Origin of the sequence: Pseudomonas lopnurensis, assembly GCF_015070855.1 — a bacterium.
In the GTDB taxonomy this organism is placed as follows: Bacteria; Pseudomonadota; Gammaproteobacteria; order Pseudomonadales; family Pseudomonadaceae; genus Stutzerimonas; species Stutzerimonas lopnurensis.
This window is the reverse complement of the sequence record NZ_JADDIX010000066.1, coordinates 1-57274: the sequence shown is the minus strand read 5'-3', so window position 1 is coordinate 57274 and position 57274 is coordinate 1. Positions and strand designations below refer to the sequence as shown.

Here is a 57274-nt window from a genome sequence, read left to right as displayed (position 1 = left end):
GCCAGCTGCGCCGCGAGGAGCACGACATCCGCGAGCGCATCGAGGAGATCAACCGCTCGCTGCGGGAAATCGACTACAACCCCGGTCGCCTGATCCAGCTGGAAGCGCAGTCCAGCGGCGACGGCGAGATCGCCGAGTTCCGCGCCAGCCTGCGCGCCTGCACCGAAGGCAGCCTCTCCGGCAGCGGCGACGAGCAGTACGCCGAGGGCAAGTTCCTCGAAGTGCGGCGGATCATCGAGCGCTTCCGCGGCCGCGAAGGCCTGAGCGACCAGGACCGCCGCTGGACCCGCAAGGTCTGCGACGTGCGCAACTGGTTCGGCTTCTCCGCCTCCGAACGCTGGCGCGAGGATGGCAGCGAACACGAACACTACAGCGATTCGGGCGGCAAGTCCGGCGGGCAGAAGGAGAAGCTGGCCTACACCGTGCTGGCGGCCAGCCTGGCCTACCGCTTCGGCCTGGAATGGGGCGTGACCCGCTCGCGTTCGTTCCGCTTCGTGGTGATCGACGAAGCCTTCGGCCGTGGTTCCGACGAATCGGCACGCTACGGGCTCGAACTGTTCAAGAAGCTCAACCTGCAGTTGCTGATCGTCACCCCGCTGCAGAAGATCCACATCATCGAGCCCTACGTCGCCAGCGTCGGCTTCGTGCACAACGAGCAGGGCCGCGAATCGAAGCTGCGCTGCCTGAGCATCGAGGAATACCGCGAGCGCAAGGAGCAGCTGGGCGCAACGCAGTGATCCACGCTATGGTCAGCAGACCTACGATGAAGAGGTATTGAAATGAACCGCGATACGGCCCTCGAGGTACTCACCCGCAGCAAGCCGATACTGGCCAGCCGCTTCGGCGTCGCCCGCCTGGCCCTGTTCGGTTCGACAGCCAGGAACCTCGCTCGCGACGACAGCGACGTGGATATCCTCGTGGCTTTCGACGGGCCAGCCACCTCGGAGCGTTATTTCGGCGTTCAGTTCTACCTGGAAGATCGGCTGCAACGTCCCGTCGATCTGGTGACGGAGAAAGCGTTGCGTCCGGAATTGCGGCCCTATATCGAACAGGAAGCGGTCAATGTCTGAACAAACCGGCCGCGAATGGCGCTTCTACATCGATGACATGATCGCCTTCATCGAGAAGGTGGCGAATTATACGGAGGGGCTCGATCAGCACGCCTTCGTTTCCAGCGCGCTGACCTACGATGCGACATTGCGTAACCTCGAACTGATAGGAGAAGCCGCCACTCGTATTCCGAACGAAGTGCGCAATGCCAACACGCAGATTGCCTGGCGACAAATCATCGCCACGCGAAATCGATTGATCCATGGTTACCTCGGCATTGACGACGACACAGTCTGGAGTATCGTTCGGGACGACCTCCCTGCACTCCTGACGCAATTGCGGGCCTTGTCGAACCGTCAGCCCTGACCCATGCGACAAAGAGAAGCATGACCGTCTGGACCACCCCCACCGATCTCAAAACCCAGCTTCAACGCCTCTGGGACCAGGGCACGCTGCTGCGCGCCTCGCTGGCCGATGAGGCGCTTTTCCCCCTGCAGCTGCGCCTGAAGAAGCCCGACAACCAGGCGCTGGCCGAACGTTTCGACGAAGTGCGCCAGTGGATTCGGCTGTTGCAGGCGGGCGAAGGGGCCTATCGGCTGCAATGGAAAGAGATCAATCACCGCCAGCTGGGCCGCAATCAGGTGCCCGATGGCGCCTGGGTCGACAGCCTGGACGCCGCCCTGGCGCTGCTCGGCAGGCGCCGCGAGGCCGAGCGTTTTCGCCAGTTGGCCGAGGCCACCCTGGCGGCGTTTCCCGCGCTGCACGGCTGGCTATGCCGCTATCCCCTGCGTGTACTGGAACAGGGCGAACACTGGCACAAGGTGCTGGCGGTGCTGCACTGGTTCCGCGCCCGTCCCCACAGCGGCCTGTACCTGCGCCAGCTGGACATCCCCGGGGTCGACAGCAAGTTCATCGAGCAGCGGCGCGGCCTGCTCGGCGAGCTGCTGGACCTGGCATTGCCCAGCACCGCCATCGATGCCCAGGCGCGTGGCGCCCGCGCCTTCAGCCGCCGCTACGGGCTGCGCGACAAGCCGCTGCGCATACGCCTGCGAATTCTCGATCCGCGCCTGGCGATCAGCGGCCTCAGCGACCTGGAAATGCCGGTGGAGCAACTGGCCGCACTGCACCTGGAGCACCGGCAGGTATTCGTCACCGAGAACGAGACCAATGCCCTGGCGTTTCCCGCGCAGGCCGGGAGCATCCTGCTGTTCGGCCAGGGCTATGCGCTGGACCGCCTGGGCGACATCCCTTGGCTGCACCGATGCCCGCTGCACTACTGGGGCGACATCGACACCCACGGCTTCGCGATTCTCGATCGCCTGCGTGCGCATTTCCCCCTGGCCCGCTCACTGCTGATGGACCGCGAAACCTTGCTGGAACATCGCCCGCTCTGGGGCGAAGAGCCGCCGGACAAGCGCTGCACGGCCACACTGCGGCGCCTGGACGATGCCGAACTGGCGCTCTTCGAGGACCTGCGCGACGACCGCCTGGGCCAGCGCATCCGGCTGGAGCAGGAGCACATCCGTTTCGGCTGGCTGGAACGGGCGCTGCGCGGGCTGCACAGCTTCTAGGGTCTGTTCCCGTTTCTTCGCGGCTCGCGATAAACGGGAACAGACCCTAAAAGGCTCAGGCGAGACTGTCGTCGATCACCAGCGCCACCTTGCCGGACACCGTGTTGCTCGCCAGCGCGGCGAAAGCGGCCTCGACATCGCCGATGGCGAAGGTCCGCTCCAGCCGTGGCGACAGCTTGCCGCTGGTGAACAGCGGCCAGACCTTCTCCTCCATTTCCGCCAGCAGGTCGGCCTTGTAGTCGGCGTCGCGGCTACGCAGCGTGGAGCCGATCAGCTGGATGCGCTTGGCCAGCAGCCCCGCCAGGTCCAGCTCGGCCTTGCGTCCGCCCATCAGGCCGATCATCACCCAGCGCCCGTCCATGCCCAGCAGCTGCAGGTTGAGCGCCGCGTACTTGGCGCCGACCGGGTCGAGGATCATGTCGAAGGGTGCGAAATCGCGCAGCGCCTCCAGCGATTCGCCGCGCAACACGCCGCCCTGCGCGCCGAGCGACTCGCAATAGGCCAGGCGCTCGGCCGAACCCACGCTGACCCAGCACGGATTGCCGAAGGCCTTGCACAGTTGGATCGCAGCCGAACCCACGCCACTGGCACCGGCGTGCAGCAGCACCTTGTCGCCCGCGAGCAAGGCGCCGAGGCGATAGAGGTTCAGCCAGGCCGTGGCATAGACTTCCGGGATCACCGCGGCCTCGTGCAGCGACAGGCCATCGGGCACCGGCAAGGCATGGCGGGCGTCGACGACCACCTCCTCGGCCATGCCGCCACCGGCCAGCAGCGTGCAGACGCGGTCGCCGACCTTCCAGCGGCTGCGGCCGTTCACCTCACTGACCACGCCGGCGCACTCCAGCCCGAGAATGTCGGTGACCCCGACCGGCGGCGGGTAGTGCCCCGCACGCTGAAGCAGGTCCGCCCGGTTGAGCCCGGCGGCGGCGACCCGTATGCGCACCTCGCCTTCAGCGCACGCCGGAGCCGCTCTGTGCGCCCACTCCAGTTGCCCCTCGATACCTTGCAATGCCTTCATGCTGCCTCCATAGTGAGTTCAATCCGTGCCCGTTCAACCGATCGCTCGCTTTCTCGACCAGCTGTTACCATCGGGCTCATGCTTCCACCGCCGGACGGAAACGGAACCGGCGCCTACCTTAGATGGCCTAATATGCGTTATTCCCTTGCCTCACGTCGCCCCCATGCCATGAAACGCACGCTGACCTGTACCTTTCTCGCCGTGTTCCTCGGCCTCCAGGCCTCCCTCGCGCTGGCCAAAGCCGTCAGCACGCCGGAAAACTGGGATTACCTGCAGCCCGATCGCGAACAGGTGATCGCCAGCCTGAACGTGGTCGAACTGCTCAAGCGTCACCACTACAACAAGCCGCCATTGAACGATGCACGCTCGTCGAAGATCTTCGACAGCTACATCCAGATGCTCGATCCGTCGCGCAGCTATTTCCTGGCGACGGACCTCGAGGAGTTCGGCAAGTGGCGCAACCAGTTCGATGATTTCCTCAAAGGCGGCAACCTCGAGCCTGGCTTCATCATCTACAAACGGCATCTGGAACGCCTGCAGAACCGCCTCAACTACGCGCTGGGCCTGCTGGAAAAGGGCGTCGACAGCTTCGACTTCAGCGTCGACGAAGAGCTGCTGGTCGATCGCGAGAAAGCCGCCTGGGCCAAGAACGCCGCCGAGCTCGACGACCTCTGGCGCAAGCGCGTGAAGGACGAGGTGCTGCGCCTGAAGATCGCCGGCAAGGAACCGAAGGCGATCGAGGAACTGCTGACCAAGCGCTACAAGAACCAGCTGGCACGGCTGAACCAGACCCGCGGCGAGGACGTGTTCCAGACCTACATCAACGCCTTCGCGCAATCCTACGACCCGCACACCCAGTACCTGTCGCCGGACAATGCGGAAAACTTCGACATCAACATGAGCCTGTCGCTGGAAGGCATCGGCGCGGTGCTGCAGAGCGACAACGAGCACGTCAAGATCGTGCGCCTGGTGCCGGCAGGCCCGGCCGAGAAGAGCAAGCAGCTGTCGCCGGCGGACAGGATCATCGGCGTGGCCCAGGCCAACGACGAAATGGTCGACGTCATCGGCTGGCGCCTGGACGAAGTGGTCAAGCTGATCCGCGGGCCGAAAGGCTCGGTGGTGCGCCTGGAGGTGATCCCGGCGAGCAATGCACCCAACGACCAGAACAGCAAGGTGGTCGCCATCACCCGCGAGGCGGTGAAGCTCGAAGAACAGGCGGCGAAGAAGTCGGTGCTGAACCTCGAACACCAGGGGCAGAACTTCAAGCTCGGCGTCATCGAGATCCCGGCCTTCTACCTCGACTTCAAGGCGCTGCGTGCCGGCGACCAGAACTACAAGAGCACCACCCGCGACGTGAAGAAGCTGCTGTCCGAACTGGAAGCGGAAAAGGTCGATGGCGTGGTGATCGACCTGCGCAACAACGGCGGCGGCTCCCTACAGGAGGCCACCGAGCTGACCGGCCTGTTCATCGACCAGGGCCCCACGGTGCTGGTGCGCAACAGCGATGGCCGTGTCGACGTGCTGGCCGACGAGCAGGTCGGCGCCTTCTACAAGGGTCCGCTGGCCGTCCTGGTGAACCGCCTTTCGGCATCCGCCTCGGAGATCTTCGCCGGCGCCATGCAGGACTACCACCGCGGCCTGATCCTCGGCGGCCAGACCTTCGGCAAGGGCACCGTGCAGACCATCCAGCCGCTCAACCACGGTGAACTGAAACTGACCCTGGCCAAGTTCTACCGCGTCTCGGGCCAGAGCACCCAGCATCAGGGCGTGATTCCCGACATTTCCTACCCCGCCGACGTCGACACCAAGGAGATCGGCGAAAGCGCCCTGCCCGAGGCCCTGCCGTGGGACAGCATCCGCGCCGCGATCAACCCGGACATGAACCCGTTCAAACCGTTCCTGGCCGAGCTGAAGGCACGTCACGAAGCCCGTACCGGCGAGAACCCCGACTTCGTCTTCACCCGTGATCGCCTGGCCCTGGCGCAGGAGCTGATGCACGAAACCACGGTGAGCCTCAACGAAGAGAAGCGCCGCGCCCAGCAGGCCGATATCGAGAAACGCCAGCTGGCGCTGCAGAACGCCCTGCGCCAGGCCAAGGGCGAGGAACCGCTGGCCAAGCTGGAGAAGGAAGAGGAAACCACGCCGCACCAGGAAATGGACAAGCCCAAGCCGGAAGACGACGCCTACCTCTCCGAGAGCGGCCGTATCCTGCTCGACTACCTGGGGCTGAGCTCGGCCATGGCCAAGCACTAGGCGGAGCAACAAAAATACTGTGCGACGCGGGCGTAGGGTGCGCTCCGCGCACCACGGGCACGGCGTCCTGAGCGCAGCAGGAATACCGGATTGGCCTTTCGCACCACCCTGTAGGAGCCTGGGGGACGCCGAGTCCTTGCCGGCGATCCGCGGCGACGCGCAGCGCCGATCGCCGGCAAGCCGGCTCCTACAATGAAAGCGGTTCGCTGGGGGATTTGCCCTCGCCGGGGCGTCGAAGCGCGCCACGGTGGCACCCTGCCTGGGATAGCCACCGACAGCGAGGGCAGGTGTCAACTATGACCGGCGCAAATACCGGCAAAACGCCATCCCTGTCATCAAGCTGACATCTGCGAACCGTGAAATGGAAGGGCCACAGCGGTGGCCCTTTTTCATTCACGGCCCGAGAATTCCATGACCGTCACCGAGCAGTTGAGCATGCTGGGGCACATCCTTGCTCAAGGCGACATCACCACCCTGTTCCAACCCATCGTCTCGCTCTCCGAGCGCCGCATCCTCGGTTACGAAGCGCTGAGTCGCGGCCCGTCCAACAGCCCGCTGCATTCGCCGATCAACCTGCTGGCCACCGCGCGGCAGGCCGGACGGCTGAACGAGCTGGAAATGGCGTGCCGGCGCAGCGCCTGCCGCCGCTACAGCCAAGGCGCATTGCGCGGCAAGCTGTTCCTCAACGCCTCCCCCGAGACCTTGCTCGAAGCGGCGCACAAGCCCGGCCGCACCCTGGAGCTGCTGAATGCCTACGGCATCCCGGCCGAGCAGGTGGTCATCGAGCTGACCGAACAGACGCCGACCGATGATTTCGAACTGCTGGACAAGGCCCTGCATCACTACCGCGCGATGGGCTTCGGCATCGCTCTCGACGATCTCGGCGCCGGCTATTCGAGCCTTCGGATGTGGTCGGAACTGCGTCCGGATTACGTGAAGATCGATCGCTACTTCATCGACGGCATCCATCAGGATGCGGTGAAACGCGAGTTCGTCGAGTCGATCCTCAAGATCGCGCGGGCCTCACGCGCGCAGGTCATCGCCGAAGGCATCGAGCTGGCGGAAGAGCTGACGGTACTGTCGGAGATGGGTGTCGACCTGGTCCAGGGCTATCTGCTCGGCCGCCCGCAGGAGCTCCCCGCGCTGGATATCGACGAAGTGCTGCCCTCGGCGGAGGCGCAGCAGAACGGACTCAACGAGGAAACCGGCGATCTTTCCGCCCTGCTCGTATGCCAGCCGGCGATGTCGGCCGAGCGGCCGGTCGCCGAGATGCTGGAAGCCTTTCGCCTGCAGGCCAGCCTGAACTCGATCGCCGTGCTGGATGCCGACGAAAGACCCGTGGGCATCGTGCATCGCAACCTGATCTCCGGCGCCCTGCTCAAGCCCTTCGCCACCGAGCTGCTGGCCCGCAAACCCATCAGCCGCCTGATGAGCAGCGACTTTCTCGCCGTCGAACTCGGCCAGTCGTTGCAGCAGGTCAGCCGGTTGCTCACCAGCCGTGCCCGGCAGCGCATCGAGGAGGATTTCGTCATCACCCTGGCGGGCCGCTATCACGGGCTCGGGCGGGTAATCGACGTGCTCAGGCTGATCACCGAAATGAAGATCCAGCAAGCCCGCCACGCCAATCCGCTGACCCTGCTGCCGGGCAACGTGCCGATCCAGCAATGCCTGACGCGCCTGCTGCAACAAAAGCGCGAAGCGCTGATCTGCTACGTGGACATCGACAACTTCAAACCCTTCAACGACCTCTATGGTTACGCCAAGGGCGATGAGGTCCTGCTGTGCCTGGCGCACTGCCTGAACGAAAGTGTCGATCCGAGCTGCGATTTCGTCGGCCATATCGGCGGCGACGACTTCCTGCTGGTTCTGACCAGCACCGACTGGGAACGGCGCATCGAGCAATTGTTGCAGGAATTCCACAGACGCTGCCGGCTCTTCTACCGCAGCGAGCACCTGGCCGCGGGCTGCTTCATCGCCTCGAGCCGCGAAGGCCATGAGCAACGCTATCCGCTATTGGCCCTGTCGATCGGCGCAGTCAGGCTGCGCGCGCAGAACATCGAACAGTTGGATGCCGGCGGGCTCGCCGCACTGGCCTCCGACGCCAAGCGACAGGCCAAGCAGGAAAGCGGCTCGAGCCTTTATCTCATCGACTCGGCCGATCTGCCGGCAGCGGGCCACAAACCAAGCCTCACGGCCCGTGCCTTGTAGAAGGCTCTGCCCTCGTGACGTGTTGCCGGGTGTTGGACGTGTTTGCCGCGGATGTTGCGTGCAACAGCCCGATGTTCGGGCGATCGCGCCCGGTAGGTTGGCGCTGAGCGCAGCGAGGCCCAACAGGCACGAACGTGTTGGGTTTCGTCGCTACGCGCCCCGCCTCAACCTACGGCTTATCGCCTAGCGCCCTGTCTGGTTAGTTTGTTAACTCACCGGGCATTATGTTGTAGGAGCCAGCTTGCTGGCGATCATCGGCAGTGGTGGTCGGGATCGCCAACAAGGACTAGGCGTCCCCCAGGGGTCTACGCTCGAAAGCTCTTGCACTTCTCCCGAGTCGCGGCAACGCATGGATAAACGAACGTCCAAGACAGACCCTAGGCAACACGCTATGGGGACATAGCCTTGTAGAAATCGGCCTGTTTCGCGTCGGCCGCGAGGCCATGGCCGCCCGCACGATAAAGCTGCTCGAGACGGACCGCAGCCAGGGGATGTCCGGCATCGGCGGCGCGGGCCCACCAGCGTACCGCCTCTCTGCCGTCCGGGCCGTGCGACGCCTCTTCGCTCAGGCTGATCACACCCATCTGGTAGGCCGCCTTCGCATCCCCCGCCTCGGCCGCCAGGCGCAGCAGGCGGGCGCCCTCCTGCCTGGCGCCGAAGCCCTGGCCGCGGAAATACAGGATGTGCCCGTAGAAGCTCTGGGCTTTCACATCGCCCAGTGCCGCCATCCGTGCGAACTGGCCCTCCATCCAGCGCCAGAGCTTCGGCTGTCGAACGGCCTGGCGCGAGGCCATCAGCTTGCGGGCAATGAAATACCCAGCCCTGGCCCGCAACTCCCACAGCATCAGGGCACCTCCGGATAATCGAACTCGAATACACGCGCCACTTCCCCGGCATGCCAGGAGGCGGCGGCAAAGCCGTCGGCAGGGCCGCTGAAACGCCCCAGACGAGCGGCACACTCGAAGAAACCGGTGCGGGGCAAGCGGCTGGCACCCTGGCTGATGACCAGGGCGCTACGCAACGGACGCTCCGAACGGGCATCCAGCGCGGCCAGGTGTTCGAGGGCGGCAGTGAGCGTCTGCATGGCGGGTGTCGGCAACTGCAGGCGCTCGAGCAGCGCCCGATAGGTCACCAGATGGCGCTGGCGGCGCGCCTCGGCCAGCTCGTCGAGCAGTGCCTGCCAATGCTGGCGGCTGATGCTCACGGCCGCAGATTGCTGGTTCAAGCGTCGTCCTCCCAGCCGGAAATATCCAGCGCGCGTGCCAGCGCACGGCGGATCGCGGCATCCGGCTCGCGCTCTCCGGCTTCGATCAGGCCAAGGTAGGCGGGGCTGATGCCCACCGAGCGCGCCAGTGCCTCCTGGCTCAGGCCCTGCGCCTCGCGCAGGATGGATAGTTGCTTCAGCGCCGGTTTCGGCACTTGCGAGGAAGAAGACTCCATGACCGTCGTAGGCTGGGCGCCAACCGCGTTCAGCAGCGCCTGGTACTCATCCCATGGCAGAACGGCATATTCCGGCGAACCGTCACGCATGATGACCTGTACATTCATCCGTTTTCCCCTGGCTTTCCCAACGATCAGAGGGCTGATCTTAACAGCCTGCGCGGCTCATTGAAGCGGCAAGCCAGGCACTCCGGAGAGTGAATCGGGACCCGGCTCCGCAAAAAAGCGGGCACATTCGACGACTCCGTTGCTTTCCTGGTCCGCAATCAGGCCGAATCTCCGCCGGCCTTGGGCTCGGTCAGTTCCGGTAGCCGTTGGAGTTCAGTCTGTCGCTCCCTTGGTTGCGCATCCTTCCAGGCCCTGAACGCTTCCAGTTCTGCCGACCACTTGCGCATCACCCAGCCGAGCACCGCAAGATCGTCGACGAAGCCGAGCCCAGGCAGCCAGTCTGGAATGGCGTCGATGGGCGAAAGGAAATAAAGCAAGCCGGCGACCACGGCAACCAGTGCCTGGGGGCTTATCGCACGATATTCGCCACGCCACCAAGCGACGCAGAGGGCCTGGAACAAGCCCAGGTCTTCACGCAAGCCTTTCACCAAGCCCCGCTTCGAGGATGACTTGCGCGCCACGGCGAGCAATAGCGCGGGGATTTTCCCCATGCGGATCAGACGCTGCGCGAGGGGAAGGTAACGCATGAAATTCCATGGTGCTTTCATCTCTGCTCCTGCAGCCGGCGTCGATGCTGGCATTGAAAGGGTTATCCACCGAAGCTGTGGATAACCCTGTAGACAGATTATGGATGACTGCCGCAAACGCCCTGCCCACGGGCATCCGACACAGATCGGCGCTTTTTTACCCAGCGCACCAAGCCATTGAAAATCAAAGAGTTACGCAACAGGAAAGAAATTTACCGGAACAGATCGAGAGTAAGGGAGGATCATATTCCGAATGTGCATAACCCAGCGAAGTCAATGCTTTATACAAGCGTTTTGACTGGCAAATGCACAGGGTGTTCGGCCATGTATCGACCTTGTACCGTTGTCGCGGGCAAAGCGCAGGCGGCGATGGATACGGGCCGAAGCCGAGGGGCTGATCGTTACGACCAGCCCTTCCGAACGCAGCGTTACTGGAGAGCGAGCTTGCCGCGGTTCTGCTCCAGCGTGGAAGCACCGATGCCTTTGACTTCCAGCAGCTCGTCCAGCGAAGTGAACGGGCCGTGCTCCTCGCGATAGGCAACGATGGCCTGGGCTTTGGTCGCGCCGATGCCTTTCAGCTCGCGGTTGAGCGTTTCCGCATCGGCCGTATTGAGATTCACCGTTGCCGCTTGGGCGACTGCCGCGGCAGACACATCGGCGGGGCTGGATTGGGGAGCGGCATGGCTGGAGAGGGAGGCACTGGCAAGCAATGCGAAAGCCACAGCGGCAAGAAAAACCTTGGTCATGTTCATGTCCTTATGAAATGGAGTATGTCGATTCCGCCGCGCCGTTTCCGGAGCGGCGGAATCGACATTAGCTATACAAGAACAAGAGTCAACAGCCTCCTTCCAGGTATGCGACATACCTCACACATGCATCAGCAATCCCTTTCGTTCAGTGCCGCCAATGTGTCCATATTATTGGACTTGGTATATCCATCAATCGTCCGAATTATTCAGCGCATTCAACGTCGCAAGAATGCTTTCGCTCGTAGCCTGCAATTGCGCGACCAATGTGTCCATATTGTTGTACTTGGTATATAGCGAGGCTGTGACGGACTCGATTCGGCGGTCGAGCGTCTCTTGTTGCGTCGTGAGGTCATTGAGCGTGTTCTGGATATTCTCCTCGCGCGTCTCGAGCAATCCACCAGAAGCGGTATAGACGCCCGTAACGCTACCCAGGCGAGAGAGCAACCCGTTACTGCCAGCGAAGAATTCCTTGACGTCGGCATAATTGCTCTCCAGGGAGCTGGTCAGCTTGTCGTCATCGATTGCAAGCGTGCCATCCTTGTTGGTGGTGACGCCGAGCTGGGCCAGAACGCTCAGATTTCCACTGGCACCAGACGTATCGCTCAAGGCGCTGCGTATCGACGTCAGCAGGGACCGGACCGAGGCATCGCCAACCATCGCCCCCGCCTCCGTCGAGCTTCCATCGTCGGTCGCCGACACCTTGGTCAGCGCGTTGGTGATCGTCATGAGCGTGTTATAGGCGGTGACGAAACTCTCGACCGAGGTCTTCAATCCATCGGTATTGGCCCCAACGGTAAGCGTCGAACTGCCCTCGCCCGTCAGCTTGATGGTAAGCCCGCTCAAGGCGGTGACGGTATTGGTCGAACTGCTGAGCTCGAGCCCGTCGAGCGTGTAGGACGCATTAGACGACAGGGTTATGTAGCCGGCGTCCGTTCCGCTCTGCTTGCTCAATACCCGATTGCCGTCCTCGTCGAAGGTATTGTTGATATCGAGCGCAGCGAGATCGTCCGTACCGGACACGTGCAGATCGGTCCCTTCACCCGTGGTTTCGGAGGACAGAACCAGACGCGAGCCATTGGAGTCGGTGACGATGTTGGCGCTGATTCCCGCCGAGGACGACAGTTGCGAGTTGATCGCATCGCGAATTTCGGTCAGCGTGGCTCCAGCCTTCACGCTCACGGTGTAGGAGGTATTGTCGCCGATGCCGATGGTGAGATCGCCGCCCGAAGCGAAGGCTGTCGAAGCACCGGTGCTGAAGCTTGCGGTCGCGACCTTCGAGCCTGTGGCCAGACTATTCACTTCCAGGGCGTAGGAACCCGTGACAGCACCACTCCCCGCTGTAACAGACGCCACCGAACTCCCGGATGACGTCGCGCTAAATGCATCGAAGCTGGACGAAACGCTGGTCAGGGCCGCCATTGACGCTTCGAAAGTTTCCAGCGCGCTTTTGAGCGTACCCACCGCGGATAGCGTCGTTTCGTTCTTGGCAGTCAGCCGATCGATCTGTGCCTGCTTGGGCGCCTTCTGCGCATCGGCAATGGCCGTGACCAGAGAGTCGATATCGAGCCCCGAACCGAGCCCTGTGATGGTGCTGACAGCCATCTTTCACCTCTTGCGTCTGTAAATTGACAATTGCATGGGACCCAAGCAATTAGCCGGCCATCACGCCCGATCCCTCAACAGCAGGCTGCGAAAATCTTCCAGATGTTCCGCCAGTTTCAGCACCTCCTCAGAGGGAATCTGACGGATAAGTGTGCCGGACTCGCTATCGATCACCTGCACGACTACCCGGCCACTGGCCTCGTCGACGCTGAAGTCGAGATCGCGGCTGACGGACTGGGCAAAGCTCTGCATGCTGGCTACGGCCGTGTCGAGCAGCTGGCGCTGGTCCACGCCGCCCTGCACCGCTGCGGGCTGGCTCTCTGCGCCATTACCGCTGGCACGAACCAAGTGATCCGCAGCGGAACCGCCTGCGGTCGACTGGGGCACCTGCACCGGCTGAGCATGGGTAACGAGCTGAATGGTCATGGAATGTCACCTCTCAACGGGAAAAGGGGAAGGCCTGAGCGCTTCCCCTTGTTCTATCCCAACCCGCTTACTGAAGCAGGCTCAGCACCGACGAAGGCAACTGGTTGGCCTGAGCCAGGATGGCGGTGGAAGCCTGTTGCAGGGTCTGCTGCTTGGTCAGCTCGGCGGTTTCCGCGGCGAAGTCGGCATCCTGGATCCGGCTGCGGGCGGAAGTGGAGTTCTCCACAATGCTCTGCAGGTTGGAAACGGTGCTGTCGAAGCGGTTCTGCACGGCACCGAGGTCGGCGCGCTGGGTGTCGATATTGGAGATCGCCTTGTCGATCACCGCAATGGCGCTTTGCGCCCCTTCTGCGGTCGTGATGCTGCTGTCGGCAACGCTGGTCAGCTTCGAGGAGGCAGTGGTGGTGCCAGTCTCCGCGAACAGCCCATCCACGCCATCACCCGCCAGCGAGTACGACTTGGAGGAGTTCAATTCCACTGCACCGGTAGCGATGAAGTCCTCATCAATAGCAGTACCCGACGCCGCATACTTGCCCGAACCATCCTGCACGTTCACCGTGACACCACCATATTCGGTGGTAACGCCAGTTGTGCTCACAGCGCCGAAGACGATGTTCTCGCCAGTATCCGAGGTGATGGAAAGCTCGTCGGTGTCTTCGTTGAAGTTGACGCTGATACCCAGAGCAGAGGCGTTGGAGCTGAGTTGCTCGGCCAGGCTGGCGTTATCGGTCACGCCGATCATATCGATGGCCTTGGAATCGCCCACCGTGATACTGAAGTTGGCCGGCGTACCCGAGGCGGCAGCAGGCACCTCCAGTTGGGCTACGGTGCGAGCCGAGGCGCTCAAGCCGGTCACGGCACCGTCCAGTTGCTTGGCGATGTCCTTGGCCGAGGCTCCAGCATCCACGGTGATCGACTTGGTCTCGCCACTACCAGTCACGGTTATGGCGCCACCGGTAACACCGGAGGCGGACGGGGTGATAGCCTGGCTCTGAACCTGCTGGGAACCGATCTTGGTGGCCGAGATGTTGCCCAGGGTCACGTTGATGGTCTCGTTGGCGTTGGCGCCGACCTGGAAGCTGGTGGTACCGAAGGAGCCATCCAACAGGTTGCGCCCACCAAAGGTAGTGGTTTCGGCGATACGGGTCAGCTCGGTGGTAAGCGCAGCGTATTCGGACTGCAGGGAAGCACGGTCTTCGGCGCTGTTGGAACCGTTGGCCGATTGGAGAGCCAGTTCGCGCATGCGCTGCAGGATGTTGGTGGATTCCTGCATGGCGCCTTCGGCGGTCTGGGCGATGGAAATGCCATCGTTGGCGTTCTTGGTCGCCACGTTCAGACCATTGATCTGGCTGGTCAGGCGGTTGGAGATCTGCAGGCCGGCGGCATCGTCCTTGGCGCTGTTGATCTTCAGGCCGCTGGACAGGCGCTGCATGGTGGTGGACAGGGCCTCGGAGGCCCGGTTCAGGTTTTTCTGGGTATTAAGCGATGCAACGTTGGTGTTGACGGTAAGAGCCATGACGAGAACCTCGTGGTGTGGGCTTGTACGACTCCCGGCCTTGGCAACCGCCCGGGATGGCCTAGAGAGCTTTCACTGGGTTTATCGTCGTGGCCCGACAATCCTTTAGCATTTTTTTCGATTTTTTCGTGCCAACTCCCTCGCTGCATGTCAAGCAGCGGAAAACGCTTTCCGGAACAGGCCGTTCGGCGGGTTGCAACAAATCTGCCTGGAGCACCTGTCGCCTCAGGTCACGCCTCCAGAAAGCCGCATGTGCACACCGAACCCGTAGGAGCCGGCTTGCCGGCGATCATCGGCGATGGTGGTCCGGATAGCCAGCAGAACCAGGCGTCCCCGGGCTCCTACGCTCGAGAGGCCCTTGCGCTTCTCCCGAGTCGCGGCAATGCATGGATAAAAAGAACGTCCGGGACCGTCGCGCTCCCTCTTCAATCCGGCAGCCAGGCCCTACCCCACGCCAATGCTGCGTCCGCCGTCAGCAGCCATTCCTCGCGCACCCGTGCCTGGAGCTCGACACCCTGCCGACGGCTGGCATCCGGTTCGGCCAGATGGGCACGGATGGCTTCCAGCCAATCCTCGGCACGATTGCGCACTCGGGTGACCGGAAGCACACCGCGATACGGATCGATGTCGCTGCATACCACTGGAAAACCACAGGCGCCATACTCGAGCAGACGCAGGTTGCTCTTGCAGACATTGAAACGGTTATCCTCCAGCGGCGCCAGCGCCAAGTCCAGATCGAGCCCCGCCAAACGCCGGGGATATTCATCGAAATGGACGCCGGGATGGTACTCGGCGACATGGGGCAGCAGCTCCTCCGGACACATGCCCATGAATACCCAGTCCACTTCCGCCGCCAGCGCCTTGACCACCTCGGCGAGCAGCGCCAGGTCACCGCCATGCCCTATGCCACCCGCCCAGCCTACCCTCGGCTTCCCGGATAGCCGGCGCCCACCCTGCAGCGACCACCATGCCGGATGCAGGCGATTGGGCAACACTCGAATATCCGAATGCATATGTTGCAGCGCGTGCGCAAGGGGCTCGGTAGACACCACCAAGCGGTCACACAAGGACACCGCCCTGGCCAACACCGAGGCAATGTCACCGCTGAAATTCGCTCTGTGCACACTGGCGCTCGGCAATTCGAGGAGGTAGTCGTCCAGTTCGAAAACACGGAAGGCCGGCGACAGGCGTTTCAGCTTTTCGATATGTTCGATCCCGCGCGGACCGTACTGTCGCTGCAACACCACAGCATCGGGACGCATGCGCTCGAAGTGGGCGGGTGAGAGCAAGTAGCTGCTAATCATGCCTTGAGCATGGCCCTCGCGCTCCAGCGCTGCGAACGGCTGGACGACCCGGTACTGGCCGCTACCAAACGCATCCGCCGCATAGCACAGGAACGATGGTACGGCCCGCTCGGCAAAGGGCTGCCAGGGTAACCGTTCCGACTCCGCGGCCAGGACGAAGCCGCTGTTCAGGCTCAGGGCGGGACTATAGGCTGGATCCTGGGCAATCCTGGGCAACCAGCGCTCGTACAGCCTATCCTCATCGCCGCCGGCAACCACCGGGTCGGCCTGGTCGGCAGTGCTACCCTGGAGCAATTCGGCATACGGCGTCCAGATCGTCAGATAGCCGGCCTGATGCGCCTTGAGGCAGAAATCCGTCGCCGTCTGCAGGTCGCCGGACAGAGCCTCGTCCAGGCCGCCGATTTCCCGCCACAGCTCTGCTCGGACCATCATGCAATCCCGTGAGACCGCACTGTAGTTCTGATCCACCAGCAACCGATGCAGGTATCCGCTCGCACCGGCGGGTTCGCCCTGGAAGGCTAGCCCCACCGCTCCCTGAAGCCCCAGGATCAGGCCGGCATGACGGACGCTGCCATCGATGGCCGTCAGGCGGGGGCCGACGATGCCTACCTCCGGACGCCGGGCATGGTTGAGCAGGGCGTCCAACCAACCTGGGTCGACCACCGCGGTATCACAGCCCAGCAGCAGATAATAGTCGCCGCGCGCCTGGCCGGCCGCCAGATTGTCGAGCGCCGGCCTGCCACCGCCATGCGGGCAACGAACGATACGCACCTGCTCGCTATTCAGCGCCTCCATGCCCTCGAACCAGGCTCGGGCCTCCGGAGTCTCGCTGGCATCGTCGACGATCAGCAGCTCGTAATTAGGATAGCGGGTCTTCTCGACCAGACTTTCAACGCAGCGGCGCAACAGGGGCAAACGATCACGAGCGACCACGATGATCGACACTAGCGGCTGGCCAGTATGTGAGTAAGTTACCCTGTTGATCATCGGCAAGGCTCCGATGCCAACCGCATGGCCAACGCCCAGGCGGGACAGGTGCGCGGAGACCAGCCGGGCGTTCGCTTCCTGCACGGGTGCACCCGCGAGCCACTGCCCCAGCGATTGCCGGCAGTGCACCAGCACTTCGGCAATGTGGCCGATGGCCGAAAAGCCACGAGTTTCCAACAGGCGCCATAGCAAGTCGTGGGGACTCAGTTCGCCCATCGCCCCCCTGAAGCCGCCCGCCGCCAACAGGCCGCCACGGGCGAAGGCCAGTACGCGACCACAGTATGGATAGCTGCGCATGAGGTCCAGGTTGAAGTCCGGCTTGAAGAACGGGTCGAACCGCTCGGCGCCTTCGAGTCGGTCTTCGTCGACATAGCAGCAGGCCAGCTCCGGAGTGGTAACAATCCGCTCGGCCAGCAGCAGCAACGCCCGCTCGTCCAGTTCGTCGCCAGCCCGCAGCAGGAGCAGCCAGTCGACATCCTCCACCTGTGTCAGATGCGCATCCAACTGCGCCCAGTCCAAGGTCTCGGGCAACTGGCGCAACGGCAGGGAAGACTCCAGCGCCGGAGGCTCGCCGCCACGCAGCCATACACCAGCTGCGGCATAGTCCTGTCGCTCGACGCTCACCAGGGTCTGCCGCAGTGCCTCGGCCGTGGCATCCTGGCAGTCCACCACCAGCAGCAGGCGGGGGGCATGGGACCAGGCCGCGAGCCGTTCGGGCAGATGGACGCGCTCTGCGTGAGACAACTGCCGACTGGCGAGCCAACTCCGGTAGTCTTCGAGGAAAGGGTTATAGGGGCGGACGGGAATCTCGGTCGCCGCCTTCAGCTTGTCCAGGGCGTTGCGAGTCGCCTCCAGGTAGGCCCTGCCGTGGCGGACATCCGGCTCCAGGTGACAGCCCTCGCCCCACTCGTTCCAGGCGTTGATGAAAACCAGCCGCTCGTCGCCCGCGAACTCCTCGCAGGTTTTCGCCAGGGTGTGTTCGAGCCACTGGCCATAGCGCTCGGGCGTGGCGTTGACGAACAGCCCCGCACGCCCCTTGCGCCGGCGGGCGCTGTTGTCCCAGCTCGGCACCAGGCAGCGAAAACGCTTGTAGTGGGGTCGCGGCCGCTCGCTCCAGTAGTCGGCGAGTTTGCCGTAGTCGCCCAGAAACTGAAACGGCAACGTCGGGTTGCGCACCGGCTCGTCAGGCGCCACCCGCACGGCATCCACCTGATGTGGGAGGAATTCGCAGTTGGCATCGAAACCAACCTCTTCCGGCAGAAAGACCTTGAAGCTTTCGACGCCGACCAGGTAGACCTCGCCGATGCCCGCATCCCGCCAGGCCTGCCGCCACGCCGCCAGTGTATTGGCGAGATCGGGAATGATATCGCCCCGGTAGACGAGCAGAAGCGGCTTGCCATCTACCCGGATGTAGCGCGGATCGGAGAAATAGGGCACCAGATCGCGGGCGAAACGCTCGTGCAGGGAGGGGTCGTAGCTTTGCGCGATGAGCACTTCCTGGTCGCCGCCATCCCAGCGCCGGGTCCAGTTCTCGTTGGCCCAGCACAGACAGAACGGCAAGTCGATCTCCGGATGGCGGAGCAGTTGGTCGACGGGCTTCTCCAACAGGCGCTTGCCGTCGAACCAGTAGTGGTAGAAGCAGAAGCCTTCCAGCCCGTACTCCCTGGCCAGCGCGGCTTGGCGGGCCAACACCGAGACGTCGCCAAGCTCGTAGTAGCCCACTTCCTCGGCCGGTACATGCGGCTGGTAGTGGCCATCGAATGTCGGCTTGCCCTGTCGCACATTGGTCCATTCGGTAAAGCCCTTGCCCCACCAGCGGTTATTTTCCGGGATGGGATGGTATTGGGGCAGGTGGAAGGCGATGGCTCTGACGGCAGCAACAACCGAACCTGATGGCTCAGTTGAAACCATGACCCGCTCACTGTCTACCGCGCTAGGGAGGGACTTTGGATTCCTCTTCTTCGTCGATACTCGCTCGTGGTAGCGTAAATGCCGCGAGAGCAGACGCTGCAAAGCCTCGGGAATACCGCCGTACTCACTCGATTCAACGAACCGCAAGAGTTCATGAGTAGTGGATGAGAATCTGAATCTTCTACGCGCGGCTTCCTGCAAATATGCAAGATTGGAGCGAGCGGCCTCATAGCCATTCAATATATCGGCGCACAATTCTTCCGCAACCATTTCCCGCTTACAGCATCGTCCGGAGAAGTTGTATGCAGCCGCCAAATCGAAGTTCGATACGTCGATATATCCGGGCCCGCCAAATCGATCGTAACAATAGATGGGAACTTTCAGCGCGAAGCATTGCTGCACCGTCCTGCCGATTGTCACGACAAGGTCATACTCCTGCAGCAGCTCCGGAGTCATCTGGACGCTTTTATGGGAAAAACCGTAGATGTCGACATGTGCATGAGCCGCCAGAAGGCGCATCGCCTTCGTCACTTCCCGTGGTACGTGATTCGATACGACCGCCACTCGCTCCAAACCCGCATACTGGCGTGCCCGCTTCATTTCGAAGTAGTGGTCAAGTACACAATTTTCAAACAGAAAGACCTTATCGCTGCTCACCCCGAGCTGAAGAAGACATTCCCGTGTCTCCAGCGAGTTGGCGCTGATGCCACTCAGCCACTGGAAGTACAAGGGAGGGGCTTCCAGCGGTTCGAAGGAAGACAGGGACGAATAGACGACCCGTCGGGGCCGCAGGCCATAATCGACGAGCAATCGATCGAAGGTCGTGAAGTGGTGCCCCCAAAGCAGCCCCACCTCGCTATCCAGATCGATGGCACTCTTGTTCAGGTCGATCCAGCCGACCTCGAAGGCATCGAACAGCTCACGCAGCGGCTGGCCCAGTTCGAAACATCCCACATGAACCTTCCAGCCCATGCTGGTCAACACTCTCGCCATGTCGAGGGTGACCAGCTCCGAGCCTGCGAAGTAGCGCAGGGAATGGTTCGTGATAATTGCCGTCTTGTATTTGTTCATCGCTCACCCGAAATCAGAACCGCTGGCGCGGAATGTATGGCAGACCGCGGCGAATCATGATGGAGCAGTCCATTGTGACTGTTCGGGCAATTCCACACCGGCAAGATCAATCCCGCAGAAATCGGCTATTTTGAGCAATGTCTCTCGTGGGGAAGAGAAAATATCCTCTGCCAGAATCGTTACATACTCGACTTCTTTCCTGCGCAGGTAATCCAGCGTTCGACGTCTCACCTTTTCCAGCTCATCAGTTGCCCATCGAATATCCACTTCCGTAGCTGGAAAATTTGCACAGGTCACGTCACGCCCTTTCTGATTGAGCCACGTCTGAGTCTTCAGTGCGTCCCAATACGATTTGGCCTGGGCCGCCAGATCCAACCGGTCTATGAACACATGACGCGCATCCCCGAATTGTCGAGCGACTGCCGTCGAACAACCAAGGCTCTCGAAATTCGAATTCCACTTATAGCTGAACACTCCATTCGGAGAGGTTCTGCATCTCATCAACTCGGTGAAGTCGTACTCGGACAATCCCGGCAAGCGCTCAGCCATGTAACCGAGATTGGCAGGGGAGAAATATTCCAGCGGAAAACCGATTCTACCAACCTGCCGGATCAGGTCTGCCAAGAGGTTGGATCCGCTACGGGGAATGAAATGGAAACAGACTATCTTGCCGGGAGTATCGGTATACGCGTCGAAGTCCAAACATTCGTCATAGAGAAATTTCCTATTTTCCATCCACTTCACCCAGCACTCTCGAAAGCCTCAAATCTATCAGCTCGTCATCGCAACGTCCGAGCAGACTCGAATACAGATCCATCCTAATTGAACATGAGCAACATCCGCTCGACGCAGTCGGTAACGGACATCACACCAGTGTTCAGCTCCAAATCAGGTTTCTGTGGTATCTGATACGGCGCACTGACGCCGGTAAAAGATTCTATTTCTCCGGCGCGCGCCTTGCGATAGAGCCCCTTCGGGTCCCTGGCCTCACAAACGGACAGCGTCGCACTCAGGTAGACTTCGCGGAAACGCTGCTCACCGATGATATCTCGTGCCCGGCGGCGATCTTCCGAGTACGGAGAGATGAGCGAAACGATCACAATCAGTCCCGCCTCGTTCATCAACCTGGCCACCTCGGCAGTACGGCGGATATTTTCTGCCCGGTCCCGCGGGGTAAAAGAGAGGTCCCGGTTCAAACCACAGCGGATATTGTCTCCATCCAGCACGAATGCTGCCTTGCCTGTATTCAGCAGTGCGCGTTCTAGACTGAAGCCCAAGGTAGACTTTCCCGCACCGCTAAGGCCGGTCAGCCACAAGGTCACAGGTATCTGGTTCAGCACTCCTCTCTTCCGCTCGTCGGAAGTTGCCAGATTGGCCACCCGTGTGACATCGACCCTATTTCTTATGAAATGGTCTTCCATCCCCTCTCCCTAGCTAAGCATCTATAGTATAGGCTTGCAGGTTTACCGTCTTTTAAAAAGCCACTACCCCGGCTGCTGGGGACCGCCCCTCGGCAAGGAGTACCGCCCCAACTGCATGGCACTCACGCCAGCGAAATGACACCTATACAGGACTTAGCAAGAAGCCGGCCACTTGCATAACACTGAGGCGTATCGCCAATGTCTGCACCGCTATACCCGGAGCTCCTGCGCACGGGAATGCAGGAGCTCCAGCGGCAGAAAGAATGGCCAATCCACCTGGCCCATCGCGGATTAGGGGCACTTGGAAGCGGCAGTTACGGCAACGGGGACCTGAATTACGATCGCTACCAACAACGGGTTCATCCTCGGAGAGGAAATTGGACACGAGCTAGTAGCCCAGGCAATTAGTTGGTTAACTCAAGTCGAGATGATCAGAGCTTCGAGACTAGTGGACTGTCTTGGAAGTTCATTTATTCATACGTTGCCTCGACTCGGGAAAAGCGCAAGAGCCTTTCAAGCGTAAGAGCGTGGGGGCACCTAGTCCTTGCTGGCGATCCCGACCACCATCGCCGATGATCGCCAGCAAGCTGGCTCCTACAACATAATGATCAGTGAGCTAACAAACTAACCAAACAGGCCACTAGGGACTGCAACGTCATAGCCGGGCTATGGTAAGGAGCAGTCAGCCGTATCGGGGGCATGAGCGCCGAATTAACTAACTGAACGAACCAAACAAATACATGGCTACTTCAGACCGTCCCTCCTCAACCAGCGCTTACAACTGGTTGAACAATGTCAACTGACTGATGCGGGCGAACGCAAGCTGTGCCGCCTCGAGCATGGTCTGCTGCAATATCAGCTTGGAAGTGGCCTCGGCCATGTCGGTGTCGCGAATGCTCGACTGCGTCGATGCATTGGTGATGCTCAGGCTTTCGTTTTCCGTCGTCAGGATATCGATCGTGTTGAGTCGGGCGCCGATCGAGGAGCGGGTGGCATCCACGGAGGCGATTCCTTTGTCGAGATTGGTCAGGGCCAGCGCGATCGAGTCGCGCAATGCCAGCTGGGCCTCGGTATCGCTCGCTATCGGTTCCTGCAACGTAGCCCGGAGGCTGGAAATGGTATCCAGGATGCTGCTGGTTTCCGCGGAATTCGCCTTGACGTTGAAGCTGTCGCCGGCCGCCGGAGTGGAACTCAAGTCGTAGGAAACCCCGGCGAAACTGAGCGCGGAACCCGTCAACGAGCCGGAGCCGATTGCCGTGCTGGTCGCGGTGAGCGGTTGCAGGAAGACTTCGTAGTCCGTTGCGCTGGTGAACTTGAAGGTCACCCCCGAATCGGGGAAAGCCGCGTTATAGGCGGCGGTATCGGTGATCGTGCCACCGCTCAACTGCGCCGTCGAGGTGTTCGACGAGGTACGACTGATGGCAAAGGTGTCCGTCGTGCTGCCGAACTCGAAGCTATAGCCCGTCAGGAGGGCATCGTAGTCACCGCTGCTGTCGGAGGAAAGTGCCTGTACATCCAGCTCCAGCGTTATGCCACGAAAGGTGATGGTCGTACCATCAAGGGCCTCAGGATCGAAAGCCCCTCCTCCACTCACCTCGGCGGTGACGTCGGTGCCGTCCTTGTCGCGGATGACGAACTCCGAGCCACTGACCAGTTCCAGCGTATAAGGCGATCCGGCGCGAAATTGCTGATCGTAGGTCTTGTCGTTGGTGACCAGCCCGGAGGAAAGAAAAACGCGCTGCTCGCCATCGGCATCAGGGTTCGTGGTCAGTGCCGATGTCGTCCTGCCCGCATTCACCACGTTCTCGAATACGCTCCAACCGCTGTCGTTGGCGCTGAGCAGCATGGAACTGGATACCTGAAGGCTCAGCGAGTTCTGATTTCCCTGGTAGCTAAAGGTGCCGTCGGGGTTCTTCACATACGGTTGGGTACCGCTGGACGACCCGGCGAACAGATACTGCCCGTTGGCGTCCTTGCTGTTCATCAGGCTGTAGAGCTGGTTTTCGATCTGCTCGAGTTCGCTGGCGATCGAGGTACGGTCTTCATCGGACAACGCGCCGCTACCGGCCTCGACGGCCAACTCCCTGGCGCGCTGCAACACGTTGTTGATCGAATTGAGGATGCCCTCTTCCTGAGTGAGGGTATTGGTCACCGTCGTCAGGTTGCCCTGGTACTGCGTCAGCAATGCCTGTTGCTGTTCGAGCTGCAGCAGACGCGCTGCACCAACCGGGTCGTCTGCCGGTGTCTGGATACGCTCGCCACTCGAGATTTGCTGCTGCGTTTTGACGATGTTCGCATAGCCCTTCTGATAGCTGGAAATGCTCGAACTGTAGATCAGCGAAGTGGATAGACGCATGAGCCGTCGCCTCAGAGAGTGTTGATTATGGTATCGAACATTTGTTGCGCAGCTTTAATCACTTGGGCCGCTGCCGTGTAGTACTGCTGGAACTTGATGAGGTTGGCCGCCTCTTCATCGAGGTTAACCCCTGAAACCGATTCCCGATTGGCCGTCGCCTGGCTCAGAATCGTGGACGTGGCGGAGGCATCCAGCGCAGCCTGACTGGCCTTGGCACCCACGGTTTCTATAAGCTGGCTGTAAGTACTGGTGATGCTGTGTTTGCCTATTGTCGACGCCGTCTGCAGATCGAGCAGCGCCAGCGCGTTACGGTTGTCCGAGTCACTGTCGGCATTGAACGCCACGGTGAAGCTGTCGCCCTCGGCTGGCGCGCCGCTTATCTCCAACTCGAACTCGAACGCGCTTGGGACACTGGGCGGGTTGGCCGCGATGCCGACCGTGACGGTATTGCTCTGGCCGGGAACGATGCTGCCCGTACCGAGGGCATTACCCTGTACGTCATAAAGAGTATAACCCTGGGCCGAACCACTGGCGGCATCGAACACCAGCTTGACCGGCATGGCGTTCTGGATGCTGGCCTGGGTATCGGCATTTGCCGCGGCATCATAGATGTCGAGCGCACTGCCCGAGGTCAGCGCGACACTGGAGATGGTCCCGGTACCGTAATTGCCGGAACTGCTGGTCGCCACCAGCGGCGCCGCGAAAGCCAGCTTGTTCGCATCGGTCATCACCACACCAATGCTGCCCGCCGCGGTGCGGGTAGGGATAATGGTGAACTTGTCGCCGGCGGCAACGGCCCCAGCCTCCAGCGCCAGGCTGAAGCCGTCTATCACCGGCGCAGGGTCGTCGCTCAGGTCGTAGGACCCCAGGTCCGCACCGTCGGAAAGACGCCGAACGCTGTAACCGGTAGCGCTGCTGAAGGTCACCTCGTAGTCGCTGGTAGTCAGCGCGCTGGAGTCCTCGATGTATACCGAGAGATTGCCGCTCCCCGCACTGTTGCCCACCTGGGCCAGGCTTCTCTGCGATGCGGCAAGCGCGCTGTTGATATCGCTGAACAGCGAAGTCCCGAAATCACCGTTGAGATCGATACCCTGGCCAAGCTGGCTGTTCACCTGGTCGGCGATCACCAGAGCCAGACGTCCCAGTTCATTCAGCGTCGGGTCGAGCACTTCCTCGCGATAACGAACGAGCCCACTGATCGAGCCCCCGGACACCACCGAGGTGACATCGATGGAGCTGTATCCACTGGTGAGCATCAAGTTCAAACGCGTCGGATCGGTAGTGCTCGGCTCTGCGGTAAGCGTGGAGGCCGTATTGCCCATGACCAGCGGCTGGCCAGACCCGATGAAGACGTTGGCGTTGTTGCCTTCCATGACCACCGTCACGCCAACCAGTTCGGACAGATCGACAAGCGCCTGGTCCCGAGCATCCAGCAGGTCGTTGGGCGTGGCACCACTGGCCGAGGCCTGGACGATGGCCTGGTTGTAGTTCGCGATAGAGGATGCGAGCTGGTTGACCTGCTCGGCCATCGAACTGAGCTGGGAATTGATGTAGGTGTTCTGATCAGCCAGTTGCGAGTACACCGAGCCGAACCGTTCGGCCAGACCGCCCGCATTGGTCAGCAGCAGTGCTCGCGCGGATGCATCCGTGGGATTTTCGGCAGCGGTCTGCAGTGCCGCGAAGAACGAGCTGAGCACGCTGCTGATGCCGGTGGTGCTGTCAGCGAGCAGGGCATCGGTCTGGTTGATCTGCGTCAGGTAGGCCTGGGCCTCGGCATCCAGCCCGGTACTGGTACGCAGCTGGGTATTGAGGTATTCGCTATAGATGCGTCGGACGTCGGCGACAGTCGTACCATTGCCGACATAACCGACACCGATGAACTCGGCCGATGCGCTCTTCTGCACGACGGATTGCCGCGAGTACCCAGCGGTATCGACGTTGGCGATATTGTTACCGGTAGTCGCAAGTGCCGTTTGGCTCGCAGAGAGCCCCGACAGTCCGATGGAAATCAAGCTCGCCACGATTTAACCCCTTGTCCTGATAGCCGACGAAGATCCTGTACTGGCCACTGTTTGATAAGCCTCCATGCGCCGTGCGATCTGGCTGACTTTGCGCGCATATTGAGGGTCTGTCGCGTAGCCAGCCTTCTGCAACTCCTGCACGAAGCGTTCGGAGTCACCACCGGCATTGAGCGCCGACTGATAACGATCGCTGTTCTGAAGAAGACTGACGAAGTCATCGAAGCTCTGTTCGAAGGAGGCATAGGCACGAAACCCCTCGACCTGCTTGACCGCCCGGCCGTTCACATATTCGGTGGTTCGGGCCATGGCCGATTCCCCGCTCCAGTTGGTCGCCTTGATGCCAAAGAGGTTGTGGCTATTACTGCCGTCCTTCTGCTTGATCATCGACTTACCCCAGCCCGTCTCAAGCGCGGCCTGAGCGACGAGGTAGCGGGGCTCCACACCGAGACGCTCCGCCGCCTTCTCGGCCATGGGCATCATGGTGGCGATGAATTCTTCCGGGGAAGCGAAGCGGGTCTTGCTCGGTGCCCTGGCTGTATTGACCTCGACGCCGTTGACGGTCAGCGGCTTGTCCTGCGGCGCGGCGAAGGCGGTGGCGGGCTGCCAGTCGAGGTTCACCAGCGGCTGGGGCGTACCGGTGCCGCGTGCCGGCGCGGTCGCCGAGACGTTCGCCAGCTGCCGCTCGCTCGCCCTGCCCGGCAAGGCCAGGCGGCGCTGGTTGAGCAGGCGCGAATCGTCGCGGGTCGACTCGGTGGCGACAGCCGGCTTGCTCGGCCAGGCCGCGCCTTCGGTCTGGGCGACCTGCGCGAACGGGTTGCTGCGCGAGACCGACTCGGTCTGCTTGTTCAGCTGGCGCACCAGCACGTCGGCCAGGCCGATGCCGCCACCCTCTTTCGAGAGGCTGACCGACAGTTGCTGATCATACATGTCCTGGTACTGCTTGCTCGCCTGGCTGTTGAGCGGATTGTCCTTGGCCAGGACCTCGGTGGCCGAGCGCATCGACTTGAGCATCTCGTTGAGAAACAGCGATTCGAATTCCTGCGCGACCTTGCGCACGTTCTCTTCGCCGTCCCGGTCCTTGCCCACCTTCAGCTGGCTGAGGCGGTTGAGATCGGTGTAGCTGCCGCTGTCGAGGCCGCGTGTGGCGCTACCGAGACGATTTTCCATATCTCTACCCCTAGATCACGATCAGGTCGGCTTGCAGCGCACCGGCCTGCTTGAGCGCTTCGAGAATGGCCATCAGGTCGCTGGGCGCGGCGCCCACCTGGTTCACCGCCCGGACGATTTCGTCCAGCGTGGTGCCGGGGCCGAACTTGAACATCGGCTTGGCTTCCTGCTCGGCCGTCACCCGCGAATTGGGCACGACCACCGTCTGCCCCTCCGAGAAGGGCGCCGGCTGGCTGACCTGAGGGTCTTCACTGATGGTCACAGTCAGGCTGCCGTGGGTGACGGCGGCCGGCTGCACCCGTACGTTCTGGCCGATGACGATGGTGCCGGTACGCGAGTTGATGATGACCTTGGCCACCGCCTGGCCAACTTCGACCTCGAGGTTCTCCAGGATCGACAGGTAGTCCACGCGCTGATTCGGGTCCAGCGGCGCGCTCACGCTGATCGAGCCGCCGTCCAGGGCTTGCGCCACGCCCGGGCCGAGCAGTTCGTTGATCTGGTCGACGATGTTCTTCGCCGTGGTGAAGTCCGGGCGATTGAGGTTCAGCGTCAGGGTGTTGCCCTGGTTGAAGCCGCTCGGCACCGGCCGTTCGACGGTCGCGCCACCGGGGATGCGTCCGGCCGACGGCGAGTTGACGGTGACCCGCGAACCGTCCGCGCCGCTGGCATCGAAACCGCCGACCACCAGGTTGCCCTGGGCAATGGCGTAGACGTTGCCGTCGATCCCTTTGAGCGGCGCCATCAGCAGGCTGCCGCCGCGCAGGCTTTTGGCGTTGCCGATCGAGGATACGGTGATGTCGATGGTCTGCCCCGGCTTGGCGAATGGCGGCAGATCGGCATGGATGGACACCGCGGCGACGTTCTTCAGCTGGACGTTGCCACCGCTCGGCACCTTGATACCGAACTGCGCCAGCATGTTGTTGAAGGTCTGTACGGTGAACGGCGTCTGGGTGGTCTGGTCGCCACTGCCATTGAGGCCCACCACCAGTCCGTAACCGATCAACTGGTTGGTGCGCACGCCGTGGATGGTCGCCACGTCCTTGAGTCGCTCGGCCTGGGTGGTTGCGCAGACGAACAGCAAGCCGGTGAGCAGGAGCATTTTCTTCAGCATGCCATCGGCTCCGGTCAGAACGGCCACAGGGGGCTCATGAAGAAGCGGTCCAGCCAGCCGGGCTGGCTGGCGTCGGCGAAGGCGCCGGTACCCGAATAGGTGATGCGCGCATCGGCGATGCGGGTCGACGACACCGTGTTGTCGGTGGCGATATCGTCCTGGCGTACCAGGCCGGCGATGCGCACCAGCTCGTCGCCGGTGTTGAGCGTCATCCATTTCTCGCCGCGCACGGCGAGGATGCCGTTGGGCAGCACGTCGGAAACGGTCACGGTGATCGAACCGGACAGGCTGTTGCTCTGCCCCGCCTGCCCCGAACCGGACGTGTCGCGCGAGGCGTCGTATTCGGCGCCCAGGCTCATCGAATTGCCGGTCAGCGGGTTGGCCATGGACACCGCGCCGCCGAACAGCGAGCCGAGGCCGATATTGGCGCTGCTGTCCTTGGAAATGCTGGAGCTGGCGTTCTTGCTGGCCTGGGTACTTTCGTTGAGGGTGATGGTGATGATATCGCCGACCCGGTAGGCCTTGCGGTCGTCGTAGAGATAGGTTTCGAAACCCGCCTGGTAGATCGCGCCGTTGTTCTGCGCTGCCGGCAGCGGCGTACGCGGCAGCACCGGCGCGTAGTAGGGATCGTCCGGCTTGGGCGCGGGGGCGACGCACCCGGCCAGCGCGAAGGCGGACGACAGCGAGACAACGATCAACAAGCGGCTCATAGACACCTCAAGCCCTGACAGGCCATCGAAACAACTGCGGGCACTGCCCGAATACAACGGCGAAAGCCCGATCAGAGCTGCTGCGTGACGAACGACAGCATCTGGTCGGCGGTGGAAATGACCTTGGAATTCATTTCGTAGGCGCGCTGGGTGGTGATCATGTTCACCAGTTCCTCGACGACGCTGACGTTGGAGTTTTCCAGGGTGTTCTGCAATACGGTGCCCAGGCCGTTAAGGCCCGGGGTGCTGACCTGCGGCGCGCCACTGGCGGCGGTTTCCAGGAACAGGTTACTGCCCATGGCCTGCAGGCCGGCGGGGTTGATGAAGTCGGCGGTCTGGATATTGCCGATGATCTGCGGCTGGGCATTGCCCAGCGTGGTGACCGACACGGTGCCGTCTTCGCCGACGGTGAAGGTCTGGGTCTCGGCCGGCACGACGATGGCCGGCTCCAGCGCATAGCCGTTGGAGGTGACGACCTGGCCGTCGGAATCCAGGTGGAAACTGCCGTCACGGGTATAGGACACCGTGCCATCGGGCAGCAGCACCTGGAAGAAGCCACGGCCGTTGATGGCCATGTCCAGCGGCTGCTCGGTGGTCTGCAGGCTCCCCGTGGTGAAAATCTTTTGCGTGCCCGTGATCCTCACGCCGGTACCCAGCTGCAGGCCGGAAGGCAGTTCGCTGTCCTGGCTGGACTGGCCACCAGGCTGGCGACGTATCTGGTACAGCAGGTCCTGGAACTCGGCTCGGTCACGCTTGAAACCGGTGGTGGAGACGTTGGCCAGGTTGTTGGAAATGGTCGTCAGGTTCATGTCCTGGGCGGACAAACCGGTCTTGCTGACCCAAAGTGCTGGAAGCATGTGCGTTCTCCTCGTGCGCCGGCCGGGCGCTACGCGCGGGTGTTAGCTGATTTGCAGTACGCGAGCCATGGCAGCCGCGTCGTCTTCGGCGGTGCGCATCATCTTCACGTGCAGTTCGAACTGGCGGGACAACGCCAGCATGGACGTCATCTCGGCAACGGCATTGACGTTGCTCGCCTCGAGAAACCCGGAGGTGACCCGTACGTTGGCATCCGCCTCGAGGGGCTGCCCATCCTTCATGCGGATCAGGCCGTCGGTGCCCTTCTCCAATTGCTGCGGATCGGGGTTGACCAGCTTGAGACGGTCCACGGTGACCACGACGTTCGGGTCTTCGCCCAGGGCACGAATGCTGATGGTGCCGTCGTGGCCGATATCCACCTTTTCCTCCGGCGGAATGGCGATCGGCCCGCCGTTGCCGAGCACCGGCATGCCGTCGGCGGTGCGCAGCATGCCCAGCATGTCGATGTTCAGACTGCCGGTACGCACGTAGGCCTCGTTGCCATCCGGCGCCTGCACGGCGATCCAGCCCTCGCCTTCGATGGCGACGTCCAGGTCACGGCCGGTTTCCTGCAGCGCGCCGGCGGTGAAATCGGTACCCGGGCGCTCCGACATGGCGTAGACGCGGGCTGGATAGCTGTCGCCGAACACCTGCATCGAACGCGCCTGTTCGAAGTCCCGGCGAAAGCCCGTGGTGGAAATGTTCGCCAGATTGTTGGCGTGCGCCTGCTGGGCCCGCGCGTTCTGGCTGGCACCGGTCATGGCCACGTAGAGCATCTTGTCCATCGAAATCTCCGAGACGCGAGATTGACGCTTGCGATTGTGTTAACGATGAAAATGCAAGGCGCGTGCCACAGCCCCAGTAGGAATCCAAGCCATTGAAATGAAAACTTTTCCCGGAAAAGAAGAAGGCCCTAAAGGGCCTTCTTTCACGAGAGCGGCGGAATACTGCCGTTAGCGGCAATGCGCTTGCCTCCCAGGCTCAGCGCAGGTTGATGATGGTCTGGGAGATGGCGCTTTCGGTTTCCACTGTTTTGGCGTTGGCCTGATAGTTTCGCTGGGCGACGATCAGGTTGACCAGTTGCGCCGTAAGATCGACGTTCGAATCTTCCAGCGCACCAGACTGCAAGGAGCCCAGCGTTCCGGACCCCGGCGTTCCGATAGCCGGCTCCCCGGAGGCCAGCGTTTGCGCCCAAGCCGTGCCACCTACCGAAGCAAGCCCTTGCGAGTTCGTGAAATTCGCCAGCACCACTTGCCCGATGACCTTCGACTGACCATTGGTGTAGGTGGCGAACATCACGCCAGTGTCATCGATGGAGAGCCCCGACAGCTGGCCCGTGGTGTAGCCGTCCTGGACCGGACTGCTCAATACCGCGAAGCTGGTATTCGTCTGGCTGATGTTGCGCAGATCGATGGAAATACCACTCGCGCTGGCGGCTGCGCCATTGCTCCCCCAGGTGACTGGCGAAGTAGTCGAATCGGTTACCGTCGCCGGCACCCAGGTATTCAAGGTCAGGGTTCCATCGGCGTTCACATCGAAATCGGTGGATGCCAAGGAGGTCAGATCCAGCGCTCCAGCCGCCGTGAAACCGATGCTCACCTCATACGCATCCGTAGAAGTCGGGTCAGCCGGATTTCGCCCATCGATGAGGGTGTACATGGTCCACTGGTTACTGTCGTCTTTCACGAAGTACTGGGTCATCGTGTGGGAGTTGCCTTGCGTGTCATACAAGGGCACCGAGGTCGACCAGTTGTAAGTACTCGAATCGCTGGCATCGAAGGGAGTGTTGGTAGGAACGCTGCTGTTGGAATTCAGTGCCAGTGTCTCCACTACCGAACTCGTAGCATTCGGCGCCTGGTTACTGCTATCAACCTTGAGATTGGTGGTAATGCCACTGACGATATCACCACTGGAATTGACTCCATAACCTTGCAGGTTATACCCCTCGCTATTTATGACATAGCCTTCGGCATCTGTCTTGAAGGCGCCAGCACGGGTATAAAGCATGGAGCCATTGTTACTGACCATGAAATAACCATTGCCACTGATCGCCAGGTCAAGGCTATTTCCAGTACTTGTGATATTCCCCTGAGTGAATTGCTGGGCAATATCCGCGGTCGTCACCCCACTGCCGACCGCATTTCCTCCAGAGCCGAGCATGGACGTTGCGTAAAGATCCGCAAACTCCGCGCGCGAAGCCTTGAAGCCGGTTGTACCGACGTTCGCGATATTATTACCCGTTACATTCAGATCCGTGCTGGCCGCATTCAGGCCGCTCAGCGCAACATTAAACGTCATGGCATTCTCCCAATGCGATTAATTACTTACCGATGGTTCGAACTTGCGAAAGGCTCACGCTTCCAATACCTGCCAGGTTAAGAGTCATCTCTGCTCCGTCCTGCCCCAGGGTGACACTATTTACTTTTGCCGGGAGATACGTACTGAGCGCAGTAGTGGCCCCATCGAGCGACGCTTCCGCCACGAAGGTGAAGGTCCCCGGATCAACAGTCTCGCCACTGGAGTTGGTGCCATCCCAGATGAAATCGATGTTTCCGCTACTCTGGTCCCCGAGGGAAATCGTTTTTACCAGCGATCCCGTACTGTCATAGATCTTCACATTGACGTTGCTGCCGGACGAAGGCATTACGACAGTACCGCTGAGGCTTTCACTGGTATCAACGAGCGCTGAACCCGTCTCTACGATTACCGAACTTCCAACGAGGGAAGTTGCCTGCAGCGCCTGAGAAGACTGATAACTGCTCAACAATGACGTCATTGACGTATTGAGATTTTCCATCGACTCAAGACTGCTGAACTGCGCAAGCTGAGCGACGAATTCGCTGTTGTCTTGCGGGTCCAGAGGATTTTGATTATTAAGCTGCGTCACCAGCAACATCAGAAAATCCGTTTTACCCAGACTACTGGTTTCCGAGGACGAAGAGTCGGTTCCGGAATATTGCGAAAGAACGGTACTACTCACGCTACTGGTATCAATTGCCATCTTTCATGCTCCTTACTGACCCAGCGTCAGAACTTTCTGCAGCATGGTCTTGGCGGTGTTCATCAGCTCGGCGTTGGTCTGAAACGCACGACTGGCGGAAATCATGTCGGCCATTTCCTCCACCACGTTGACGTTCGGGTAGTAGACGTAACCCTTCTCGTCGGCAGCGGGATGATTGGGCTCGTAACGCGCCTGCAGCTCGCCCTGGTCCTCGACGACGCCGAGCACCTGCACACCTGCGCCAGCCTGATCCTGCTCGGCGAACAACGACTCGTTGGGCTGTCCGCCAGCCTGCTGGAACACGGTGGCGAATACCGGATGGCGGGCCCGATAGGTCTGGTCGACACTGGAGGAAACCGTTTCGGCGTTGGCGATGTTGCTGGAAATGGTGTTCAGGCGAGTGCTCTGGGCGCTCATGCCGCTGCCGGCAATGTTGAATACGCTACTGAGGGACATGGTGAGAACTCCTTTATTCGCCGCGCAGGGCGCTGATCAGCCCCTTGAACTTGCTGTTGAGCAGGGTAAAGCTCGCCTGGAAATCCACGGCGTTCTTCGCGTAGTTGGATTGCTCGATCTGCAGATCGACGGTGTTCTGGTCCAATGACGGATGGGCCGGCGTGCGGAAACGCAGGGACGCATCGGCGATTTCCAATCCCTCGGCGGCGATATGCCTGTCGCTGGTCCGAGTGACACCGAAACCACCCTGGCTTTGCGCCGACTGCTCGGCGAGCACGCTGCCGAAGTCGAGATCACGGGCCTTGTAGTTAGGCGTATCGGCATTGGCGATATTGTTCGCCAGCACTTCGGCGCGCTGCGAACGGAAACCCAGCGCCTTCTCATGAATGCCCAAGGCCTTGTCGAAACTGATGCTCATGAATCTGGCCCTCTGCCGGATACAAGTCTGCTTGCGCATACTCCAGCAAAGCTCATGCCATAGAACATAACCCCTTGATTTAAAGGGATTCACAGCCGGAAAACTATTTCAGTAGCGTCAAAAGCGGCAAGGCTTTTCCGCCGTTTTGCCGCAACCAGCAAGGTGCATGACGGTTTTTTGCCACCCACTCCCAGGGATCTGTTGACGCTTCATTCGCGGCGGTTTGCGATGAAACGTCAACAACTCCGAATCACTTCGCCTTGTAGATGATCCCCGGACTGCACTGGACCATCTGGTACAGCTCCGGCAGCCCGTTGAGCGCCTCAGAGGCACCGAGGAACAGGTAACCACCCGGACGCAGGGTCGCATGGATGCGCTTGAGAATGTCTCTCTTCACGTCGGCGGAAAAATAGATCAGCACATTGCGGCAGAAAACGATGTCGAACTTACCCAGGGCGGCATAGCTGTCCAGCAGATTCTGAACCTTGAACTCGACACGCGAACGAATGGCAGGCTTCACCGCCCAGCGCCCGGGCGCCTTGAGATCGAAGTAGCGCTGCAGGCGCTCGCTGGAAAGCCCGCGGGCGATCGCCAGGCTGTCGTATTCGGCCGCCTTGCAGGCGGCGAGCATCGCCCCCGACAGCTCGGTGGCGACGATCTGCACACCGGTCTTCGGCTGGCTGGGATTGCTGCGCTCGTACTCATCGATCGCCATCGACAGCGAGTAAGGCTCCTGCCCCGAGGAACAGGCGGCGGACCAGATGCGCAGGCGCTGGCCGGAACCGGTCTTGAGCATTTCCGGCAGAACCCGGCTCTTGAGCACTTCGAATGGATAGGTATCGCGAAACCACAGCGTCTCGTTGGTGGTCATCGCATCGACGACCTGCTCGCGCAGGCCGCTACGCGGCTGCGCCTGGATCGTCCTGACCAGATCGCCGAGCGTCTTGATGCCCTGCTGCTCCATCAGCTTGTTCAGCCGGCTGGACACCAGATACTGTTTGTTGCTGCCAAGCAGAATGCCGCACGTCTTCTCTAGAAATACCCGGAACTGCTCGAAATCCAGATCAACTGACACTAATAAAGCCTCGCCATCAAATCCATGAGAGGACCAGCCTCAGTTTGCATCCGCCTTTCGAATCCGCTCGACCACACGAGCCGCGAGATCGTCGGGCTGGAACTTGGCGAGAAAATCGTCCGCCCCCACACGCTTCACCATGTTCTGGTTGAACACACCGGAAAGCGAAGTATGCAAGAGAATATGCATATCCTGCATGCGTGAATCCTGACGCACCTCAGTAGTCAGGGTATAGCCATCCATCTCTGGCATTTCAATATCGGAGATCATCATCAGGAATTCCTCCGCCGGCCGCTTGCCGTCGTCGGCCATCCGCTTCAGGTAGTCGAGCGCCTCACGGCCATCGTTCAGCGTGACGACCTCGACCCCGAGATTCTCCAGGCAGCGAACGATCTGCTTGCGCGCCACGGAAGAGTCATCGACGACCAGTACCCGACACGAAAGCGCCTTGGCCTGGGTCTCGGCATCCACCACATTCGGCGAAACCGCCTCGGACATCGGCGCAACCTCCGCCAGCACCTTCTCGACGTCGATGATCTCCACCAGGCGATTGTCGACGTGGGTCACCGCCGTCAGGTAATGATCCCGCCCGGCCCCCTTGGGGGGAGGAAGGATTTCCTCCCAGTTCATGTTCACGATCCGCTCCACCGAACGCACCAGAAAGCCCAGCGTCCGGTTGTTGTACTCGGTGATGATCGCGAAGGTGTTCTGCAGGTCCGCCAGCGCCGGCTTGCCCGTCGCCAGGGACAGGTCGAGGATCGGCAGCGTACTGCCGCGGATGCTGGCCACACCGCGCACGACCCTGCCGGACTTGGGCATGATCGTCAGGCGCGGACACTGCAATACCTCCTTCACCTTGAACACGTTGATGCCGTACAGCTGCTCGCCTTCCAGACGAAACAGCAACAGCTCCAGGCGGTTCTGCCCCACCAGTTGGGTACGCTGGTTAACCGAATCCAGTACACCGGCCATGCCAGTCTTCCTCTCTGCTTGCAGATCGCTCAGGGGCCGACGATGAAGACGCGGCACGCCCCTTGCTTTGGTTGGGGCATGAACGCCCATATGACTTTTTTCCGACGCGACGGCCAAGGACTGCGCAGATACCTGCTGCTGCCGGCGTTTTGCGCACTGGGCCAACTGGCCCATGCGACAACCATGTCACATCCTGAGCAGCTTATCGACGCGACCGAGCAGTTTCTTGAGCAGGCGGTCGCCGACTATTTGCGACGCGGCGACATAGAAGCCCGTCACGAAATCAGCGTCAATCGCCTGGACCCCCGACTACGCCTGGCACAATGCGACCTCCCGCTCGAGGCCAGGCTCGGCGGCTCCGCCCAACCTATCGGACGTGTCACCGTGCGGGTAAGTTGCACGGGAAGCAGCCCCTGGTCCGTGTTCGTCCCTGCACAGGTGCGCCTCTATCGCCAGGTCATCGTCGCCAACCGCTCGCTGCTGCGCGACAGTCGGCTCAGCGAGGCCGACGTGAGCCTGGCCGAACGCGACGTTGCCAACCTCACCCAGGGCTACCTGACACGCATGGATGAAGTGCTCGGCAACAAGCTGACCCGACCGGTGCAGCCGGATCAGGTGATAGCACCCAACCAGATGGAGCTTGCGGAAGTGGTGCGCAAGGGCGATCAGGTGGTGATCACCGCCAGAAGCGGATCGATAAATGTCCGCATGCCTGGCGAAGCGATGGCGGATGGCGCGCCCGGCAAACAGATCCCGGTAAAGAACCAACGCTCCGGACGTGTCGTGAAAGCGCGGGTCACCGGCCCCGGCCATGTCGAAGTCGCGATGTGACAAGCGTGACGGCCAGCGGTCAGACCACAGCACTTTTTCATGTGGCCCGGCCGAAAAAACGCTAAAGTTTCGTCCATTGTTGCCGAACATATGGCAAGCGTCCTGATTCCTTCGAGGTTTGCATCATGGTCATCGACTTCAACCGGCCCAACAGCAGCACACTGAATGCCCCCAACGGGCGCGGTGCTGTTCAAGGCAACGAGCGCACAGGCAGCCCCCTGCAAGGGCCGGCCGGCGATGCGCCTAAAAGCGGCAATACGACCGCCAGCACTGCTGACACGGTACAACTGAGCCCTGAAGCCCAGCGCCTGCAGCAGGCAGCCGACAAGCTGAGCGACCAGCCTGCCGTCGACCAGGAACGCGTAGCCAAGCTACGCCAATCGATCGCCGACGGCTCCTATCAGGTCGACAGTCAGCGTGTCGCGGCCAAGCTGCTGGCTTTCGAGACACAGCGCTGACCTGCCCTTTAAACCCGATACGAGCACGCCCCAGAGCCTGAAATGCAAGACACGACCCTGCTTGAGCAGCTCACCGACGATATCGGCATAGCCGGCCAGCTTCTTGAGCTCAGCGATCAGGAATTCACGGCCCTGAGCGAGCGCGACCTCGCGAGCCTGGAAAACATTCTGGCGAAAAAGCAGCCGCTGCTGGCCCTGCTCGGCCAACACAGCACCCAGCGCAGCCAGTGGCTGACCGCGCAGCAGCTGAGCGCTGATCGCACCGGCCTGGAGGCCCTTGCCGCCCGCTCGGAAAAAGGCGCAGCAATCCTCGAACAAGCCCAGCGTCTGGAAACGATCCTGGAAGCCTGCCGCAGCGCAAACGAGCGCAACGGCCGCCTCATCCGCGCCAACCAGAGCGCGGTGGGCAGCATGCTGGACATCCTCCAGGGCAAGAACGAAACCCCCAGCCTGTACGACAACCGTGGCGGAGCCGCCAAGGTCGCGAAACAGCGCCCCTTGAGCCAGGCCTGAACTGGCGCGACAAGGACGTAATGCGATGGTAATGCCAATGCGCCGGGGAGCATCGGAACGTGTCTAATCCATTCTTCGACGAAGAAGGCCCGCAACCGCCCAAAGTGTTGACGGCGCCGATCGAGATACATGCCAACCTGCGGCCGCTTCTGGACAACCGCACCCCGCTGATCATTCGCTTCCACGAGCGCAACCAGCGCTATCGGAGCTTCCTGGTGGAGCTGAACCGCGAGAAAGGCTGGATTGCACTCGACGAGCTGATTCCAACCGACGGCGAACGACTCCTCCTGCAAGGTGAGCCCTTTCATGTGGAGGGCTTCTACGAAGGCGTTCGCATCGCCTGGACGAACAACCAGCCGGCCCATCTTGCCGAACTGGACGACGCCCGCTGCTACTGGGTGCCCATGCCTACGGAGCTGACCTACCACCAGCGCCGCAACGCGTATCGAGCCCAGCTCAAGGAAACCAGCACCCTAGCCAGTCTCGGCGGCGCTTCGCTGCGAAAGGCGCTCGAGGGAAGGCTGCTCGACATCTCGGCCACAGGCTGCAAACTGAGCATCAAGGGCGATCAACAGGGCCGCCTGCAGACCGGCCAGCTCTATGAACTCTCGGCGAAGCTGCCGTTCGGCACGGTGCAAACCGCGGTCGAACTGCGACATCTGGTCGTCAATGAGAAACTCGATACCACCTTCTGCGGCCTGCGCTTCCACCGCATCAGCGGGCCGACCCAGCGCCAGATCGAGCGATTCGTCTACCAACTGCAACGCGAAGCACGCCGCGACGTCAGCGAAACACCCTTTAGCTGACCCCTGTAACGAAGAACGCTAACTTCCACCCCATTCCTCACGCAACGCAGCATGCAAGACAGCCTCTGATCCGCGCAGACGGCGACGTCAGCGTGGGCTCTTTGGAGCCGTATCAACGGGATGACAGGGAAAGGGCGCGCAGAAAGGGAAATGGCGTCCCAGAGAGGGGTCGAACCTCCAACCTTCCCCTTAGGAGGGGGATGCTCTATCCGATTGAGCTACTGGGACGTTGCGCGGGCCGCATGTTAACGAGCCAGGTGCGTTTTGTCATGCCCGTTTCACCCCCAATTCTCAGGCTCACTTCTCCCCCTTGCTTTTTCGACGCCTGCGAGCGAGCCGAACTCCTCCCCGCCACAAGCCCTCAATTACCGCAATGCAAAATGCACGACCCACAGACGGCACTCGTGCAAAGCGCAATCCAGGCGCCATTAATCCCAACATCAACACACTGATTTTATTAGTGTTTTTTAGAAAAACCGATTGGCACAGCACCTGCTATGAAGAACCTAACTTAGAAACGTGACGCGAAGGACGACGCCTCATGAAAAAGCCGGTTTATCTACTCAGAGCAGGAGTTGTGACAGCAGCGCTGGCCGCGCTGCTGCAGCCAGCGCTCGAAGCGCCAGCACTACGACCCCAGCCGCCTGGTCACCAAGCCATTCAGCCGGTCAGCCACGAACAACCCAGAGCACGGGTCTTCACGCTCAGCGGCACGGAAATCAGCAGTCCCGCCCAGCCTCAGCGCTGGGTCTTCTAAGGATCGACTTCAGCGCGGATCGTTCCGCAAGGGAGATAACCATGTCCAAATTCGCATTGTCTTGCCTGCTGCTGGCATCGATCTGTGCCGCAGGGGCCTTTCTGGCACCCGCCGATGCCGGCGCCCTGGGAGTGGCCAGCAAGGGAGGCCTGGCACTGTTCGGCATTCTGTTCGTCATCGCCATGCTGATCGGACGCCGCATCAAATTCGATCCGGTGTTGCGGTAGAGGCTCCGCCGCATGCTGCCTGGGTGCACCCGTCAGCGATCGAGCCGTTTCGGGGGCGCCCTGAGCCTCACAGTAAGCACTGCATCACAGTAAAGGCACTTTGATACCACAATGCCTTTACTAATTAATAAAACGTCGTACAATTGGCGCCATGAACCCGTCTAATGTTTTTTGGTGTCTGACGGAACAGCATGTGCTGTTGGTTGTCAGACCGGTGACCACCCCGGCAATACGCCAGCACGCCCACCTGACTAACCGGTTAAATATGCGCCCTATGAAGCAGGCAGTTTACTCCAGCCGAACGGCTGACAAATTCGTGGTTCGACTCCCTGACGGCATGCGCGAGCGCATCGCCGACGTGGCTCGCAACCATCACCGCAGCATGAACTCCGAAATCATCGCCCGACTGGAACAGAGTCTGTTGCAGGAAGGCGCGCTCGATGACGACCTGAGCATGCGACTGGATAGCCCGGAACTGTCGCTGCATGAGCGAGAATTGCTGCAGCGCTTCCGCCAATTGACTCATCGCCAGCAGAACGCGCTGATCGCATTGATTGCGCAAGACGCGGAATTGGCCAAGGAAGACAGCTGATCACCCGCACCGACAAAAAAGCCGGCTGCAAGCCGGCTTTCTTGTTCTCCATCGCCGCTAGCCGACGAAGTTGAGCAGCACCCCGGCGGCAACGGCCGATCCGATGACGCCAGCCACGTTCGGCCCCATGGCATGCATCAGCAGGAAATTCTGCGGATTCGCCTCCAGCCCGACCTTGTTCGATACCCGCGCGGCCATCGGCACTGCCGAAACACCGGCGGAGCCGATCAGCGGATTGATCTTGTTGTGGCTGAAGCGGTTCATCACCTTCGCCATAAGGACTCCCGCCGCGGTACCGCCGCAGAATGCGAGCATCCCCAGCAGCAGGATGCCCAACGTCTTCAGTTGCAGAAAGGCTTCGGCCGAGAGCTTGGAGCCGACGGTCAAACCCAGCGCAATAGTGACGATATTGATCAGCGCGTTGCGCGAGGTGTCGGCCAGGCGATCCACCACACCACATTCGCGCAACAGATTGCCGAATGCGAACATGCCTACCAATGGCGCAGCGTCCGGCAACAGCAGCCCGACCAGCAAACAGAGCACCAGGGGAAAAACAATTTTCTCCACATGACTCACATGGCGCAGCTGCGTCATCACGATGGCCCGCTCCTCGGGCGAAGTCAGAGCCCGCATGATCGGCGGCTGGATCAGCGGGACCAGGGCCATGTAGGAATACGCGGCGACCGCAATGGGGCCGAGCAGTTCCGGCGCAAGTTTCGACGTCACGAAGATCGAGGTGGGGCCATCGGCCCCGCCGATGATGGCGATCGAAGCGGCCTCGCGCAGGGTGAATTCCATCCCGGGAATGCCCGCCGCGGTCAGTGCCAGCGCACCGAGCAAGGTGGCGAAGATACCGAACTGCGCCGCCGCTCCGAGCAACAACGTCTTCGGATTGGCGAGCATCGGACCGAAGTCCGTCATCGCCCCCACGCCCATGAAGATCAACAACGGGAACACACTGGTCGGCAGGCCCACCTCATAGAACAGATGCAGGATTCCCGCGCCCTCGGCCATGTTCGCCACGGGAATGTTCGCCAGGATGCCGCCAAAGCCGATCGGGATCAGCAATAGCGGCTCGAATCCCTTGCGGATCGCCAGATAGATCAGCCCCAGGCAGATGAAAATCATCAGCACCTGGCCCGGCTCCAGATGATACAGACCGGTTCCCTGCCACAGCTTGAGCAACTTATCCATGCAACTCCCCTTAAGCGATGCTCAGCAGGCTGTCGCCGACCGAAACCGCGTCGCCAACCTTGACGTTGACTGCCGCGACCGTTCCCGCCGTGAATGCGCGAATCTCGGTCTCCATCTTCATGGCCTCGAGGATCACTACCAGATCGCCCTCCTGGACCAACTGGCCGGGCTGTACCAATACCTTGAAAATGTTGCCTGCCAGCGGCGCTGTCTGAGGCTCGCCCGCGCCGGGGGCCACCGCCGCGCCAGCCGGTGCGGCTACCGGCGTGCCGGCTCCGCCCAACGGCTTGATCCCCTCGATATCGCCGCCATCGCTGACCTGCACGACGAAGGCGCGGCCATTGACTTCGACGGTGTACACCTGCGGCTTGCCCACTTCGCGCGGCGGTTGCTCGCTGCCGGTCGGAGCGGGCTCGAAGGCGGCCGGATTACCCCGGTTCTCGAGAAACTTCAGGCCGATCTGCGGGAACAGCGCATAGGTCAGAACGTCATCGATCGAGTCCGTGGCCAGCGTGATGCCCTTTTCTTGCGCCAGCCCTTCCAGCTCTGCGGCAAGGCGATCCATTTCAGGCTGCAACAGATCGGCCGGACGGCAGGTGATCACCTCGGCGCCGTCGAGCACACGCTCCTGCAGCTCCGCATCGAACGGTGCGGGAGCCGCGCCGTATTCGCCCTTGAGGACACCGGCGGTTTCCTTGGTGATCGACTTGTAGCGCTCGCCGGTCAGCACATTGATCACTGCCTGGGTGCCGACGATCTGCGACGTCGGCGTCACCAACGGGATGAAGCCGAGGTCCTGGCGAACACGAGGAATTTCCGCGAGCACCTCGTCGAACTTGTCCAGGGCGCCCTGCTCTTTCAGCTGGCCTTCCATGTTGGTCAACATGCCGCCGGGCACCTGCGCCACGAGAATACGCGAGTCGACACCACGCAGAGTGCCCTCGAACTTCGCGTACTTCTTGCGCACTTCGCGGAAATAGGCCGCGATCTCTTCGAGCAACTCGAGATTCAGGCCCGTATCGCGGGCGGTCCCCTGGAAAATCGCCACCACCGACTCGGTCGGCGAATGGCCATAGGTCATCGACAGCGAGGAAATCGCGGTATCGACGTTATCGATGCCCGCCTCCACGGCCTTGAGAATGGCCGCCGTGGACAGCCCCGCAGTGGCATGGCATTGCATATGGATCGGGATATCGAGGCTGGCTTTCAATCGAGACACCAGCTCGAAGGCCATGTACGGCGTGAGAATGCCGGCCATGTCCTTGATCGCCACCGAATCGGCGCCCATGTCTTCGATCCGCTTGGCCAGTTCCACCCACATTTCGAGGGTATGCACCGGGCTGGTGGTGTAGGAAATCGTCCCCTGAGCATGCTTGCCCAGCCGCTTGACCGCGCGCAATGCGGTCTCCAGGTTGCGCGGATCATTCATCGCGTCGAACACGCGGAACACATCCACACCGTTGACCGCGGCCCGCTCGACGAACTTCTCCACCACGTCGTCGGCATAGTGGCGATAGCCGAGCAGGTTCTGGCCACGCAGCAGCATCTGCTGACGGGTGTTGGGCATGGCCTTCTTGAGTTCGCGGATACGCTCCCAGGGGTCTTCGCCGAGATAACGAATGCAGGCATCGAAGGTCGCACCACCCCAACTCTCCACGGACCAGAAGCCCACCTGATCGAGTTTCGCCGCAATCGGCAGCATGTCGTCCAGGCGAATACGGGTGGCGAGGATGGACTGATGGGCATCACGCAACACCACATCGGTGATGCCGAGCGGCTGTTTCACAACGGTCATGGAAGGAGCTCCCTTTCCAGAGTCAACCGCGGCGCGCGCGGTGTTGATGAATCGCGGCCTGGATGGCTGCCAGGGTATCCGCATCCGTTTCAGCACCGCATACCGGTACCGGTGCAGGCGCTGCCTGAGGAGCAGGCGCACTGACGAAGCGGCCGGCCAGGTAGGACATCAAGCGAATGCAAAGGATCAACAGTACGAGGAAGGCGTAGACGAAGCCGACGCCGAACAGCATGAGTTCGACGCCTTCGAGCAGGAGTTGGCTGGGGGTCATCGGGGCATTCCCTTGTCAGCAGCTCAGGCTGCCTGTTATTCGCTGCGTTAGTTCGGACCTGTTTCGCGACGCGCGAAACGGCCGAACAGTAGCCCGAAACACAGAGCAAGGCAAACCCGACCAAGGGCAAAGCACGGAACTACAACAGGAAGATCGTCGCCAGCCCCAGGAAGATGAAGAACCCGCCGCTATCGGTCATGGCGGTGATCATCACGCTCGCCCCCATCGCCGGATCGCGCCCCAGGCGCGCCAAGGTCATGGGAATCAGCACCCCCATGAGCGCGGCGAGCAGCAGGTTCAGGGTCATCGCCGCCGTCATCACCACGCCCAGGGACCAGCTGCCATACAGCCAGTAGGCCACCACGCCGATGACTCCACCCCATACCAGGCCATTCACCAGGCCGACGCCGACCTCCTTGCGCAACAGCCGGGCGGTGTTGCCGGTCCCCACCTGATCCAGCGCCATGGCGCGCACGATCATGGTGATGGTCTGGTTGCCGGAATTGCCGCCGATGCCTGCGACAATTGGCATCAGGGCGGCCAGGGCCACCAGCTTCTCGATCGAGCCATCGAACAGGCCGATCACCCGCGAAGCGATGAATGCGGTGACCAGATTCACCGCCAGCCAGGCCCAGCGGTTGCGCACGGACTTCCAGACCGAGGCGAAGATATCCTCCTCCTCGCGCAGACCCGCCATGTTGAGGACTTCGCTCTCGCTCTCCTCGCGAATCAGGTCGACCATTTCGTCGATGGTCAGACGACCGATCAGCTTGCCACCCTTGTCCACCACCGGCGTGGAAACCAGGTCGTAGCGCTCGAAGGCTTGCGCGGCATCGTAGGCGTCCTCGTCCGGATGGAAGGTGACCGGGTCACTGGCCATCACCTCGGCCACCTGCTTGTCCGGATCATTGACCAGCAGGCGCTTGATCGGCAGCACGCCCTTGAGCACACCGTCGTAATCCACCACGAAGAGCTTGTCGGTATGCCCTGGCAATTCCTTGAGACGACGGAGGTAACGCAGCACCACCTCGAGGCTGACGTCTTCGCGAATGGTGACCATCTCGAAGTCCATCAGCGCACCGACCTGGTCCTCCTCGTAGGACAACGCCGAACGCACCCGCTCGCGCTGCTGCGCATCGAGGGTCTCCATCAGCTCGTGAACGACGTCGCGCGGCAACTCGGGCGCCAGGTCGGCGAGCTCGTCGGCATCCATCTCCTTGGCGGCGGCGAGCAGCTCGTGATCGTCCATATCGGCGATCAGGGTCTCGCGCACCGCATCGGAAACTTCGAGCAGGATGTCGCCGTCGCGCTCGGCCTTGACCAGTTGCCAGACGGTCAGGCGCTCGTCGAGCGGCAGCGCTTCGAGGATGTGGGCGACGTCGGCGGGGTGCAGTTCATCCAGCTTGCGCTGCAGTTCGGCCAGGTTTCGGCCGTGATCGAAGTCTTCCCCGAGTTCCGCTGGCAGGCCATCCTGGCGTAGCGCCGCATCTTCGGCCAGTTTGTGCCGATGCAACAACTCGACCACCTGCGCCAGGCGGTCCTGCAGGGATTCTTGCGGCTTCTTTGCTTCTACTTCTGTCATGGCGCACTCCACCCCCAGCCTCGGAGCACACCAGGGGAATCAATCAGTCAATACGTGATTGGCAAGCAGGGAACGTGAACGACTACTGGGCAAGTCCATAAGGAGGGTTGTTCCATAGGCCCTACGGGGCAGATGCGGCAATCATAACACCGCAGCGATACGCTCGACGCCGCTAAATGCAGCCATTACAGCAACTTGCGCCGCAAATCGGGCCGTCGGCCCCGAAAGCGAAACCGCTTGTTCTGTCGACGCCTTCACGCTGCCGCGAGACACGGATGTAGCGCAACGTTTTATTGGAGTAGCCTGAACGACCATTGTTACGTCAAGGAGGACGGAAATGCGGCACCTATGGATCTGCACGAGCCTGCTTCTGCTGGCGCCCATCCCGATTCACGCCTCGAACGTATTTCGCTGCGTCGACGCTCAGGGGCATGTCACCTTCAGCCAACAGGGCTGTCCGCAGGACCAGAGCCTGCAACGACAGCAGGCCTTCAACCCCCCTCCCGGCTCGGGAAAAGCCGTGCCCATGGCCAAGCCGGCGACGAGCAAGAACGATGAGCGCAAGCGAAGCGACTCGCTGACCATCGTCGCGGAGCAGGATGACGGCTGCGGCAACCGGGTGACAGGCAGCGAACGGCGCAGCGCGATCATCAGCCAGGACATCCGCGCCGGAATGACCAGAAGCGACGTGGAGAGCGCACTCGGCCGCCCCGAAAGCGTCACCAGCAGCAACGGCCGCGCCCGCTTGCGCTTCCGAAGCATCAGCGGTCAGGTACGCACGGTGAGCTTCGATGAAAACGGCTGCGTGCTGGGCAGGCGCTAGAAATGAAAAAGGGCCTGCATCGCTGCAGGCCCTCTTCGGTATGGCGCACTCAGGAGGATTCGAACCTCCGACCGCTCGGTTCGTAGCCGAGTACTCTATCCAGCTGAGCTATGAGTGCGTAAGCGCTTGATAGACCAGATCGCTACTGGTTGATCGATGTCCCGCATCACTGCCGCACATCAACGTATGGCGCACTCAGGAGGATTCGAACCTCCGACCGCTCGGTTCGTAGCCGAGTACTCTATCCAGCTGAGCTATGAGTGCGCTGAGCGTGCGCATTATAGGGAGTTGGCGATGATGGTCAAGCACTTTGCCGTGGCGCTTTCCGAGAGAAAAGCCGGCTGAGGCGAGAATCAAAAACCCTAGAACGCAAAATGGCGGAGAAGGGGGGATTCGAACCCCCGACACCCTTTTGAGGTGTACTCCCTTAGCAGGGGAGCGCCTTCGGCCACTCGGCCACCTCTCCGCAACACGGGGCGCATCATACCCGCCTTTACCCCGTTTGCAAAGCCAAAAATTACAGAAAAATTAGTGGCTTGGTTCTTGATCCTTCTCTTTCTGGATCCGCTGGTAGATCTCCTCGCGATGCACCGCCACCTCCTTGGGCGCATTGACGCCGATACGTACCTGGTTCCCTTTCACACCCAACACAGTGACAGTCACATCGTCACCCACCATCAGGGTTTCTCCAACCCGGCGAGTCAGAATCAGCATTCCTTTCTCCTTAAACGGATTCAGTTCAGTAAACAGTCTGCAAAGATAAATACGGATAGTGTTCCGTAAAACAGTGAAGCCAGAGCCCTTCAACAGCTATTGACCCGTGCGCAGGAGCCTAAAGTTCCTTTTCGCACAGCCCATACGACAGAAGGCGCGGACTAGCGCGCCTTTTGCGAATCACTCCGCAGTATTGCCGGCCGGCGCATCCAGCTCGAACGCGGTATGCAATGCACGGACGGCCAGTTCGAGGTACTTCTCCTCGATGACCACCGACACCTTGATCTCCGAAGTGGAAATCATCTGGATATTGATGTTTTCCTTGGCCAGCGCCTCGAACATGCGGCTGGCGACGCCGGCGTGAGAACGCATGCCGACCCCGACGATGGATACCTTGGCGATATCGGTATCGCCGATCACCTCCCGCGCGCCCATTTCCTCGGCGATGCTCTGCAGCACCTGTAGCGCATTGTTGTAGTCGTTGCGATGCACCGTGAAGGTGAAGTCGGTGGTGTTATCGTGCGCGACGTTCTGCACGATCATGTCCACTTCCACGTTCGCGGCACTGATCGGGCCGAGGATCCTGAAGGCCACACCGGGCGTATCCGGCACCCCACGAATGGTCAGCTTGGCTTCGTCGCGGTTGAAGGCGATGCCGGAGATGATGGGCTGTTCCATGGATTCCTCTTCATCAAGGGTAATGAGGGTACCCGGACCCTCCTGAAAGCTGTGCAGCACACGCAGCGGTACGCTGTACTTGCCGGCAAATTCCACCGCGCGGATCTGCAGGACCTTGGAGCCGAGGCTGGCCATTTCCAGCATCTCCTCGAAGGTGATTTTATCCAGGCGCTGCGCCTTGGCCACCACGCGCGGATCGGTCGTGTAGACGCCGTCGACATCGGTGTAGATCTGGCATTCATCGGCCTTCAGCGCTGCCGCCAACGCCACACCGGTGGTATCGGAGCCGCCGCGGCCGAGCGTGGTGATGTTGCCCTTCTCGTCCACTCCCTGGAACCCTGCCACCACCACCACGCGCCCAGCCTTGATGTCGCGCTGGATACGCTGCGCGTCGATCTGCAGGATACGCGCCTTGGTGTGCGCGCTGTCGGTGAGGATGCGGACCTGGTTGCCCGTGTAGGAGACTGCGGGAACGCCACGCTTGATCAGGGCCATGGCCAGCAGCGCGATGGTCACCTGCTCACCGGTGGACACCATCACGTCCAGCTCGCGGGCAACGGGCTGCTCGCTGATCTGTTTGGCGAGATCGATCAGGCGGTTGGTTTCGCCGCTCATTGCCGAGACCACGACGACGATGTCGTCGCCGCCCTCGCGGAATTTCCTGACCTTTTCGGCCACCTGCTCGATACGCTCGACGGTGCCGACCGAGGTACCCCCAAACTTCTGTACGATCAAAGCCATGTCTTAGCCGCCTAAAGCCCGTCAAGGGCGCTCATTAAACATGCAACACCGGGCACTGCCAAGCGCCGCAGCCGCCAGTCCGGCGGCCCGCGATGCGCCGAAGCAAGCCACTGGCAGCCGGCCCGTCGAAACCAGGTGCCTGCAGGCTCTTACAAGCCCTGCTCGGCGAATGCGCTGGCCAGCGCCAGCGCTTCATCGAGCCTGGCCGGCTCGGTGCCGCCACCTTGCGCCATGTCGGGGCGGCCGCCGCCCTTGCCGCCCACGGCGGCGGCGGCCTGCCTCATCAGGTCGCCGGCCTTCAGCCGCGCGGTCAGGTCCTGGGTCACACCGGCGACCAGCACGACTTTTCCGTCCAGTACGCCACCGAGCAGGATCACCGCGCTGCCGAGCTTGTTCTTCAATTGATCGACCAGCGCCAACAGTGCCTTGCCGTCCAGGCCGTCCAGCCGAGCGGCGAGCACGCGGGCGCCCTTGATTTCCACGGCGGAGCTGGCGAGATCGTCGCCGGCGGCACTGGCGGCCTTGGCCTTGAGCTGCTCGAGCTCCTTTTCCAGCTGACGATTGCGCTCGAGCAGCCCGCCGAGCTTGTCCAGCAAGTTCTCGCGGCTGCCCTTGACCAGGTTCGCCGCCTCTTTCAACTGTTCCTCGGCATCGTTCAGATAGGCCAGCGCCTGGGCGCCGGTGACCGCCTCGATGCGGCGCACACCGGCGGCCACGCCGCCTTCGCTGGTGATCTTGAACAGGCCGATGTCGCCGGTGCGATTGACGTGGGTGCCACCACAGAGTTCGACCGAGAAGCCGCCGCCCATGGTCAGCACCCGCACGGAGTCGCCGTACTTCTCGCCGAACAGCGCCATGGCGCCCTTGGCCTTGGCGCTGTCGATATCGGTTTCCTCGATCTCCACCGCCGTGTTGCGGCGAATCTCGGCATTGACGCGGTCTTCCAGGGCCTTGAGCTGCTCGGGCTTGATCGCCTCGAAGTGGCTGAAGTCGAAGCGCAGACGCTGACTGTCGACCAGCGAGCCCTTCTGGCTCACGTGCTCGCCGAGAATCTCGCGCAGCGCCGCATGCAGCAGGTGCGTCGCCGAGTGGTTGAGCGCGGTGGCCTGACGCACCGAGGCGTCGACGGTGGCCTCGACGGTGGCGCCGACCTGCAGCTTGCCGCTGTCGACGATACCGTGATGCAGGAACGCGCCGCCGGCCTTGCTGGTGTCGCGCACATCGAAGCGCAGGCCTGGCGCCACGAGATAGCCGCAATCGCCAACCTGGCCGCCGGACTCGGCATAGAACGGCGTCTGGTCGAGCACGACCACGCCCTCCTCGCCAGCGCCCAGGCTGTCGACGACCACGCCGTCCTTGAACAGCGCCAGCACCTTGCCGTTACCGGCAGTGCCCTGGTAACCGATGAAGCGCGTTTCCCCCTCGACCTTGACCAGGCTGTTGTAGTCCATGCCAAAGGCGCTGGCAGAGCGCGCGCGTTCGCGCTGGGCCTGCATTTCGCGCTCGAAGCCTTCCTCGTCGAGGGTCAGGTTGCGCTCACGGGCGATATCGCCGGTCAGGTCCACCGGGAAGCCGTAGGTGTCGTACAGCTTGAACACCACTTCGCCGGGAATGACGCTGCCTTCGAGTTCCGCCAGATCCTGTTCGAGGATCTTCAAGCCCTGCTCCAGGGTCTTGGCGAACTGCTCTTCCTCGTTCTTCAGCACGCGCTCGATGTGCGCCTGTTGCTGCTTGAGCTCGGGGAAGGCATCGCCCATCTCGGCGACCAGCGCGGCGACGATCCTGTGGAAGAAGCTGCCCTTGGCGCCGAGCTTGTTGCCGTGACGGCAGGCGCGGCGAATGATGCGACGCAGCACGTAGCCGCGCCCTTCGTTGGACGGCGTCACGCCGTCGGCGATCAGGAAACCGCAGGAGCGGATATGGTCGGCGACGACCTTCAGCGACGCCTGGCCTTCGTTGCGGCAGCCGATGGCCTCGGCCGCGGCGTTCAGCAGGCTCTGGAACAGGTCGATCTCGTAGTTGGAGTTGACGTGCTGCAATACGGCACTGATGCGCTCCAGGCCCATGCCGGTGTCGACGCTCGGCGCCGGCAGCGGATGCATCACGCCATCGGACGTCCGATTGAACTGCATGAAGACGTTGTTCCAGATCTCGATATAGCGGTCGCCATCCTCTTCCTTTGATCCGGGTGGGCCGCCCCAGATGTGCTCGCCGTGGTCGAAGAATATCTCGGTGCACGGGCCGCACGGGCCGGTGTCGCCCATGGCCCAGAAGTTATCCGAGGCATAAGGAGCGCCCTTGTTGTCGCCGATGCGCACCATGCGTTCGGCCGGCACTCCGACTTCCTTCGTCCAGATGTCGTAGGCCTCGTCGTCGCTGGCATAAACGGTGACCCAGAGCTTTTCCTCGGGCAGGTTCAGCCACTTGTCGGAGGTCAGGAATTCCCAGGCGTAGGTGATGGCATCGCGCTTGAAATAGTCGCCGAAACTGAAATTGCCGAGCATCTCGAAGAAGGTATGGTGGCGCGCGGTATAGCCGACGTTTTCCAGATCGTTGTGCTTGCCACCGGCACGCACGCACTTCTGGCTGGTGGTGGCGCGGGTGTAGGCGCGCTTCTCCAGGCCGAGGAAGCAGTCCTTGAACTGGTTCATGCCGGCGTTGGTGAACAGCAGGGTCGGGTCGTTCGCCGGAATCAGCGAACTGGAGGCCACGCGAGTGTGGCCCTTCTCTTCGAAGAAGCGGAGGAAGGCTTCACGGATTTCTGCGCTTTTCATAGATTTCTTCCAGAGGACTGCGGCCGAACGGCTGCAAAACGACACGGCGAGGCGGGACCACCGAAAGCCGGTTCGCAACTACCCAAACGGATAGCCGGCAAAGGGCCGCATTATATCGGGCCTGCGCGCCGGGTATAGGGGATAACGTCGATTGAATCAAGCTATTCGACGGCGCCGGCGGGATGAGCCTGGGCGAATGCGGCGAAGCTGTCGAGGATCGGCTGGACATGCTCGGGCCGTACATCCAGGTGCGTCACCAGCCGCAGCCGTGGCGCCGGCGTCAGGCGAATGTCGCGCCGTGCGCAGAACGCCTCCAGCGCCGGCGCCCGATCGCCGACATCCACGTAGACCATGTTGGTCTGCACCGGCTCGACGGCATAGCCGAGCTCCGCCAGCCCGGCGGCGATCCGCTGCGCCAACCGGTGATCCTCGACCAGCCGCTCGACGTGGTGTTCCAGCGCATACAGACCTGCGGCGGCGAGAATGCCCGCCTGGCGCATGCCGCCGCCGACCATCTTGCGCAGGCGCCGCGCCCTGGCGATGAACGCTTCGCTGCCGCAGAGCACGGAGCCAACCGGCGTCCCCAGCCCCTTCGACAGGCAGACCGACACGGAATCGAAGTGGCGGGTGATGTCCTGCACGTCGCAACCGAGCTTCACCACGGCATTGAACAGCCGCGCGCCGTCCAGATGCAACTGCAATCGCCGTGCATGCGTGAACGCGCGAGCCGCTGCCAGATAGTCCAGCGGCAGCACCTTGCCCTGCATGGTGTTTTCCAGCGCCAGCAGCCGGGTGCGGGCGAAATGGAAATTATCCGGCTTGATCGCCGCTTCGACGCGTGCCAGATCCAGCGAGCCGTCGGCTTCCATCTCGATCGGTTGCGGCTGGATCGATCCCAGCACCGCCGCGCCGCCGCCTTCGTATTTGTAGGTATGCGCCTGCTGCCCGACGATGTATTCGTCGCCGCGCTCGCAATGCGCCATCAGCCCCAGCAGATTGCTCATGGTGCCGGACGGCACGAACAGCCCGGCCGCCAGCCCCAACCGACTGGCCAGTTCGCGCTCCAGCCGGTTGACCGTGGGGTCCTCGCCATAGACGTCGTCGCCGGTCTTGGCACGCAGCATCGCCTCGCGCATCTGCGAGGTGGGCTGGGTGACGGTATCGCTGCGCAGATCGATGATGCTCATGGAACTCCTCGGTTGCGTCATGAACGGGGCTGTCGCCATCGGCGCTTCCAGCGCCGCGGCGAATCCGCAAGGCTCAACGCAGCAGGCGCGTGTCGAGCACTTTCGAGCCGCCGCCGAGCAACGTCTCGGTGATGTCGATGAAGTCGTCGGTACTGACCCTGTCCAGCCGCATCAGCCCGCGGCTCACGTCGTCGAGCGAATGGCGGCTCTTGCTGCGCTGGCGAATCTCCTTGTCCAGCTCCTGCAGCAACAGCACCGCCCGCGCGGTCACCGGGCCAGTGGAATTTTCGGTGCGCAGACTGTCGACCTTGCGGCTCCATTTGCTCAGATGCTCGCGCACCGCCTGGTAGCGGTCTTCGCTCATGCCGCCGGCGCGCCGCACCAGTTCGATGGCGTAGTACTCGGCCAGCCCTTCGCTGATCCAGTCGCTGCGGTCGGTATCCTGGATCCGGCTGAACACGTGCACCAGCTCGTGGACCAGCGAACTGGTGCCGTTCTCGCTGACCAGCGGACGGTCGGCATGCATATACAGGGAATTCGGACCGGACAACCCGCCACGCCACATCGGATCGCCCGCGCCGACGATCAGCAGTTTCGCCGGATCGCGCGGGAACACGTGCTGTACTTCCGGCCAGACGAAGGTCAGCATGGTCAGGATGTCCATGCGCCGCACGCCCTCGCCCACCGGTGCGGCGACCGTCACATCGGTTTCGCCGAGCTTGGCGCGACGGCTGCCCAGCTTGCCGGCGAGCATCCAGCCGGTCGGCCGATCGAACAGGCGCTCGGGGTTATTCACGCGAAAACGGTTCTTGCCGATACGTGGCCAGCCGGTTTCGATGCTTTTCCAGCCCTCGGGCAACTCGAAGCTGATCCGCGAGACCAGCGTCACCCCGTCGACCTGATCGAGCCCCGCGGGCGGCACCAGGTCGTCGCCACGAAACAGCGCCCAGTCCTCGGTCATCCGCGCATCGAAGCGGCCATTGCCGCGCGGGTGGCTGATACGCACCCGGTAACTCAGGCGCGCCTTGCCCTTGCCGGGCAACCAGGTGCCCTGCTCGGGCGTCTCCTGCCGCCATTCGCCGTCGGCCTCGAAATCGCTGTAGTAGCCTTCGTCCCCCAGATTGAATTGCAGGTGACGGACCACTTCACCCTTTTCCAGGGTCAGTTGGACCTCGGCCTGGTCCTCCTTGGGCAGGAAACGCACGTGGTAGTCCAGGTCGACACGCTTGGCCGCCTGAGCGTGAACACCGAAAAGCAGGACAAAGGCAAACAGCAACAGCGAGCGGGCTGGCATTGTAAGGTGGCTCCAGGAATCGGATCGTATGCGGGGTCGGTTGATCTATGACGATGCGAACGGCGGTTTGATTCAGCCGGCGCGAAAAATCAGGTGATCCTCCCAGTCCTCTTCGGGAACGCTGCCCTCGGCGAGCATCCGGCCGGATTGCGAGATGCGCTCGACGTGCACCGCCTCACGGTCGCCGCAGACCAGATAATGCCAGAGCGGCAGGTCCTTGCCCTCGCCGACCAGGCGGTAGGCGCAGGTGGGCGGGAGCCATTTGAACTGCGCGGCATCGACCGCATTCAGCTGGATGCAGTCCGGCACGCTGGCGCGGCGGTTCGGATAATCGCTGCACTGGCAACTCTCAAGATCGAGTAACTTGCAGGCGATGCGCGTGTAATACACGGCACCATCCTCCTCGTCCTCGAGCTTCTGCAGGCAGCAGAGTCCGCAGCCGTCACACAGCGACTCCCATTCGGCGGAATCGAGTTCGGCCAGTTTCTTGCGTTTCCAGAAGGGTTCGACTTTGGCTGCCATCGGGGTCACTACGGTAAAGCGATAAAGTTTAGGGCTGTTGAGGTTTCGGCGCGAGCCGCGTTGCCTGTAGGAGCGAGCCATGCTCGCGAACCCTGGCTCTGCAAGCTATCGCGGGCATGGCCCGCTCCTACGGCACTTTCCAGGGGCGCCTGGGCGCTCCAAGCCTCCAGCCCGCCATCACAGCGGATCGTTCATGCGCAGCAGTTCTTCCGGCAGATGCTCGATGTAATCCTCTTCGGCAGGCGGCATCTGCAGGTGATAGCCCTGCTTCTCGATATTCTCCAGCACCTTGGCGACGTCTTCGCGCGCCAGCTTGCGCTCGGGGGTCAGTACCATTTCGAAGGCCAGCTGCGGCGGCCCGAACGCGGCGAGCAGCCCCTCCGGCACGCGCTTGAGGGCGTCGCGTTTGTCGACGTAGAGATATATCTCGTTCTTGCGCAGGCTTTTGTAGACGGAGCAGATAAGTTTCATGATCGATTTTCCAGGACATCGAGCAGGGCCTGCCCCATTCGCGCGCGGCGCCAGCCGCGCAGGGAGTCGGGCAGTTCGTAGGGGCCGTCGGGATAGCCGCTCTTGAGCAGCGCCTCGAGGGTCTTCTTGCGCAGCATCAGTTCCGGTGCGATATCCAGTTCCTTGGCCTCGCGCTGGCCGACCGCGCGCAGCTTCTTCAATACGGCCGAGACTTCCAGCGGCAACGGCTCGGGCAGCGGTGCCGGCCAGTCCTGCTCGGGGGTGGCCGCCGCCTGGCGAATCAGCTCCAGCAGGGTTTCGCCGTCCTGGCGCACGGTGCGTGGATGCATGTCCTCGATACGCGCCAGCGCCACCAGGTCGCGCGGCTGGGTACGCGCCAGCGGCCACAAACTGGCCTCGCGCAGCACCCGGTTGCGCGGCTGATTGCGCGCACGCGCCTGGCGTTCGCGCCAGGCCGCCAGCACCCGCAGCACGGCGAGCTGCTGCGGCTTGAGCCGCCAGGCCAGCTTGACCTCGCGATAGGCCTCGTCCGGGTCGGTCTCGCGCTGCAGGTTGGCCACCAGCTCGGCGCCGTCCTCCAGCACCCAGGCCCGCTTGTCGTCGCAAAGCCGGGGCAGCAGCACCTCGTAGAGCTCGGCCAGATGCTGGGCATCCTCGGCGGCGTAGCGCACCTGCATCTCGCTCAACGGCCGCTGCAACCAGTCCGAACGGGTTTCGCCCTTGGGCAGCTCGAGTCCGAGCGTACTCTGCACCAGGCGCGAATAGCCCATGGAAAAACCGATGTTCAGATAGCCGGCGGCCAACTGCGTGTCGAACAGCGGCTGCGGCAGGCTGCCGGTCAGGCGCCAGAGCACTTCGAGGTCCTCGCTGCAGGCGTGCAGCACTTTCACCACCGCCCGGTCGTCCAGCAGGCCGGCGAACGGCGACCAGTCCCGCACGCTCAATGGGTCGATCAGATAGGCGCGCCGGCCATCGCCCACCTGCACCAGGCCGGCGATGGGATAGAAGGTATCGACCCTCATGAATTCGGTATCCACCGCCACATAAGGCAGTTGGCGCCACGCGGCGCACAGGCGGGCCAGATGCACATCATCCAGGACCCATTGCGTTTCGATGGCCACACGGCCTCCTTTTCGGCTGACGACCGGCGCGCGGCCGAACGAGGCGCGCAGTATATATCGTGCTCCACGCTTATCGGGCGTTGCTGGGGACGAGCGCAGGCTCGCGGCGGAACATCGACAGGCCTACTATTGAAGCCCGTTCTCTGCCGGAGCCCTTCCCATGCCGCTCGCCCAACTGATCAGCCCGACGCAGCTCGCCGACCGCCTGCAGGACCCGCGACTGCTGATCCTGGACTGCCGGTTCGCCCTGGAAGACCCGGGCTACGGTCAGCGCAGCTACGCCGAGGCGCATATCCCCGGCGCGCGATTCGCCGACCTGGAAAAGGACCTCTCCGGCCCGGTGACTCCCGGAAAGACCGGGCGCCATCCGCTGCCCGCCCCCGAAGAGCTGCTCGCCAGGCTCCAGGCATGGGGCCTGAACGACGACAGCCAGGTGGTCCTCTACGACGACGGTCCCGGTGCCTTCGCCGCACACGCCTGGTGGCTGCTGGTCTGGCTGGGCAAGCGCGATGGCCTCTACTTGCTCGACGGCGGCCTCGATGCCTGGCGCGAGGCCGGCCTGCCGCTGGACGCCACGGTTCCCACCATTCGCAGGGGCTCGTTCGCCGGCCACGCAGACGCGACGCTCGTCGTCGACGCCCAACAACTCGCGGAACGGCTCGGCAATCCCGATCTGACCCTGCTCGATGCCCGCGCCCTGCCACGCTTTCGCGGCGAGGTGGAGCCCATCGACCCGGTCGCCGGCCACATCCCCGGCGCACTGTGCGCGCCATTCGGCGACAACCTGGACGCCAACGGCCGTTTCCTGAATCCCGAACAGCTGCGCGCGCGCTTCACCGAACTGCTCGGCGAACGCCCGGCGCAGGCGGCGGTCGCCTACTGTGGCTCGGGGGTGACGGCCTGCCACAACCTGTTCGCCCTGAGCCTGGCCGGCTACCCGCTGATTACCCTGTATCCGGGCTCCTGGAGCGAGTGGATCACCGACCCCGGAAGACCAGTCGCCCGACAGTAAGGCGCAACAGCTACGCAGCGAGCAAAAACTGGCCAATCGGTCATAAAAAGGCCATCCGGTTTTCACCGAAGTTGCGCTTGTTTTCCCTACCGATCGTCGACAGGTTTACGAAAAATTGCAATTCATTGTCTTGCTACCTGTCCGAGAAAATTGCTAGGTTCCGACCCGCTTTCATCCCGGAGTAGTACAACAATGAAAACAACATGGTTGAAGACCGCAGTCGCGGTAGCCGCAGGAGTGCTGTCCAGCCAGGCCCTGGCGGCCGGTTTCGCCCTCAACGAGCAGAGCATCAGCGGCATGGGCACCTCCTTCGCTGGCCGCTCCTCTTCTGCCGACGACGCCACCACGCTGTTCGGCAACCCCGCCGGCATGTCCCGCCTCAAGCGTGAGGAAGTCAGCTTTGGTGTGGCGGCGATTCATGCCAAGAGCGATATCAAGAATGCCAGCAGCTTCCCCGGCGCAGGCTCCAACGATGGCGACATGGTGCCGTTCACCGCGGTACCGATGGGTTACTACGTCAAGCCGGTCGATGACAAATGGGCCGTCGGCGTCGGGGTCTACGTACCGTTCGGCCTGGTCACCGATTACGAGGGCGGCTTCCAAGGTCGTTATTTCGGCGACTACAGCGAGGTCCGCGTGATCACCGTGCAGCCCACCGTCAGCTACCGCTTCAACGAGAAATTGTCGGTTGGCTTTGGCCCCACGATTAACCGGATCGATGGCGAACTGCAGAGCGCGACGCTCAACAACGGCCGCGTGAAGGTGCGAGGTGACGACACCGCCGTGGGTTTCAATGCCGGTGTGCTTTACGAGTTCACCCCACATACCCGCATGGGTCTGACTTACCATTCCAAGGTCGATTACGAACTGGAAGGTGATACGCGGCTGACAGGTGCAGGTTTCGGACCTTTCGCCGGCAAGTACGACGCCTCGCTTGACCTGACCACTCCCGAATCGGTGGACGTATCGCTGACCCACGAGTTGAACGATGACTGGACGCTCTATGCAGGCGCGATGTGGACGCGCTGGAGCCGCTTCGAAGCCATCATCGTCGAAAACGAAGGTATCCCGGCCCCCTTGCAGGACAGCTTTGATCCAATCATCGAAGAGCAGGACTGGCACGACACCTGGTCGTATGCCGTCGGTGCGGCCTACAAGCTGAACCGTGAATGGACGCTGCGCACCGGCCTGGCCTTCGACCAGAGCCCGACCAACAACGTCCACCGTTCTCCACGCATTCCGAGCGGCGACCGTACTGCGGTTAGCTTCGGCTTGGCCTGGAATCCCACCGACGACGTGACAGTCGATCTGGCTTATTCCTACCTGTGGGAAGAAGATACCAAGATCCGTCGGGCGAGCGACACTCGAGGCATCTACAACGCCACATACGAAAACAGCGCTCACGGCTTTGGCGCTTCGTTGAGCTATCGCTTCTGATGCAAGAAGGCCCGGCTGGGCCGTAACGCTGTTCAGATAAGCGATGCGGTTGATGCTTCATGCTTTGTCTTTGTAGGAGCCCGCTTGCGGGCGATAGCCACATGCGATCG

The 57274-nt window shown here is 61.9% G+C and carries 53 protein-coding genes and 4 tRNA genes (1 of these 57 cut by a window edge); 16 read left to right on the top strand and 41 right to left on the bottom strand.

Annotated elements, in window-relative coordinates; all coding sequences use genetic code 11:
* The 4 genes in view from IN820_RS12860 to IN820_RS12845 are tightly spaced (at most 42 nt apart) and all read left to right on the top strand, a layout consistent with a single transcriptional unit that may run on beyond the window.
* A protein-coding gene (locus tag IN820_RS12860; protein WP_193681347.1) for an ATP-binding protein crosses the window boundary here: on the top strand, positions 1 to 737 show its final stretch. It extends 2647 nt beyond the left edge of the window; only the last 737 of its 3384 coding nucleotides appear in the window; the start codon falls outside the window, past its left edge; its stop codon occupies positions 735 to 737.
* A 42-nt stretch (positions 738 to 779) separates the two neighbouring features.
* Positions 780 to 1070 (top strand): nucleotidyltransferase family protein, encoded by a 291-nt coding sequence (locus IN820_RS12855; RefSeq protein WP_011912589.1) that lies wholly within the window; start codon positions 780 to 782, stop codon positions 1068 to 1070.
* Entirely contained in the window at positions 1063 to 1416 is a 354-nt protein-coding gene (locus IN820_RS12850; RefSeq protein WP_020307337.1) for a HepT-like ribonuclease domain-containing protein, read from the top strand. Before IN820_RS12855 ends, IN820_RS12850 begins: the two co-directional genes overlap by 8 nt.
* Positions 1417 to 1436: 20 nt before the next feature.
* On the top strand, positions 1437 to 2621 hold the full coding sequence (locus tag IN820_RS12845) for a DUF3322 domain-containing protein (protein ID WP_193681346.1): 1185 nt from the start codon (positions 1437 to 1439) through the stop codon (positions 2619 to 2621).
* Between the two features lie 55 nt (positions 2622 to 2676).
* Here IN820_RS12845 and IN820_RS12840 read toward each other — a convergent pair whose 3' ends face one another.
* Entirely contained in the window at positions 2677 to 3639 is a 963-nt protein-coding gene (locus IN820_RS12840) for an NAD(P)H-quinone oxidoreductase (RefSeq protein WP_193681345.1), read from the bottom strand.
* Positions 3640 to 3807: 168 nt separating this feature from the next.
* Between IN820_RS12840 and IN820_RS12835 the strand changes: the two genes are divergently transcribed.
* Together IN820_RS12835 and IN820_RS12830 are read left to right on the top strand one after the other, a co-directional pair.
* Complete coding sequence (locus IN820_RS12835) at positions 3808 to 5892, top strand: carboxy terminal-processing peptidase (RefSeq protein WP_020307335.1); 2085 nt, start codon at positions 3808 to 3810, stop codon at positions 5890 to 5892.
* Between the two features lie 411 nt (positions 5893 to 6303).
* Positions 6304 to 8100 (top strand): bifunctional diguanylate cyclase/phosphodiesterase, encoded by a 1797-nt coding sequence (locus tag IN820_RS12830; RefSeq protein WP_193681344.1) that lies wholly within the window; start codon positions 6304 to 6306, stop codon positions 8098 to 8100.
* 389 nt (positions 8101 to 8489) lie between these two features.
* Here the strand turns inward: IN820_RS12830 and IN820_RS12825 are convergent, their stop codons facing one another.
* From IN820_RS12825 to IN820_RS12710, 24 genes are all read right to left on the bottom strand, one after another.
* On the bottom strand, positions 8490 to 8945 hold the full coding sequence (locus tag IN820_RS12825) for an SEL1-like repeat protein (RefSeq protein ID WP_020307333.1): 456 nt from the start codon (positions 8943 to 8945) through the stop codon (positions 8490 to 8492).
* Positions 8945 to 9325, bottom strand: a complete 381-nt coding sequence (locus IN820_RS12820) for a hypothetical protein (protein WP_041755415.1) — start codon at positions 9323 to 9325, stop codon at positions 8945 to 8947. Before IN820_RS12820 ends, IN820_RS12825 begins: the two co-directional genes overlap by 1 nt.
* Positions 9322 to 9648 (bottom strand): helix-turn-helix transcriptional regulator, encoded by a 327-nt coding sequence (locus IN820_RS12815; RefSeq protein WP_011912581.1) that lies wholly within the window; start codon positions 9646 to 9648, stop codon positions 9322 to 9324. Before IN820_RS12815 ends, IN820_RS12820 begins: the two co-directional genes overlap by 4 nt.
* A 158-nt stretch (positions 9649 to 9806) precedes the next feature.
* Positions 9807 to 10256, bottom strand: coding sequence for a YkvA family protein (locus IN820_RS12810; protein WP_193681343.1), 450 nt, complete (start codon positions 10254 to 10256; stop codon positions 9807 to 9809).
* A gap of 407 nt (positions 10257 to 10663) precedes the next feature.
* Positions 10664 to 10981: a ComEA family DNA-binding protein gene (locus tag IN820_RS12805; protein ID WP_193681342.1), complete on the bottom strand. Its 318-nt coding sequence runs from the start codon at positions 10979 to 10981 to the stop codon at positions 10664 to 10666.
* A gap of 192 nt (positions 10982 to 11173) precedes the next feature.
* Positions 11174 to 12586, bottom strand: a complete 1413-nt coding sequence (fliD, locus tag IN820_RS12800; protein WP_193681341.1) for a flagellar filament capping protein FliD — start codon at positions 12584 to 12586, stop codon at positions 11174 to 11176.
* A gap of 60 nt (positions 12587 to 12646) precedes the next feature.
* Positions 12647 to 13012, bottom strand: a complete 366-nt coding sequence (locus tag IN820_RS12795; protein WP_193681340.1) for a flagellar protein FlaG — start codon at positions 13010 to 13012, stop codon at positions 12647 to 12649.
* Positions 13013 to 13079: 67 nt separating this feature from the next.
* Positions 13080 to 14528 (bottom strand): flagellin, encoded by a 1449-nt coding sequence (locus IN820_RS12790; RefSeq protein WP_011912576.1) that lies wholly within the window; start codon positions 14526 to 14528, stop codon positions 13080 to 13082.
* A gap of 425 nt (positions 14529 to 14953) precedes the next feature.
* Positions 14954 to 19801 carry a glycoside hydrolase family 99-like domain-containing protein gene (locus IN820_RS12785; RefSeq protein WP_193681339.1) on the bottom strand — a complete coding sequence of 1616 codons (4848 nt, stop codon included), beginning with the start codon at positions 19799 to 19801 and terminating at the stop codon, positions 14954 to 14956.
* 54 nt (positions 19802 to 19855) lie between these two features.
* Entirely contained in the window at positions 19856 to 20425 is a 570-nt protein-coding gene (locus IN820_RS12780) for a hypothetical protein (RefSeq protein WP_125841616.1), read from the bottom strand.
* 194 nt (positions 20426 to 20619) lie between these two features.
* Positions 20620 to 21222: an adenylyl-sulfate kinase gene (cysC, locus tag IN820_RS12775; protein ID WP_011912572.1), complete on the bottom strand. Its 603-nt coding sequence runs from the start codon at positions 21220 to 21222 to the stop codon at positions 20620 to 20622.
* Positions 21223 to 21997: 775 nt separating this feature from the next.
* Positions 21998 to 23578 (bottom strand): flagellar hook-associated protein 3, encoded by a 1581-nt coding sequence (locus IN820_RS12770; RefSeq protein WP_193681338.1) that lies wholly within the window; start codon positions 23576 to 23578, stop codon positions 21998 to 22000.
* A gap of 11 nt (positions 23579 to 23589) precedes the next feature.
* A complete protein-coding gene (gene flgK / locus IN820_RS12765) occupies positions 23590 to 25599 on the bottom strand; it encodes a flagellar hook-associated protein FlgK (RefSeq protein WP_193681337.1) in 2010 nt (669 codons plus the stop codon).
* 3 nt (positions 25600 to 25602) lie between these two features.
* Positions 25603 to 26766 (bottom strand): flagellar assembly peptidoglycan hydrolase FlgJ, encoded by a 1164-nt coding sequence (gene flgJ, locus IN820_RS12760; protein ID WP_193681336.1) that lies wholly within the window; start codon positions 26764 to 26766, stop codon positions 25603 to 25605.
* 10 nt (positions 26767 to 26776) lie between these two features.
* On the bottom strand, positions 26777 to 27877 hold the full coding sequence (locus tag IN820_RS12755) for a flagellar basal body P-ring protein FlgI (protein WP_193681335.1): 1101 nt from the start codon (positions 27875 to 27877) through the stop codon (positions 26777 to 26779).
* A gap of 14 nt (positions 27878 to 27891) precedes the next feature.
* The gene (gene flgH, locus IN820_RS12750) at positions 27892 to 28587 is read right to left on the bottom strand and encodes a flagellar basal body L-ring protein FlgH (protein ID WP_193681334.1); all 696 of its coding nucleotides are present in this window, start codon (positions 28585 to 28587) and stop codon (positions 27892 to 27894) included.
* Positions 28588 to 28658: 71 nt separating this feature from the next.
* Positions 28659 to 29444 carry a flagellar basal-body rod protein FlgG gene (gene flgG, locus IN820_RS12745; protein ID WP_125856348.1) on the bottom strand — a complete coding sequence of 262 codons (786 nt, stop codon included), beginning with the start codon at positions 29442 to 29444 and terminating at the stop codon, positions 28659 to 28661.
* A gap of 42 nt (positions 29445 to 29486) precedes the next feature.
* On the bottom strand, positions 29487 to 30227 hold the full coding sequence (gene flgF / locus IN820_RS12740; RefSeq protein ID WP_193681333.1) for a flagellar basal-body rod protein FlgF: 741 nt from the start codon (positions 30225 to 30227) through the stop codon (positions 29487 to 29489).
* 196 nt (positions 30228 to 30423) lie between these two features.
* A complete protein-coding gene (flgE, locus tag IN820_RS12735; RefSeq protein WP_193681332.1) occupies positions 30424 to 31740 on the bottom strand; it encodes a flagellar hook protein FlgE in 1317 nt (438 codons plus the stop codon).
* A gap of 22 nt (positions 31741 to 31762) precedes the next feature.
* Positions 31763 to 32443: a flagellar hook assembly protein FlgD gene (locus IN820_RS12730; RefSeq protein WP_193681331.1), complete on the bottom strand. Its 681-nt coding sequence runs from the start codon at positions 32441 to 32443 to the stop codon at positions 31763 to 31765.
* 12 nt (positions 32444 to 32455) lie between these two features.
* Positions 32456 to 32899 carry a flagellar basal body rod protein FlgC gene (gene flgC, locus IN820_RS12725; RefSeq protein ID WP_125849816.1) on the bottom strand — a complete coding sequence of 148 codons (444 nt, stop codon included), beginning with the start codon at positions 32897 to 32899 and terminating at the stop codon, positions 32456 to 32458.
* A 13-nt stretch (positions 32900 to 32912) separates the two neighbouring features.
* Positions 32913 to 33317 (bottom strand): flagellar basal body rod protein FlgB, encoded by a 405-nt coding sequence (gene flgB, locus IN820_RS12720; RefSeq protein ID WP_049325001.1) that lies wholly within the window; start codon positions 33315 to 33317, stop codon positions 32913 to 32915.
* Positions 33318 to 33567: 250 nt separating this feature from the next.
* A complete protein-coding gene (cheR, locus tag IN820_RS12715; protein WP_049325003.1) occupies positions 33568 to 34392 on the bottom strand; it encodes a protein-glutamate O-methyltransferase CheR in 825 nt (274 codons plus the stop codon).
* Positions 34393 to 34431: 39 nt separating this feature from the next.
* Positions 34432 to 35364, bottom strand: coding sequence for a chemotaxis protein CheV (locus IN820_RS12710; RefSeq protein WP_193681376.1), 933 nt, complete (start codon positions 35362 to 35364; stop codon positions 34432 to 34434).
* Between the two features lie 90 nt (positions 35365 to 35454).
* Here IN820_RS12710 and flgA point away from each other — a divergent pair, with 90 nt between their 5' ends.
* The 4 genes from flgA (at position 35455) to IN820_RS12690 (ending at position 37972) form a co-directional block, all read left to right on the top strand.
* Positions 35455 to 36195 carry a flagellar basal body P-ring formation chaperone FlgA gene (gene flgA, locus IN820_RS12705; protein WP_020307311.1) on the top strand — a complete coding sequence of 247 codons (741 nt, stop codon included), beginning with the start codon at positions 35455 to 35457 and terminating at the stop codon, positions 36193 to 36195.
* Between the two features lie 125 nt (positions 36196 to 36320).
* On the top strand, positions 36321 to 36653 hold the full coding sequence (gene flgM / locus IN820_RS12700; protein WP_193681330.1) for a flagellar biosynthesis anti-sigma factor FlgM: 333 nt from the start codon (positions 36321 to 36323) through the stop codon (positions 36651 to 36653).
* Positions 36654 to 36695: 42 nt separating this feature from the next.
* Entirely contained in the window at positions 36696 to 37166 is a 471-nt protein-coding gene (locus IN820_RS12695) for a flagella synthesis protein FlgN (RefSeq protein WP_020307310.1), read from the top strand.
* Positions 37167 to 37225: 59 nt separating this feature from the next.
* The gene (locus tag IN820_RS12690) at positions 37226 to 37972 is read left to right on the top strand and encodes a flagellar brake protein (RefSeq protein WP_193681329.1); all 747 of its coding nucleotides are present in this window, start codon (positions 37226 to 37228) and stop codon (positions 37970 to 37972) included.
* 151 nt (positions 37973 to 38123) lie between these two features.
* Here IN820_RS12690 and IN820_RS12685 read toward each other — a convergent pair.
* Positions 38124 to 38200: transfer RNA gene (locus IN820_RS12685), tRNA-Arg, on the bottom strand.
* Between the two features lie 313 nt (positions 38201 to 38513).
* On the opposite strand from IN820_RS12685, the gene IN820_RS12680 reads away from it, so the two are divergent.
* From IN820_RS12680 to IN820_RS12670, 3 genes are all read left to right on the top strand, one after another.
* A complete protein-coding gene (locus tag IN820_RS12680) occupies positions 38514 to 38729 on the top strand; it encodes a hypothetical protein (protein ID WP_193681328.1) in 216 nt (71 codons plus the stop codon).
* Between the two features lie 41 nt (positions 38730 to 38770).
* Positions 38771 to 38956: a PA3371 family protein gene (locus IN820_RS12675; RefSeq protein ID WP_020307309.1), complete on the top strand. Its 186-nt coding sequence runs from the start codon at positions 38771 to 38773 to the stop codon at positions 38954 to 38956.
* Between the two features lie 265 nt (positions 38957 to 39221).
* Positions 39222 to 39548 carry an Arc family DNA-binding protein gene (locus IN820_RS12670; RefSeq protein WP_020307307.1) on the top strand — a complete coding sequence of 109 codons (327 nt, stop codon included), beginning with the start codon at positions 39222 to 39224 and terminating at the stop codon, positions 39546 to 39548.
* Between the two features lie 57 nt (positions 39549 to 39605).
* Here IN820_RS12670 and IN820_RS12665 read toward each other — a convergent pair whose 3' ends face one another.
* The 4 genes from IN820_RS12665 to mgtE form a co-directional block, all read right to left on the bottom strand.
* Complete coding sequence (locus IN820_RS12665) at positions 39606 to 40742, bottom strand: sodium ion-translocating decarboxylase subunit beta (RefSeq protein ID WP_193681327.1); 1137 nt, start codon at positions 40740 to 40742, stop codon at positions 39606 to 39608.
* Between the two features lie 10 nt (positions 40743 to 40752).
* On the bottom strand, positions 40753 to 42537 hold the full coding sequence (gene oadA / locus IN820_RS12660) for a sodium-extruding oxaloacetate decarboxylase subunit alpha (RefSeq protein ID WP_193681326.1): 1785 nt from the start codon (positions 42535 to 42537) through the stop codon (positions 40753 to 40755).
* Between the two features lie 22 nt (positions 42538 to 42559).
* Positions 42560 to 42808: an OadG family protein gene (locus IN820_RS12655; RefSeq protein WP_020307303.1), complete on the bottom strand. Its 249-nt coding sequence runs from the start codon at positions 42806 to 42808 to the stop codon at positions 42560 to 42562.
* 139 nt (positions 42809 to 42947) lie between these two features.
* Complete coding sequence (gene mgtE / locus IN820_RS12650; protein WP_193681325.1) at positions 42948 to 44390, bottom strand: magnesium transporter; 1443 nt, start codon at positions 44388 to 44390, stop codon at positions 42948 to 42950.
* A 337-nt stretch (positions 44391 to 44727) separates the two neighbouring features.
* Between mgtE and IN820_RS12645 the strand changes: the two genes are divergently transcribed.
* Positions 44728 to 45213 (top strand): DUF4124 domain-containing protein, encoded by a 486-nt coding sequence (locus IN820_RS12645; protein WP_193681324.1) that lies wholly within the window; start codon positions 44728 to 44730, stop codon positions 45211 to 45213.
* A gap of 41 nt (positions 45214 to 45254) precedes the next feature.
* Here the strand turns inward: IN820_RS12645 and IN820_RS12640 are convergent.
* The 11 genes from IN820_RS12640 to rnd all read right to left on the bottom strand — a co-directional run bounded on the left by IN820_RS12640 (position 45255) and on the right by rnd (position 54715).
* A tRNA-Arg gene (locus IN820_RS12640) sits at positions 45255 to 45331 on the bottom strand.
* Between the two features lie 69 nt (positions 45332 to 45400).
* Positions 45401 to 45477: transfer RNA gene (locus tag IN820_RS12635), tRNA-Arg, on the bottom strand.
* 111 nt (positions 45478 to 45588) lie between these two features.
* Positions 45589 to 45679: transfer RNA gene (locus tag IN820_RS12630), tRNA-Ser, on the bottom strand.
* A gap of 62 nt (positions 45680 to 45741) precedes the next feature.
* Positions 45742 to 45927, bottom strand: a complete 186-nt coding sequence (csrA, locus tag IN820_RS12625; RefSeq protein ID WP_003283978.1) for a carbon storage regulator CsrA — start codon at positions 45925 to 45927, stop codon at positions 45742 to 45744.
* A gap of 180 nt (positions 45928 to 46107) precedes the next feature.
* The gene (locus IN820_RS12620; RefSeq protein WP_193681323.1) at positions 46108 to 47346 is read right to left on the bottom strand and encodes an aspartate kinase; all 1239 of its coding nucleotides are present in this window, start codon (positions 47344 to 47346) and stop codon (positions 46108 to 46110) included.
* 149 nt (positions 47347 to 47495) lie between these two features.
* Positions 47496 to 50120, bottom strand: coding sequence for an alanine--tRNA ligase (gene alaS, locus IN820_RS12615; RefSeq protein WP_193681322.1), 2625 nt, complete (start codon positions 50118 to 50120; stop codon positions 47496 to 47498).
* Positions 50121 to 50281: 161 nt separating this feature from the next.
* Positions 50282 to 51307, bottom strand: coding sequence for a low-specificity L-threonine aldolase (gene ltaE / locus IN820_RS12610; protein ID WP_193681321.1), 1026 nt, complete (start codon positions 51305 to 51307; stop codon positions 50282 to 50284).
* A gap of 73 nt (positions 51308 to 51380) precedes the next feature.
* Positions 51381 to 52601 (bottom strand): hypothetical protein, encoded by a 1221-nt coding sequence (locus IN820_RS12605; RefSeq protein WP_193681320.1) that lies wholly within the window; start codon positions 52599 to 52601, stop codon positions 51381 to 51383.
* A 72-nt stretch (positions 52602 to 52673) separates the two neighbouring features.
* The gene (locus IN820_RS12600; protein WP_193681319.1) at positions 52674 to 53123 is read right to left on the bottom strand and encodes a YcgN family cysteine cluster protein; all 450 of its coding nucleotides are present in this window, start codon (positions 53121 to 53123) and stop codon (positions 52674 to 52676) included.
* Between the two features lie 177 nt (positions 53124 to 53300).
* Entirely contained in the window at positions 53301 to 53594 is a 294-nt protein-coding gene (locus IN820_RS12595) for a YcgL domain-containing protein (protein ID WP_193681318.1), read from the bottom strand.
* Positions 53591 to 54715 (bottom strand): ribonuclease D, encoded by a 1125-nt coding sequence (gene rnd, locus IN820_RS12590; RefSeq protein WP_193681317.1) that lies wholly within the window; start codon positions 54713 to 54715, stop codon positions 53591 to 53593. The genes IN820_RS12595 and rnd overlap by 4 nt, the downstream gene beginning before the upstream one ends.
* Before the next feature lie 160 nt (positions 54716 to 54875).
* On the opposite strand from rnd, the gene IN820_RS12585 reads away from it, so the two are divergent.
* Positions 54876 to 55727, top strand: coding sequence for a sulfurtransferase (locus IN820_RS12585; RefSeq protein ID WP_193681316.1), 852 nt, complete (start codon positions 54876 to 54878; stop codon positions 55725 to 55727).
* A 192-nt stretch (positions 55728 to 55919) separates the two neighbouring features.
* Positions 55920 to 57164, top strand: a complete 1245-nt coding sequence (locus tag IN820_RS12580) for an OmpP1/FadL family transporter (protein ID WP_193681315.1) — start codon at positions 55920 to 55922, stop codon at positions 57162 to 57164.
* Positions 57165 to 57274: the final 110 nt, after the last annotated feature.

Bases quoted from the DNA above. Each gene is read 5' to 3' on its own strand.
- IN820_RS12785 (WP_193681339.1), bottom strand. From the start codon at position 19,801: ATGAACAAATACAAGACGGCAATTATCACGAACCATTCCCTGCGCTAC.
- flgE (WP_193681332.1), bottom strand. From the start codon at position 31,740: ATGACGTTTAATGTTGCGCTGAGCGGCCTGAATGCGGCCAGCACGGAT.
- IN820_RS12825 (WP_020307333.1), bottom strand. From the start codon at position 8,945: ATGCTGTGGGAGTTGCGGGCCAGGGCTGGGTATTTCATTGCCCGCAAG.
- IN820_RS12680 (WP_193681328.1), top strand. From the start codon at position 38,514: ATGAAAAAGCCGGTTTATCTACTCAGAGCAGGAGTTGTGACAGCAGCG.
- IN820_RS12710 (WP_193681376.1), bottom strand. From the start codon at position 35,364: ATGGCCGGTGTACTGGATTCGGTTAACCAGCGTACCCAACTGGTGGGG.
- fliD (WP_193681341.1), bottom strand. From the start codon at position 12,586: ATGGCTGTCAGCACCATCACAGGGCTCGGTTCGGGGCTCGATATCGAC.
- IN820_RS12795 (WP_193681340.1), bottom strand. From the start codon at position 13,012: ATGACCATTCAGCTCGTTACCCATGCTCAGCCGGTGCAGGTGCCCCAG.
- ltaE (WP_193681321.1), bottom strand. From the start codon at position 51,307: ATGAGCATCATCGATCTGCGCAGCGATACCGTCACCCAGCCCACCTCG.
- IN820_RS12665 (WP_193681327.1), bottom strand. From the start codon at position 40,742: ATGGATAAGTTGCTCAAGCTGTGGCAGGGAACCGGTCTGTATCATCTG.
- cysC (WP_011912572.1), bottom strand. From the start codon at position 21,222: ATGGAAGACCATTTCATAAGAAATAGGGTCGATGTCACACGGGTGGCC.
- csrA (WP_003283978.1), bottom strand. From the start codon at position 45,927: ATGCTGATTCTGACTCGCCGGGTTGGAGAAACCCTGATGGTGGGTGAC.
- IN820_RS12655 (WP_020307303.1), bottom strand. From the start codon at position 42,808: ATGACCCCCAGCCAACTCCTGCTCGAAGGCGTCGAACTCATGCTGTTC.
- IN820_RS12730 (WP_193681331.1), bottom strand. From the start codon at position 32,443: ATGGCAATTGATACCAGTAGCGTGAGTAGTACCGTTCTTTCGCAATAT.
- IN820_RS12845 (WP_193681346.1), top strand. From the start codon at position 1,437: ATGACCGTCTGGACCACCCCCACCGATCTCAAAACCCAGCTTCAACGC.
- IN820_RS12600 (WP_193681319.1), bottom strand. From the start codon at position 53,123: ATGGCAGCCAAAGTCGAACCCTTCTGGAAACGCAAGAAACTGGCCGAA.
- IN820_RS12675 (WP_020307309.1), top strand. From the start codon at position 38,771: ATGTCCAAATTCGCATTGTCTTGCCTGCTGCTGGCATCGATCTGTGCC.
- mgtE (WP_193681325.1), bottom strand. From the start codon at position 44,390: ATGACAGAAGTAGAAGCAAAGAAGCCGCAAGAATCCCTGCAGGACCGC.
- IN820_RS12670 (WP_020307307.1), top strand. From the start codon at position 39,222: ATGCGCCCTATGAAGCAGGCAGTTTACTCCAGCCGAACGGCTGACAAA.
- flgC (WP_125849816.1), bottom strand. From the start codon at position 32,899: ATGTCCCTCAGTAGCGTATTCAACATTGCCGGCAGCGGCATGAGCGCC.
- IN820_RS12755 (WP_193681335.1), bottom strand. From the start codon at position 27,877: ATGCTGAAGAAAATGCTCCTGCTCACCGGCTTGCTGTTCGTCTGCGCA.
- flgG (WP_125856348.1), bottom strand. From the start codon at position 29,444: ATGCTTCCAGCACTTTGGGTCAGCAAGACCGGTTTGTCCGCCCAGGAC.
- IN820_RS12580 (WP_193681315.1), top strand. From the start codon at position 55,920: ATGAAAACAACATGGTTGAAGACCGCAGTCGCGGTAGCCGCAGGAGTG.
- IN820_RS12770 (WP_193681338.1), bottom strand. From the start codon at position 23,578: ATGCGTCTATCCACTTCGCTGATCTACAGTTCGAGCATTTCCAGCTAT.
- flgB (WP_049325001.1), bottom strand. From the start codon at position 33,317: ATGAGCATCAGTTTCGACAAGGCCTTGGGCATTCATGAGAAGGCGCTG.
- IN820_RS12815 (WP_011912581.1), bottom strand. From the start codon at position 9,648: ATGAATGTACAGGTCATCATGCGTGACGGTTCGCCGGAATATGCCGTT.
- flgJ (WP_193681336.1), bottom strand. From the start codon at position 26,766: ATGGAAAATCGTCTCGGTAGCGCCACACGCGGCCTCGACAGCGGCAGC.
- IN820_RS12585 (WP_193681316.1), top strand. From the start codon at position 54,876: ATGCCGCTCGCCCAACTGATCAGCCCGACGCAGCTCGCCGACCGCCTG.
- flgF (WP_193681333.1), bottom strand. From the start codon at position 30,227: ATGGACAAGATGCTCTACGTGGCCATGACCGGTGCCAGCCAGAACGCG.
- IN820_RS12605 (WP_193681320.1), bottom strand. From the start codon at position 52,601: ATGCCAGCCCGCTCGCTGTTGCTGTTTGCCTTTGTCCTGCTTTTCGGT.
- flgM (WP_193681330.1), top strand. From the start codon at position 36,321: ATGGTCATCGACTTCAACCGGCCCAACAGCAGCACACTGAATGCCCCC.
- IN820_RS12840 (WP_193681345.1), bottom strand. From the start codon at position 3,639: ATGAAGGCATTGCAAGGTATCGAGGGGCAACTGGAGTGGGCGCACAGA.
- IN820_RS12695 (WP_020307310.1), top strand. From the start codon at position 36,696: ATGCAAGACACGACCCTGCTTGAGCAGCTCACCGACGATATCGGCATA.
- alaS (WP_193681322.1), bottom strand. From the start codon at position 50,120: ATGAAAAGCGCAGAAATCCGTGAAGCCTTCCTCCGCTTCTTCGAAGAG.
- IN820_RS12805 (WP_193681342.1), bottom strand. From the start codon at position 10,981: ATGACCAAGGTTTTTCTTGCCGCTGTGGCTTTCGCATTGCTTGCCAGT.
- IN820_RS12850 (WP_020307337.1), top strand. From the start codon at position 1,063: ATGTCTGAACAAACCGGCCGCGAATGGCGCTTCTACATCGATGACATG.
- IN820_RS12595 (WP_193681318.1), bottom strand. From the start codon at position 53,594: ATGAAACTTATCTGCTCCGTCTACAAAAGCCTGCGCAAGAACGAGATA.
- IN820_RS12790 (WP_011912576.1), bottom strand. From the start codon at position 14,528: ATGGCTCTTACCGTCAACACCAACGTTGCATCGCTTAATACCCAGAAA.
- IN820_RS12830 (WP_193681344.1), top strand. From the start codon at position 6,304: ATGACCGTCACCGAGCAGTTGAGCATGCTGGGGCACATCCTTGCTCAA.
- oadA (WP_193681326.1), bottom strand. From the start codon at position 42,537: ATGACCGTTGTGAAACAGCCGCTCGGCATCACCGATGTGGTGTTGCGT.
- IN820_RS12855 (WP_011912589.1), top strand. From the start codon at position 780: ATGAACCGCGATACGGCCCTCGAGGTACTCACCCGCAGCAAGCCGATA.
- IN820_RS12810 (WP_193681343.1), bottom strand. From the start codon at position 10,256: ATGAAAGCACCATGGAATTTCATGCGTTACCTTCCCCTCGCGCAGCGT.
- IN820_RS12645 (WP_193681324.1), top strand. From the start codon at position 44,728: ATGCGGCACCTATGGATCTGCACGAGCCTGCTTCTGCTGGCGCCCATC.
- flgH (WP_193681334.1), bottom strand. From the start codon at position 28,587: ATGAGCCGCTTGTTGATCGTTGTCTCGCTGTCGTCCGCCTTCGCGCTG.
- IN820_RS12835 (WP_020307335.1), top strand. From the start codon at position 3,808: ATGAAACGCACGCTGACCTGTACCTTTCTCGCCGTGTTCCTCGGCCTC.
- IN820_RS12620 (WP_193681323.1), bottom strand. From the start codon at position 47,346: ATGGCTTTGATCGTACAGAAGTTTGGGGGTACCTCGGTCGGCACCGTC.
- flgA (WP_020307311.1), top strand. From the start codon at position 35,455: ATGACTTTTTTCCGACGCGACGGCCAAGGACTGCGCAGATACCTGCTG.